Origin of the sequence: Stappia sp. TSB10GB4 (genome assembly GCF_900185745.1) — a bacterium.
GTDB lineage: Bacteria > Pseudomonadota > Alphaproteobacteria > Rhizobiales > Stappiaceae > Stappia.
The window spans coordinates 1-55699 of sequence record NZ_FYAV01000073.1 but is presented as its reverse complement, the minus strand read 5'-3'; the positions used below and the strand labels follow the sequence as shown (position 1 = coordinate 55699).

At 67.9% G+C, this 55699-nt stretch carries 50 protein-coding genes and 2 tRNA genes; 49 read left to right on the top strand and 3 right to left on the bottom strand.

All coding sequences use genetic code 11. The features are described 5' to 3' along the window. From TSB10GB4_RS21205 to TSB10GB4_RS21040, 34 genes are all read left to right on the top strand, one after another. A partial coding sequence (locus TSB10GB4_RS21205; protein WP_186397351.1) for an SPOR domain-containing protein occupies nt 1-408 on the top strand: 408 nt, incomplete at its 5' end. A 136-nt stretch (nt 409-544) separates the two neighbouring features. Continuing rightward, a complete protein-coding gene (gene nagZ / locus TSB10GB4_RS21200; protein WP_186397350.1) occupies nt 545-1567 on the top strand; it encodes a beta-N-acetylhexosaminidase in 1023 nt (340 codons plus the stop codon). 27 nt (nt 1568-1594) lie between these two features. Then, nucleotides 1595-2464: a ScpA family protein gene (locus tag TSB10GB4_RS21195; protein ID WP_186387928.1), complete on the top strand. Its 870-nt coding sequence runs from the start codon at nt 1595-1597 to the stop codon at nt 2462-2464. 91 nt (nt 2465-2555) lie between these two features. Then, the gene (gene scpB, locus TSB10GB4_RS21190) at nt 2556-3224 is read left to right on the top strand and encodes an SMC-Scp complex subunit ScpB (RefSeq protein WP_186397357.1); all 669 of its coding nucleotides are present in this window, start codon (nt 2556-2558) and stop codon (nt 3222-3224) included. Then, complete coding sequence (locus TSB10GB4_RS21185; RefSeq protein WP_186397349.1) at nt 3208-4335, top strand: ABC transporter ATP-binding protein; 1128 nt, start codon at nt 3208-3210, stop codon at nt 4333-4335. Before scpB ends, TSB10GB4_RS21185 begins: the two co-directional genes overlap by 17 nt. A gap of 88 nt (nt 4336-4423) precedes the next feature. After that, nucleotides 4424-4654 carry a twin-arginine translocase TatA/TatE family subunit gene (locus TSB10GB4_RS21180; protein WP_186387930.1) on the top strand — a complete coding sequence of 77 codons (231 nt, stop codon included), beginning with the start codon at nt 4424-4426 and terminating at the stop codon, nt 4652-4654. Nucleotides 4655-4749: 95 nt separating this feature from the next. Next, a complete protein-coding gene (gene tatB / locus TSB10GB4_RS21175; RefSeq protein WP_186397348.1) occupies nt 4750-5229 on the top strand; it encodes a Sec-independent protein translocase protein TatB in 480 nt (159 codons plus the stop codon). Then, nucleotides 5226-6011, top strand: coding sequence for a twin-arginine translocase subunit TatC (tatC, locus tag TSB10GB4_RS21170; RefSeq protein ID WP_186397347.1), 786 nt, complete (start codon nt 5226-5228; stop codon nt 6009-6011). Before tatB ends, tatC begins: the two co-directional genes overlap by 4 nt. A 61-nt stretch (nt 6012-6072) precedes the next feature. Further along, entirely contained in the window at nt 6073-7353 is a 1281-nt protein-coding gene (gene serS / locus TSB10GB4_RS21165; RefSeq protein WP_186397346.1) for a serine--tRNA ligase, read from the top strand. Continuing rightward, a complete protein-coding gene (gene surE, locus TSB10GB4_RS21160) occupies nt 7353-8114 on the top strand; it encodes a 5'/3'-nucleotidase SurE (protein ID WP_186397345.1) in 762 nt (253 codons plus the stop codon). Before serS ends, surE begins: the two co-directional genes overlap by 1 nt. 49 nt (nt 8115-8163) lie before the next feature. After that, nucleotides 8164-8886, top strand: a complete 723-nt coding sequence (locus TSB10GB4_RS21155) for a protein-L-isoaspartate(D-aspartate) O-methyltransferase (RefSeq protein WP_186397344.1) — start codon at nt 8164-8166, stop codon at nt 8884-8886. Nucleotides 8887-9095: 209 nt separating this feature from the next. Next, nucleotides 9096-10325: a M23 family metallopeptidase gene (locus TSB10GB4_RS21150; RefSeq protein ID WP_208984915.1), complete on the top strand. Its 1230-nt coding sequence runs from the start codon at nt 9096-9098 to the stop codon at nt 10323-10325. A 214-nt stretch (nt 10326-10539) separates the two neighbouring features. Continuing rightward, nucleotides 10540-10616: transfer RNA gene (locus tag TSB10GB4_RS21145), tRNA-Asp, on the top strand. Between the two features lie 44 nt (nt 10617-10660). Then, nucleotides 10661-10737, top strand: a tRNA-Asp gene (locus tag TSB10GB4_RS21140). Between the two features lie 225 nt (nt 10738-10962). Next, nucleotides 10963-11844, top strand: a complete 882-nt coding sequence (locus TSB10GB4_RS21135) for a class D beta-lactamase (protein WP_186397343.1) — start codon at nt 10963-10965, stop codon at nt 11842-11844. Between the two features lie 232 nt (nt 11845-12076). Next, nucleotides 12077-12442, top strand: a complete 366-nt coding sequence (locus tag TSB10GB4_RS21130; protein WP_186397342.1) for an NADH-quinone oxidoreductase subunit A — start codon at nt 12077-12079, stop codon at nt 12440-12442. Continuing rightward, nucleotides 12433-13011: an NADH-quinone oxidoreductase subunit B family protein gene (locus tag TSB10GB4_RS21125; RefSeq protein WP_186387938.1), complete on the top strand. Its 579-nt coding sequence runs from the start codon at nt 12433-12435 to the stop codon at nt 13009-13011. The genes TSB10GB4_RS21130 and TSB10GB4_RS21125 overlap by 10 nt, the downstream gene beginning before the upstream one ends. Nucleotides 13012-13076: 65 nt before the next feature. Further along, nucleotides 13077-13682, top strand: a complete 606-nt coding sequence (locus TSB10GB4_RS21120; protein WP_371328927.1) for an NADH-quinone oxidoreductase subunit C — start codon at nt 13077-13079, stop codon at nt 13680-13682. Nucleotides 13683-13690: 8 nt separating this feature from the next. After that, nucleotides 13691-14875, top strand: coding sequence for an NADH-quinone oxidoreductase subunit D (locus TSB10GB4_RS21115; protein WP_186397341.1), 1185 nt, complete (start codon nt 13691-13693; stop codon nt 14873-14875). Continuing rightward, nucleotides 14875-16119: an NADH-quinone oxidoreductase subunit NuoE gene (nuoE, locus tag TSB10GB4_RS21110; protein WP_186397340.1), complete on the top strand. Its 1245-nt coding sequence runs from the start codon at nt 14875-14877 to the stop codon at nt 16117-16119. Before TSB10GB4_RS21115 ends, nuoE begins: the two co-directional genes overlap by 1 nt. Nucleotides 16120-16134: 15 nt before the next feature. Beyond that, a complete protein-coding gene (nuoF, locus tag TSB10GB4_RS21105) occupies nt 16135-17439 on the top strand; it encodes an NADH-quinone oxidoreductase subunit NuoF (protein WP_186387941.1) in 1305 nt (434 codons plus the stop codon). 87 nt (nt 17440-17526) lie between these two features. Then, on the top strand, nt 17527-19626 hold the full coding sequence (gene nuoG, locus TSB10GB4_RS21100; protein ID WP_186397339.1) for an NADH-quinone oxidoreductase subunit NuoG: 2100 nt from the start codon (nt 17527-17529) through the stop codon (nt 19624-19626). A 12-nt stretch (nt 19627-19638) separates the two neighbouring features. Beyond that, complete coding sequence (nuoH, locus tag TSB10GB4_RS21095; protein ID WP_186388036.1) at nt 19639-20697, top strand: NADH-quinone oxidoreductase subunit NuoH; 1059 nt, start codon at nt 19639-19641, stop codon at nt 20695-20697. A gap of 23 nt (nt 20698-20720) precedes the next feature. Continuing rightward, nucleotides 20721-20960 (top strand): hypothetical protein, encoded by a 240-nt coding sequence (locus tag TSB10GB4_RS21090; RefSeq protein ID WP_186387943.1) that lies wholly within the window; start codon nt 20721-20723, stop codon nt 20958-20960. A gap of 143 nt (nt 20961-21103) precedes the next feature. After that, complete coding sequence (gene nuoI / locus TSB10GB4_RS21085; protein WP_158192388.1) at nt 21104-21592, top strand: NADH-quinone oxidoreductase subunit NuoI; 489 nt, start codon at nt 21104-21106, stop codon at nt 21590-21592. A 126-nt stretch (nt 21593-21718) separates the two neighbouring features. Further along, a complete protein-coding gene (locus TSB10GB4_RS21080; RefSeq protein ID WP_186397338.1) occupies nt 21719-22333 on the top strand; it encodes an NADH-quinone oxidoreductase subunit J in 615 nt (204 codons plus the stop codon). A gap of 84 nt (nt 22334-22417) precedes the next feature. Continuing rightward, a complete protein-coding gene (gene nuoK, locus TSB10GB4_RS21075) occupies nt 22418-22726 on the top strand; it encodes an NADH-quinone oxidoreductase subunit NuoK (protein ID WP_067215325.1) in 309 nt (102 codons plus the stop codon). 7 nt (nt 22727-22733) lie between these two features. Continuing rightward, a complete protein-coding gene (nuoL, locus tag TSB10GB4_RS21070; protein WP_186387945.1) occupies nt 22734-24695 on the top strand; it encodes an NADH-quinone oxidoreductase subunit L in 1962 nt (653 codons plus the stop codon). Next, nucleotides 24695-26206: an NADH-quinone oxidoreductase subunit M gene (locus TSB10GB4_RS21065; RefSeq protein WP_186387946.1), complete on the top strand. Its 1512-nt coding sequence runs from the start codon at nt 24695-24697 to the stop codon at nt 26204-26206. Before nuoL ends, TSB10GB4_RS21065 begins: the two co-directional genes overlap by 1 nt. 22 nt (nt 26207-26228) lie before the next feature. Further along, nucleotides 26229-27683, top strand: a complete 1455-nt coding sequence (gene nuoN, locus TSB10GB4_RS21060) for an NADH-quinone oxidoreductase subunit NuoN (RefSeq protein WP_186397337.1) — start codon at nt 26229-26231, stop codon at nt 27681-27683. A gap of 2 nt (nt 27684-27685) precedes the next feature. Beyond that, the gene (locus TSB10GB4_RS21055; RefSeq protein WP_186397336.1) at nt 27686-28492 is read left to right on the top strand and encodes a biotin--[acetyl-CoA-carboxylase] ligase; all 807 of its coding nucleotides are present in this window, start codon (nt 27686-27688) and stop codon (nt 28490-28492) included. 166 nt (nt 28493-28658) lie between these two features. Then, nucleotides 28659-30341 (top strand): ribonuclease J, encoded by a 1683-nt coding sequence (locus tag TSB10GB4_RS21050; RefSeq protein WP_186397335.1) that lies wholly within the window; start codon nt 28659-28661, stop codon nt 30339-30341. A gap of 91 nt (nt 30342-30432) precedes the next feature. After that, on the top strand, nt 30433-30837 hold the full coding sequence (mce, locus tag TSB10GB4_RS21045; RefSeq protein ID WP_186397334.1) for a methylmalonyl-CoA epimerase: 405 nt from the start codon (nt 30433-30435) through the stop codon (nt 30835-30837). 48 nt (nt 30838-30885) lie between these two features. After that, nucleotides 30886-31155: a DUF1467 family protein gene (locus TSB10GB4_RS21040; protein WP_186397333.1), complete on the top strand. Its 270-nt coding sequence runs from the start codon at nt 30886-30888 to the stop codon at nt 31153-31155. On the opposite strand, the gene TSB10GB4_RS21035 is transcribed toward TSB10GB4_RS21040, so the two are convergent. Continuing rightward, a complete protein-coding gene (locus tag TSB10GB4_RS21035; protein WP_186397332.1) occupies nt 31101-31442 on the bottom strand; it encodes a hypothetical protein in 342 nt (113 codons plus the stop codon). The two genes, TSB10GB4_RS21040 and TSB10GB4_RS21035, sit on opposite strands and share 55 nt — an antisense overlap. A gap of 443 nt (nt 31443-31885) precedes the next feature. Here TSB10GB4_RS21035 and TSB10GB4_RS21030 point away from each other — a divergent pair, with 443 nt between their 5' ends. The 5 genes from TSB10GB4_RS21030 (at nt 31886) to TSB10GB4_RS21010 (ending at nt 39016) form a co-directional block, all read left to right on the top strand. Beyond that, nucleotides 31886-32551 (top strand): protein-L-isoaspartate O-methyltransferase, encoded by a 666-nt coding sequence (locus TSB10GB4_RS21030; protein WP_186397331.1) that lies wholly within the window; start codon nt 31886-31888, stop codon nt 32549-32551. A 584-nt stretch (nt 32552-33135) separates the two neighbouring features. Continuing rightward, nucleotides 33136-34518: a TolC family outer membrane protein gene (locus tag TSB10GB4_RS21025; protein ID WP_371328926.1), complete on the top strand. Its 1383-nt coding sequence runs from the start codon at nt 33136-33138 to the stop codon at nt 34516-34518. Nucleotides 34519-34915: 397 nt separating this feature from the next. Then, complete coding sequence (locus TSB10GB4_RS21020) at nt 34916-35452, top strand: PopZ family protein (RefSeq protein WP_371328925.1); 537 nt, start codon at nt 34916-34918, stop codon at nt 35450-35452. A gap of 143 nt (nt 35453-35595) precedes the next feature. Beyond that, nucleotides 35596-38454, top strand: coding sequence for a valine--tRNA ligase (locus TSB10GB4_RS21015; protein WP_186397328.1), 2859 nt, complete (start codon nt 35596-35598; stop codon nt 38452-38454). A 28-nt stretch (nt 38455-38482) separates the two neighbouring features. Continuing rightward, complete coding sequence (locus TSB10GB4_RS21010; protein WP_186387956.1) at nt 38483-39016, top strand: DUF2155 domain-containing protein; 534 nt, start codon at nt 38483-38485, stop codon at nt 39014-39016. 18 nt (nt 39017-39034) lie between these two features. On the opposite strand, the gene TSB10GB4_RS21005 is transcribed toward TSB10GB4_RS21010, so the two are convergent. Then, on the bottom strand, nt 39035-39931 hold the full coding sequence (locus TSB10GB4_RS21005) for an ATP-binding protein (protein ID WP_186397327.1): 897 nt from the start codon (nt 39929-39931) through the stop codon (nt 39035-39037). 254 nt (nt 39932-40185) lie between these two features. On the opposite strand from TSB10GB4_RS21005, the gene yajC reads away from it, so the two are divergent. From yajC to TSB10GB4_RS20980, 5 genes are all read left to right on the top strand, one after another. Continuing rightward, complete coding sequence (gene yajC, locus TSB10GB4_RS21000) at nt 40186-40521, top strand: preprotein translocase subunit YajC (RefSeq protein ID WP_186397326.1); 336 nt, start codon at nt 40186-40188, stop codon at nt 40519-40521. Between the two features lie 76 nt (nt 40522-40597). Next, nucleotides 40598-42208 (top strand): protein translocase subunit SecD, encoded by a 1611-nt coding sequence (secD, locus tag TSB10GB4_RS23895; RefSeq protein ID WP_186397325.1) that lies wholly within the window; start codon nt 40598-40600, stop codon nt 42206-42208. An 18-nt stretch (nt 42209-42226) separates the two neighbouring features. Further along, the gene (gene secF, locus TSB10GB4_RS23890; protein ID WP_186397324.1) at nt 42227-43198 is read left to right on the top strand and encodes a protein translocase subunit SecF; all 972 of its coding nucleotides are present in this window, start codon (nt 42227-42229) and stop codon (nt 43196-43198) included. A gap of 21 nt (nt 43199-43219) precedes the next feature. Further along, a complete protein-coding gene (locus TSB10GB4_RS20985) occupies nt 43220-43618 on the top strand; it encodes an Mth938-like domain-containing protein (protein WP_186387961.1) in 399 nt (132 codons plus the stop codon). Between the two features lie 72 nt (nt 43619-43690). Next, entirely contained in the window at nt 43691-44569 is an 879-nt protein-coding gene (locus tag TSB10GB4_RS20980) for a phytoene/squalene synthase family protein (RefSeq protein WP_208984914.1), read from the top strand. Nucleotides 44570-44590: 21 nt separating this feature from the next. On the opposite strand, the gene trmFO is transcribed toward TSB10GB4_RS20980, so the two are convergent. Next, nucleotides 44591-46003, bottom strand: coding sequence for a methylenetetrahydrofolate--tRNA-(uracil(54)-C(5))-methyltransferase (FADH(2)-oxidizing) TrmFO (gene trmFO / locus TSB10GB4_RS20975; RefSeq protein ID WP_186397323.1), 1413 nt, complete (start codon nt 46001-46003; stop codon nt 44591-44593). Between the two features lie 140 nt (nt 46004-46143). On the opposite strand from trmFO, the gene TSB10GB4_RS20970 reads away from it, so the two are divergent. The 5 genes from TSB10GB4_RS20970 to dnaE all read left to right on the top strand — a co-directional run bounded on the left by TSB10GB4_RS20970 (nt 46144) and on the right by dnaE (nt 55509). Beyond that, nucleotides 46144-46791 (top strand): hypothetical protein, encoded by a 648-nt coding sequence (locus TSB10GB4_RS20970; protein WP_244570992.1) that lies wholly within the window; start codon nt 46144-46146, stop codon nt 46789-46791. Between the two features lie 952 nt (nt 46792-47743). Continuing rightward, nucleotides 47744-49072, top strand: a complete 1329-nt coding sequence (gene proS, locus TSB10GB4_RS20965; RefSeq protein WP_186387963.1) for a proline--tRNA ligase — start codon at nt 47744-47746, stop codon at nt 49070-49072. A 90-nt stretch (nt 49073-49162) separates the two neighbouring features. Then, on the top strand, nt 49163-50461 hold the full coding sequence (locus TSB10GB4_RS20960) for a lipoprotein-releasing ABC transporter permease subunit (RefSeq protein WP_208984913.1): 1299 nt from the start codon (nt 49163-49165) through the stop codon (nt 50459-50461). A gap of 2 nt (nt 50462-50463) precedes the next feature. Then, nucleotides 50464-51189: an ABC transporter ATP-binding protein gene (locus TSB10GB4_RS20955; RefSeq protein ID WP_186397322.1), complete on the top strand. Its 726-nt coding sequence runs from the start codon at nt 50464-50466 to the stop codon at nt 51187-51189. 879 nt (nt 51190-52068) lie between these two features. Continuing rightward, nucleotides 52069-55509, top strand: a complete 3441-nt coding sequence (gene dnaE, locus TSB10GB4_RS20950) for a DNA polymerase III subunit alpha (protein ID WP_186397321.1) — start codon at nt 52069-52071, stop codon at nt 55507-55509. Nucleotides 55510-55699 lie beyond the last annotated feature (190 nt).

The following is a 55699-nucleotide window of genomic DNA, read 5'->3' as shown; positions in this document are numbered from 1 at the left end:
CGCAGCCCGCAGGCGCCGCTGGACCTGACGGCGCAGGCCCCGCGCGTGCCGACCACGCCGGCGCCCGCCCAGCCGCAGCCGGCGGCAACGCAGGCCCCTGCGACGCAGGCCCCCGCGACACAGGCCTCCACGCCGGCGGCGAGCGGCGGCACGATCCCGGCCGGCACCTATATCGTTCAGGTCTCGTCGCAGCGGACCCGGGAACAGGCGCAGACCGCCTTCAACGACCTGCAGCGGCGCTACGGCTCCGTGCTCGGCGGCGTCTCGCCGGTGATCGAGCAGGCCGATCTCGGCGACCGCGGCACCTTCTACCGGGTACGCATCCCGACCTCGTCGCGCGACGACGCCATCTCGCTGTGCGAGCGGTTGAAGTCGGCCGGCGGCGACTGTTTCGTGCGCCGCAACTGACGGAACGCGCCCCGTAGCGAGGCCAGACATGCAAACGGGCGGACCGGGGAACGGCCCGCCCGTTTTCGCGAGCCCAAGCCTTCCACCCCATGACCGACGCCTTGAGGCGGCCGGACGACAACGGGATTTCCAGCCGATGACCAAGGCCTTCATCACCGGATGCGCCGGCCAGGGCTTAAGCGAGGATGAGCGCGCGTTCCTGGCGTGCGAGCGGCCCTGGGGCCTGATCCTGTTCGGCCGCAACTGCCACTCGTCCGAGCAGATCGCCGCGCTGTGCGCCGACTTCCGCGAGAGCGTCGGGCGGGCCGACGCGCCGGTGCTGATCGACCAGGAAGGCGGGCGGGTGCGCCGCCTGCGCCCGCCGCTGGTCGGCGACTATCCGGCCGGCGCGGTCTATGGGCAACTGCTCGCCCGCGACCGCGAGGCGGGCCTCAGGGCCGCGTTCCTGGGCGGCCGGCTGATCGGCGACGACCTGATCGGCATGGGCATCACGGTCGACTGCGCGCCGATCCTCGACGTGCCGGTGGCCGAAACGAGCCCGGCGATCGGCGACCGCGCCTATGCCGCATCGGCCGACGATGTGGCGGCGATCGGCCGCGCCTTTGCAGACGGGCTGCTCGCCGCCGGGGTGCTGCCGGTGATCAAGCACATGCCCGGTCATGGCCGGGCGAGCGTCGACAGCCATTACGAGTTGCCGGTGGTGGAGGCGGGGCTTGCCGAGTTGCAGGAGACCGATTTCGCGCCGTTCCGGGCGCTGGCCGACCTGCCGCTCGGCATGACCGCGCATGTGATCTTCACCGCCGTCGATCCCGAGCGCCCGGCGACCCAGTCGGCGCCGGTGATCGAGACGATCATTCGCGGGACCATCGGCTTCGATGGGCTCCTGATGAGCGACGATCTGTCGATGAAGGCGCTCGGCGGCGAGGTAGGCCAGCGGGTGCGGCGGCTGTTTGCCGCCGGGTGCGACATGGCGCTCCACTGCAACGGCGAGATGGCCGAGATGACGGCTGTGGCCGATGCCAGCCCGGAATTGACCGGCGAGCCCCTGCGGCGGGCGCAGGCGGCGCTGCGGGCAAGGCCGCAGCCGGCGCCGCTCGACCGGCGGGCAGCGCGCGCCGAATTCGACGCCTTGCTGGCGGAGGCGCGCGCTCTGTCCTAAAAGGTTGGAAACCGATTGGGGGCAGGGGTGCAGGACACCTTTTTCGAGGATCCGGATCCGGCAAGCGTCGCGGCAGACCGCGCGTTGAGCGATCCGGCGCTGGTGGTGGATGTCGACGGCTTCGAAGGGCCGCTCGACCTGCTGCTGACGCTCGCCCGCAAGCAGAAGGTCGATCTCGCCCGCATCTCGATCCTGGCCTTGGTCGAGCAATATCTGGACTTCGTCGCCGAGGCGCGGCGGCTGCGGCTGGAACTGGCGGCCGACTATCTGGTGATGGCGGCCTGGCTCGCCTATCTCAAGTCGCGCCTGCTGATCCCCGAGCAGAAGCACGAGGACCAGCTTTCGGGCGAGGAGATGGCGGCCGCGCTCGCCTTCCGCCTGCGCCGGCTGGAGGCGATGCGGCAGGCGGCGGCAAAGCTGATGAACCGCAACCGGCTGGGGCGGGACATCTTCGCCCGCGGCCTGCCCGAGGCGGTGTCGATTTCCCGGCGCGGCGCCTGGTCGGCGACGCTCTACGACCTGCTGACCGCCTATGCGGCGCAGCGCCAGCGCACCTCGGTTACCTCCGTTCAGGTGCTCCGCCGCACCGTCTGGTCGCTGCAGGAGGCCCGCGACCTGCTGACACGGATTGTCGGATTGCATATGGACTGGGTGCCGCTGGACGCCTATCTGTCAAGATACATGGGTGACGGCAGCCAGGCGAGCACGGTGCTGGCCAGCACCTTTTCGGCAAGTCTCGAACTCGTGCGCGAGGGCGAGCTGGAATTGCGCCAGGCAGAGCCCTTCGCCCCGCTCTACCTGCGGCGCCGGCCCGATCCGGGCGACCGCGAGCCAGGCTACCGGGAACCGGGAGACGGCGGGGCGGCGGCCGGCGAGGGCGGAGAGAACGAGGCGTGACGTGACGAGCGGCCGGGAGCAGGCAGCACAGGGCGAGAGCGCATTGCTGGCGGGGGAGGGCGGCGCGCTGCCGCTCGGCGACCTGCAGGCGATGCCGGATTCCTCGCCCGACAGCGGACTGCGCATGGTGGAGGCCCTGCTCTTCGCCTCGCGCGACCTGCTCAGCGTCGAGGAGATCGCGGCAAGGTTGCCGCTAGGTGCCAATGTTCCCGCGCTGATAGAGGCGCTGCGCCGCGCCTATGCCACGCGCGGCGTGAATGTTGTGGAAATCGGCGGCAAGTTCGGCTTTCGCACGGCGGAGGATCTCGCCTATCTGCTGTCGCGCGAGCAGGTGGAGGAACGCAAGCTCTCCCGCGCGGCGCTGGAGACGCTCGCCATCATCGCCTATCACCAGCCGGTGACGCGGGCGGAGATCGAGGAGATCCGCGGCGTTTCGACCTCCAAGGGCACGCTCGACGTGCTGCTGGAAACCGGCTGGATCCGCATGCGCGGGCGGCGCCGGACGCCGGGACGGCCGGTGACCTATGGCACTACGGAGGCGTTCCTGGAGCATTTCATGCTGACATCGGTCGGCGATCTGCCGGGGCTGGAGGAGCTGAAGGGATCGGGCCTGCTCGACAGCGCCGTGCCGGCCGGCTTCACCGTGCCAGTGCCCGACGATTCCTCCGAGCTGCGCGAGGAGGAAGACCCGATCGACGAGAACGAACTGTTCGACCTGATCCGACAGGAGGATGACCCGACAGATGACCGCAACGGCTAAAGCCCTTCCCGCCGAGACCCCGGCACCGCGCTGGGGCACCCGTGGCACCGCCGGCGCGACGATCGCCGCGCGGCTCGCCTTCGAGGCGGTAAGCCATGCCTATGGCCATCTGGCGGCGGTGCGCTCGGTGTCGCTGACGGTGGAGCCGGGCGAGGTGCTGTGCCTGCTCGGCCATTCCGGCTGCGGCAAGACCACCTTGCTGCGGATCGCCGCCGGAGTGGAGCGGCAGTCGGCCGGGCGGGTGCTGATCAACGAGCGGGAAGTTGCGGGGCCGCAGGCGTTCCTGCCGCCGGAGCGGCGCGGCGTCGGCCTGATGTTCCAGGACTATGCGCTGTTCCCGCATCTGACGATCGCCGAGAACGTCGCCTTCGGCCTGACCCATCTGGCGCGGGCGGAGGCACGGAAAACCGCGCTGACGGCGCTGACCAGGGTCGGCCTTGCCGCGCATGCCAACGACTATCCGCATGCGCTGTCGGGCGGCGAGCAGCAGCGCGTGGCGCTGGCGCGGGCGATTGCCCCGCGGCCCGGCGTGCTGCTGATGGACGAGCCGTTCTCCGGCCTCGACCGGCGCCTGCGCGACACGGTGCGCGACGAGACGCTGGCGGTGCTGCGCGAGACGCGGGCGACCTGCGTGATGGTCACCCACGATCCGGAGGAGGCGATGCGCATGGGCGACCGGATCGCCCTGATGCGCAAGGGCCGCCTGGTGCAGGTCGGCAGCGCCGACGACATCTACAACCGGCCGGTCGACATGTTCGCCGCGCGGTTCTTCTCCGAGCTGAACGAGCTGGAGGCGGTTGCCGGCGACAACGAGGTGGAGACCGCCTTCGGCCGCTTCGCCGCGCCCGGCCTTGCCAAGGGCATGGCGGCCGATGTCTGCGTGCGTCCGCAAGGTATTCTGCTCGGCGAGCCGGGCGAGGGCCTGCGCGGGCGCATCACGCGCCGGCGCTTCATCGGCGAGGTGGACCTGGTGGAAGTGGCGGTGGAGGGGCTCGACCTGCCGCTCCACGCCAGGATCCGCGACGGCGGCCGCTTCGCCGTCGGCATGGATGTCGGGGTGCGCCTCGACGCGCGCGACGTGATCGCCTTCCCGCGCGAGCGCGCGGAATAGGGCCGAGGGTTCGGTTGCGGTGGCGACCGCTTTGTTGCAATAGTGCCGCGCCGGGGCGCGTGCACCGGAAGACCAGGGAGTTGGGCGTATGGGTATCAGCATTTGGCAGATCCTGATCATCGCGGTGATCGTTGTTCTGCTGTTCGGCCGCGGCAAGATCTCCGAGCTCATGGGCGACGTCGCCAAGGGCATCAAGAGCTTCAAGAAGGGGCTCAACGAGGACGACGAGGCGGAGACCGCCAGTCGCAAGACGATCGATCACAAGGCCGACGAGACCGTGGTCACCAGCAAGTCCGAGGACAAGTCCCAGGCCGGCTGAGCACCAGCGGCACCCGGGGACCGGCCCGCAGTCCGCCCGTCAGGGCGGCGCGTGGACGCGGACACTGACCTTTCGAGCGCGGAAAACGGACCGAGATGTTCGACATCGGCTGGACGGAACTGATTGTTGTCGCGGTCGTCATGATCCTTGTCGTGGGACCGAAGGACCTGCCGCGCATGCTGCGCACGTTCGGCCAGACGATCGGCAAGGTGCGGCGGATGGCCGGCGAGTTCCAGTCGACCTTCAACGAGGCCTTGCGCGAGGCCGAGCAGCAGGCCGACATCGCCGACATGAAGAAGCAGGTCGAAAAGGCGGCGAATTTCGACCCGCTCGGCGACATCAAGAAGTCCATCGAGGCGGATTTCAAGACGCCGAAACCGGCGCCGAAGAAGCCGGCGGAGACCGCCGCGCCAGCGGTGCCGGCTGCGGAAACCGCCAAGCCGGGAAACGCGGCTTCGGGCGAGGCAGCCTCGGAGAGCGCGCAGGACGCCGCGACGCCGTCCGACAGCGACACGGCCAACACGACGACAGCCAATACGGCGGCGGCCAACACGGCGAGTGACAGGACGGCATGAGCCAGGAAGACATCGACGCCTCCAAGGCGCCGCTCATCGAGCACTTGATCGAACTGCGCAGCCGGCTGCTGAAGTCGGTGGTGGCGACGCTGATCGCGTTCCTCGTGTGCTTCTATTTCGCCAAGGACATCTACAACATCCTCATCATCCCGTATGAGAATGCCGCCGGCCATCCGGTGGAGATGATCTATACCGCGCCGCAGGAGCTGTTCTTCACCCAGTTGAAGCTCGCCTTCTTCGGCGCGCTGTTCGTCGCCTTCCCGGTGATCGCCGGCCAGCTCTACATGTTCGTCGCCCCCGGCCTCTACAAGCACGAGCGCGGCGCCTTCCTGCCGTTCCTGGTGGCGACGCCGATCCTGTTCGCCATCGGCGCCTCGCTGGTGTTCTTCCTGGTGATGCCGCTCGCCATGGGCTTCTTCCTGTCGATGGAGCAGGACGGCTCGGGCGGCACCGCCAAGATCCAGCTCATGGCGCGGGTGAGCGAGTATCTCGGCCTGATCATGACGCTGATCTTCGCCTTCGGCCTGGTGTTCCAGTTGCCGGTGCTGCTGACCCTGCTCGGCCGTGTCGGCCTGGTCAGCGCCGACGGGCTGAGGACCAAGCGCAAGTATGCCATCGTCGTCGCCTTCGTCGCGGCGGCGGTGCTGACCCCGCCGGACCCGATCAGCCAGATCGGCCTTGCACTTCCCACCCTGCTTCTCTACGAAGTGTCCATCATCTGCGTCAGGCTGGTCGAGAAGAAGCGGGCCGAGCGGGAGGCCGCCGCCGAGGCGGAGGCCTGACCCGGGGCTGCGACGGACGATCCGCCATCACGGCGCGCCGGCAGCTATCCCGGGGTTTCTCATGTTCGACATCAAGTGGATCCGCGACAATGCGGCGGCCTTCGACCGCGCCATGAACCGGCGCGGGCTGGGGCCGCAGGCGGCGCGGCTGATCGCCATCGACGACCGGCGGCGGGCGCTCGTCGCCGAGCTGCAACAGGCGCAGGAGCGGCGCAATGCCGCCTCGCGCGAGATCGGCAAGGCGAAGGCCTCCGGCGACGAGGCCGCCGCCCAGGCGGTGATCGACGAGGTGGCGAGCCTCAAGGCGAAGATCCAGCAGGGCGAGGAGCAGGAGCGGCAGATCGATGCCGAACTGCAGGATGCCCTGTCGGTGCTGCCCAACATGCCGCATGACGACGTGCCGGACGGCAAGGACGAGAGCGACAATGTGGAAGTGCGCCGTGTCGGCACGCCGCGGGCCTTCGACTTCCAGCCGAAAGAGCATTTCGAGATCGCCGGCGCGCTGCCGGGCCTTGCCTTCGAGCGGGCCGCGCGCATCGCCGGCGCGCGTTTTGTCCTGCTGCAGGGCCGGCTTGCCCGGCTGGAGCGGGCGCTCGGCCAGTTCATGATGGACCTGCAGACCGGCGAGCACGGCTATATGGAAGTGTCGCCGCCGCTGCTGGTGCGCGACGAGGCGCTCTACGGCACCTCGCAGCTTCCGAAATTCGCCGAGGACCTTTTCAAGACCACCGACGGGCGCTGGCTGATCCCGACCGCCGAGGTGCCGCTGACCAACATGGTGGCCGGCGAGACGCTGGACGAGGCGGAACTGCCCTTGCGCGTCACCGCGCTGACCCCGTGCTTCCGCTCGGAAGCCGGCTCGGCCGGGCGCGACGTGCGCGGCATGCTGCGCCAGCACCAGTTCTGGAAATGCGAGCTGGTGTCGGTGACCCGCGCGGAAGACTCGCTCGACGAACTGGAGCGGATGACCGGCTGCGCCGAAGAGGTGCTGAAGCGGCTCGGCCTGCCCTACCGGGTGATGGCGCTGTCGGCCGGCGACATGGGCTTCGGCGCGCGCAAGACCTATGACATCGAGGTCTGGCTGCCGGGGCAGGACGCCTATCGCGAGATTTCGAGCTGCTCGGTCTGCGGCGACTTCCAGGCCCGGCGGATGAACGCGCGCTATCGCCCGCAGGGCGAGAAGGGCCTGAGGTTCGTCCACACGCTGAACGGCTCCGGCCTTGCCGTCGGCCGCGCGCTGATCGCCGTGCTCGAAAACTACCAGAACGCCGACGGCAGCATCACGGTGCCCGAGGCGCTGCGGCCGTATATGGGCGGCATCGACATGATCGAGGGGCTGTGATGCGTATCCTGCTGACCAATGACGACGGCATCCACGCGGCCGGCTTCGCCGCGCTGGAACAGATCGCCCGGGAGCTGACCGACGACGTGTGGGTGGTGGCGCCGGAGACCGACCAGTCGGGCGTCGCCCATTCGCTGACCCTGCATGATCCGCTGCGCCTGCGGGAAATGGGCGATCGCCGCTACTCCGTGCGCGGCACGCCGACCGACTGCGTCATCATGGGCGTGCGCGAGATCCTGACCGACAAGCGGCCGGACCTGATCCTGTCCGGCGTCAACCGCGGGCAGAACGCGGCCGACGACGTGACCTATTCCGGCACCATTGCCGGCGCCATGGAAGGCACGCTGATGGGCGTGCGCTCCATCGCCCTGTCGCAGGGCGTCGCCTGGGCGAAGGGGGCGCCGGCCGACTATTCCTGCGCTCTCGCCCACGGGCCGGCGCTGATCGACCGGCTGCTGGGCTTCAGCTTCCCGCCCGACACGCTGCTCAACGTCAACTTCCCGGCCTGTCGCGCGGAGGAGGTCGAGGGCATCGAGGTGACCCGCCAGGGCAAGCGCAAGGTCAGCGAACTCGGCGTCGATGCGCGCACCGACGCGCGCGGCGTGCCTTATTTCTGGCTCGGCTTCCGCAGCGCCCAGGAGGATCCGCCGCGCGACACCGACCTTTCGGCGATGGCGCACAACCGGATTTCGGTGACGCCGCTGAAGCTGGACTTGACGGCGCACGACCTGCTCGGCGAACTGAAGGACCTGCTCGGCTGACGGCGCGTCTCGCGCCCCCGGCCGGCGATGGCCGAGGGAGGAGAGGCTGGTGAGCGATACGGGAGACGGCCGCGAGAACGGCTGGTCCGCCGATGGCGAGGACCCGCGCAGCGCCGCCGAGCGGCAGGCGGAGGCCGACCGCGAGGCGACCGCCGCGCTGATCCTGCGCCTGCGCTCGCAGGGCATCCGCAACACGCGGCTGCTCTCGGCGATGGAGCGGGTGCCGCGCCGGCTGTTCCTGTCGGCCGAGCTGCAGCGCCACGCGGGCGAGGACACCGCGCTTCCCATCGAATGCGGCCAGACCATCTCGCAGCCGAGCCTCGTCGCGCGGATGACCGATGCGCTGGACGTCCAGCCCGGCCACAAGGTGCTGGAGATCGGCACCGGCTCCGGCTTCCAGGCGGCGATCCTCGGCCTGATGGCGGGCGAGGTGCACAGCATCGAACGCTACCGCACCCTGGTGGACCTCGCGCGCGAGCGGCTGGCCTCGCTGCGCATCGACACGGTGCGGGTGCATCACGGCGACGGCATGGAGGGCCTTGCGGAGCAGGCGCCGTTCGACCGCATCATCGTCACCGCCGCCGGCCCCGAAATCCCCGCCGCGCTGGTCGAGCAACTGGCCGAGGGTGGCAAGCTGATCATGCCGCGCGGGCCGAGCGGCAGCATCCAGCGGCTGGTGCTGGCGGAGAAACAGGGCGGCCGGCTGTCGGAAAAGGTGCTGGCGGACGTGCGCTTCGTGCCGCTGGTCGAAGGGGTCGCCAGCCGGCTGTAATCGCGCTTGGGCGCTGCGAGGGGCGGCAGGGCGCGTGCGAGAGTTCCGGCACAAAACGCAAATTGGTTTACGGCGAAGCAGCGACTTTAAGTCTTTATCAACGTTACCGGCATTTAATCGACATCATGAACTCAGGTGTCTTCAGTCCGAGTAGCGCCATGACAATGCAGGTTCTTCGCCCCAGATCCCGACTGCTTGCGCAGACTGCCGTGGTGCTCGTGCTTGCCGCGCTCGCGGGAGCCTGCAGCGGCGGCGTCGAGCGGTTCGCGGAGCCGATCTTCACCGGCAATACCGACAATCAGCGCGCGATGCTGGGCAGCAAATCCCAGCCGAGCTACGACAGCGTGGTGGCCGGTCCCAGCCAGAGCGCCAGCGCGGTGCAGCGGTCGACGCTGCCGCCGCCGCCAGGCGCCAACCAGCAGGTCTCGACCGGCTCGATCACTCCGATGCGCAGCACGGCCCCGGCGCCCGCGCAGGCCTCGTTGCCGGCCAGCGCCACGGCGGCGCCGGACGGCGCGCCGGTGCGCACGGTGCGCGGCTGGACGACGGCGGGCGCCACCCAGGTGACGGCCCGCCAGGGCGATACGGTCTCCGGCCTGTCGCGGCGCTACGGCATTCCCCAGAACGTGCTGGCCGACATCAACGGCGTCGGGCCGAACGACGGTTTCGCCGCCGGCCAGCGGGTGACCATCCCGACCTATGTGCACGGCGCCCCGAATGTCGCGGCCGCCGCCCCGGCGCAGCCGACGCGCCTGCCGGCGGCCGGCGGCTCGCCGGGCGTCACCGGATCGATTTCCGGCAACGGCACGCTTGCCAGTGCGCCGCGGCCGCAGGCAAAGCCCGGCGCACGGGTCGCCGCCGCGACCTCGGCGCAGCCTGGCAAGGCCAGTGGCAGCCAGCCCAAGAGCAAGCCCTCCGCCCTGTCCAGCCGGCCGACCCAGCCGGTCGCCGCCGCTCCGACGACGCCGGTCACCCCGGCGGTCGCCCGCAGCGAACCGGCTCCGGTGGCGCCGGTCGCGGTTACCCAGGACAGCGAGCCGGCGCCGGCCGCCAATGGCGAGCGGCGGTTCCGCTGGCCGGCGCGGGGGCGGATCATCTCCGAGTTCGGCCCGAAGCCGGGCGGGGCGCATAATGACGGCATCAACCTCGCCCTGCCGGAAGGCACCGAGATCAAATCGGTGGAAAACGGCACGGTGATCTACTCGGGCAACGAGCTGAAAGGCTTCGGCAACCTGGTGCTGATCCGTCACGACGACGGCTGGGTCTCCGCCTATGCCCATAACAGCGCGCTGCTGGTGAAGCGGGGCGACAGCGTCCAGCGCGGCCAGACCATCGCCCGGGCCGGGTCCACCGGATCGGTCAGCCAGCCGCAGCTCCACTTCGAGCTGCGCCGGGGCAACAAGCCGGTCGACCCGATGAAGTATCTCGCGAGCCTGTAACGGTTTTCGCCCGCCGGTCACGCGCGGAGCGCGACGGAACGCTGCAACGGACGCGCCTTGCCGGGCGCGTCCGTTTCGTTTTCCACAAGCGGGGAGGGCGCGGGCCAAGCCACTTCGCACAATCGTCACATGCGGGGCCGCTTGCGCTTGACTTGGCGCGCGGGGCGCCGTACATCACCGCCACTCCCGGCGGCCAAGCGTCGCCAAGAGGTGAGCGGGTGTAGCTCAGTTGGTTAGAGTGCCGGCCTGTCACGCCGGAGGTCGCGGGTTCGAGCCCCGTCACTCGCGCCACTCACCTTTTACGGGAGCCTTTCGCAGCACTGCGAAGCGGGCGAGCGGGTGTAGCTCAGTTGGTTAGAGTGCCGGCCTGTCACGCCGGAGGTCGCGGGTTCGAGCCCCGTCACTCGCGCCACTCGCCCCTTTTTCTTTCTCCTGACAGTCCAGACTTATCCAGACCGGACGCACGGGCGACCGACAGGCCTTCGGGCCGCGTCGTCACTTTGCGTGCGGACGTTCGTGCGTCTCCTGTGCGCAAGCCGCGCCCGGACACATTGTCGCAACAATTGCGTGGCCGCTTCGCTGCTTGCGTGCGGCTGCAAGGCCGGGAGCAAGCGGACCACGTGGGGAGGGGAGAGCGATGGCGCGGATCACGGGCACGGCACTCGCGGTTCTGGTTCTGACGGTTCTGGCTCTGGGGGCTCTCGCTCCAGGGGCTGCAGCGCCGGCGCAGGCGGGCGCCCTTTGCACGATGGTGATCGAATCGGCGAGCCGCGCGGTGCTGCTGGAAGAGGGCGACTGCGCCGTTCGCGTCACGCCGGCCTCCACCTTCAAGGTGCCGCTCGCCGCTATCGGCTACGAGGAAGGCGTGCTGAGCGATGCGCATGCGCCGGTGTGGACCTGGGCCAAGGGCGAGGTCGACTGGGGCGGCGATCCCTGGCGCGGCGACGTCGATCCCATGCATTGGATGGACTATTCCGTCGTCTGGTACTCCCAGCGCATGGCGCGGCAGCTCGGCCATGCGGTGCTGGAACAGCGCACGCGCGCGCTCGGCTTCGGCAATGCCGACTTCTCAGGCGATCCGGGGCAGGACAACGGGTTGGAGCGTGCCTGGATCGCCTCCTCGCTGACGGTCTCGGCGCGCGAGCAGGCGCTGTTTCTCACCGGGCTCCTGAACCGCACGCTGCCGCTGTCGGAGGGCGCGCAGGCGCAGGCCGAAGCCCTGCTGCCGGCGCATGATGCGGGCGAGGGCTGGACGCTGACGGGCAAGCCCGGCGGAGCCTATCCGCAGCGCGCCGACGGCAGCTTCGACCGTTCGCGCGGCTTTGGCTGGTTCGTCGGCTGGGCCGAGGCGAAGGGCGAGGAGAACGGGCGGCGGCTGGTCTTCGTGCGGCTGGTGCAGGATGAGACGCGCGAGCGCGGCTCGCCGGGGCGGCGCGCCCGCGCGGCCTTCCTGGAGGAATGGCCGGCCATCGCAAAGCGCCTGCCTGCCGATGGTCCGCCGCTTTCCAGCAAAGACTGACGCAGGGGCCTTTCGCGCCCGAAAAAAACCGCTTTCGATTACACCGTCGTCGGACTTGCGTTGCGATTGAGCGTGGGCTAAGCGTGCCCCATGGGCACAGGCGGGAGCGTGCCTCCACGCGCATCCGCCGCAATCGCCGGGAGAGGGACCGGCTGCGCGTCGCGCGGCCGGGAATGTCGCAGGCAGCGCAGGCTGTCGCGGCGCAAAAGGCCCGGCGGAAGGACATTAGGACATGGAAGAGCTCCTGAGAGATTACGTTCCGATCCTCGTCTTCATCGGGGTTGCGCTCGTCATCGGCCTCGCGCTTTTGATTTCGCCGTTCCTGCTCGCCTACAAGAATCCCGATTCGGAAAAGCTGTCGGCCTACGAGTGCGGCTTCAACGCCTTCGACGACGCGCGCATGAAGTTCGACATCCGCTTCTATCTGGTCGCGCTGCTGTTCATCATCTTCGACCTGGAAGTGGCATTCCTGTTCCCCTGGGCGGTCGCGTTCGGCGATCTCGGCTGGTACGGCTTCTGGTCGATGATGGCCTTCCTCGGCGTGCTGACCGTCGGCTTCATCTACGAATGGAAGAAGGGGGCCCTGGAATGGGACTGACCTCGCAGCAGCCGCTCATCGCCCAGGCCCCGAAGGGCGTCCTGGACCCGGCCACCGGCAAGCCTGTCGGGGCGAACGATCCGTTCTTCATGGAGATCAACGACGAACTGGCCGACAAGGGCTTCGTCGTCACCGCCACCGACAATCTGATCCAGTGGGCGCGCACCGGCTCGCTGATGTGGATGACCTTCGGTCTCGCCTGCTGCGCGGTCGAGATGATGCAGATGTCGATGCCGCGCTATGACGCCGAGCGCTTCGGCTTCGCGCCGCGCGCCTCGCCGCGCCAGTCGGACGTGATGATCGTCGCCGGCACGCTGACCAACAAGATGGCTCCGGCCCTGCGCAAGGTCTATGACCAGATGCCGGAGCCGCGCTATGTCATCTCCATGGGCTCCTGCGCCAATGGCGGCGGCTATTACCACTACTCCTATTCGGTGGTGCGCGGCTGCGACCGGGTGGTGCCGGTCGACATCTATGTTCCCGGCTGTCCCCCGACCGCCGAGGCGCTGCTCTACGGCGTTCTTCTGCTGCAGAAGAAGATCCGCCGCACCGGAACGATCGAACGCTGAACGCCGCCAGCGGAGCGCCGGCCCGGCCGGCGCGCCTCCCGCAAGCGACTAGACGGGTCAGGATCATGGACGAGACGCTCGCCGAGCTTGGCGAACACATTCAGGCGCATCTGGGCGATGCCCTCGACGGCTACAAGGTCGCGTATGGGGAGCTGACGCTCGTCGCGCGGGCTTCCGAGATCGTCCAGGTGGTGCGGTTCCTGCGCGACGATTCCAGTTGCCAGTTCGTCAACCTGACGGACCTGTGCGGCGTCGACTGGCCGAAGCGGGACAACCGCTTCGACGTGGTCTACCACTTCCTGTCGCCGAAGCAGAACCTGCGCATCCGCGTCAAGGTGATGGCCGACGAGGAGACGCCGGTGCCCTCCATCGTCGACGTGTTCCCCGGCGCGGAATGGTTCGAGCGCGAGGCCTATGACATGTATGGCATGCTGTTCTCCGGCCATCCGGACCTGCGCCGCATCCTGACCGACTACGGCTTCGACGGCCACCCGCTGCGCAAGGATTTCCCGCTGACGGGCTATGTCGAGGTTCGCTACGACGACGAGAAGAAGCGGGTGGTGTATGAGCCGGTGCGGCTCACCCAGGAATTCCGCGACTTCGACTTCATGTCGCCTTGGGAGGGTGCGGACTACATCCTGCCCGGCGACGAAAAAGCCAAGACCAATTGAGGCAGCCGATGGCAGAGGCTCAGGTCCGCAACTTCAACATCAATTTCGGCCCGCAGCATCCGGCGGCGCACGGCGTGCTGCGCCTTGTGCTGGAGCTGGACGGCGAGGTGGTGACGCGCGTCGATCCGCATATCGGCCTGCTGCATCGCGGCACCGAGAAGCTGATCGAGCACAAGACCTACCTGCAGGCTGTGCCCTATTTCGACCGGCTCGACTATGTCGCGCCGATGAACCAGGAGCATGCCTTCGCGCTGGCGGTCGAGAAGATGCTCGGCATCACCGTGCCCAAGCGCGGCCAGCTCATCCGCGTGCTCTATTCGGAGATCGGCCGGCTGCTGTCGCACCTGCTCAACGTGACGACGCAGGCGCTCGACGTCGGCGCGCTGACCCCGCCGCTGTGGGGCTTCGAGCCGCGCGAGGAGCTTATGGTGTTCTACGAGCGCGCCTCGGGCTCGCGCATGCATGCCGCCTATGTGCGGCCGGGCGGCGTGCACCAGGACCTGCCGAAGGATCTGCTCGACGACATCTGGGACTTCTGCGATCCGTTCCTGCAGACGCTCGACGACATCGAGGGCCTCCTGACCGACAACCGCATCTTCAAGCAGCGCAACGTCGATATCGGCGTGGTGTCGCTGGAGGACGCCTGGGCGCGCGGCTTCTCCGGCGTCATGGTGCGCGGGTCGGGCGCGGCCTGGGACCTGCGCAAGGCGCAGCCCTATGAGTGCTATGCCGAACTCGATTTCGACATCCCGATCGGCAAGAACGGCGACTGCTACGACCGCTATCTGATCCGCATGGAAGAGATGCGCCAGTCGGTGCGGCTGATGAAGCAGTGCCTGGAGAAGCTGACGGTGGAAAAGGGGCCGGTGTCGTCGGTCGACGGCAAGGTGGTTCCGCCCAAGCGCGGCGAGATGAAGCGCTCGATGGAAGCGCTGATCCACCACTTCAAGCTCTACACGGAAGGTTACCGCGTGCCGGAAGGCGAGGTCTATGCGGCCGTCGAGGCGCCGAAGGGCGAGTTCGGCGTCTATCTCGTCGCCGACGGCAGCAACAAGCCCTATCGCTGCAAGATCAAGGCCCCCGGCTTTGCCCATCTGCAGGCGATGGATTTCATGTGCCGTGGACACCAACTGGCCGACGTGTCGGCGGTGCTCGGCTCCCTCGACATCGTGTTCGGAGAGGTTGACCGGTAATGGCCGTTCGTCGCCTTCACCCTGAGCAGCCCGCGAGCTTCGCCTTCACGGCGGCCAATCTGGAATGGGCCAGGAACATCATCGCGCGCTATCCCGACGGCCGGCAGGCCTCGGCGGTGATCCCGCTGCTGTGGCGGGCGCAGGAACAGCATGACGGCTGGCTGCCCGAGCCGGCGATCCGCTATGTCGCCGAAATGCTCGGCATGCCGGACATCCGCGTGCTGGAGGTCGCGACCTTCTACACGATGTTCCAGCTCGCCCCGGTCGGCAAGAAGGCGCATATCCAGGTCTGCGGCACGACGCCCTGCCAGTTGCGCGGCGCCGAAGACCTGATCCGGGTGTGCAAGTCGAAGATCGCCGCTCATGCGCACGAGCTGTCGGCGGACGGCGATTTCTCCTGGGAAGAGGTCGAGTGCCTTGGCGCCTGCGTCAACGCGCCGATGGTGCAGATCTTCAAGGACACCTACGAGGACCTGACGCCGGAGAGCCTGGAACAGCTCATCGATGACATTTCCGCCGGGCGCGAGGTGACGCCGGGCCCGCAGAACGGCCGCCGCTTCGGCGCGCCGGAGGGCGGCGCGACGACGCTGACCGGCCTTGCCGACACGACCCGCGGCGGTGATCCGCTCCCCGCAGTGGTGAACGGCGCGGAAGCGGCCTCGCATGCCTTCGCCGGTACCTCGATCAATGCCGGCGGCAGCGACTATAACGGCGTTCCGGGCGCGGCCGAGGCGACCAGCCCCAGCACCAAGGCGCCGGCGCCCCGGCCCGGCAAGCCCGCCGACCTCGCCAAGCCCGAGGCCAAGCCGGAGATCGTGACGACGCTTCCGCGCGTGCCGGCCGATGATCCGGGACCCAAGCCGATGGAGGCGGGACGCCCCATCTCCGCCGTCAAGGGCCATGAGAGCCCGCAGACCAGCCTCGACCTTGCCGGCGGCGTCGCCGGCGAGACGCGGCCTGAGCTGCTGGAGGGCGCGCGCGGCGGCACGGCCGACAATCTGAAGCGGATCAAGGGCGTCGGCCCGAAGATCGAGGGCATCCTCAACGAGCTCGGCGTCTATCATTTCGACCAGATCGCCTCCTGGACCGAGGAGAACAAGGCCTGGGTCGACACACGGCTGAGGTTCAAGGGGCGTATCGACCGCGAGGACTGGATCGCCCAGGCCAAGATCCTGGCGGCCGGCGGCGAAACCGAGTTCTCCAGGCGCGCCGGCAGCGGCGATGCGCCGACCAACGAGTCGTAAGGGAAGGGGATCGCGATGCTGAAGGATCAGGACCGGATCTTCACCAATATCTACGGCCTGCACGACTGGGGCCTCGATGGCGCGCGCCAGCGCGGCCACTGGGACGGCACCAAGGGCCTCATCGACAAGGGCCGCGACTGGATCATCAACGAGATGAAGACGTCGGGCCTGCGCGGGCGCGGCGGCGCGGGCTTCCCGACCGGACTCAAGTGGTCGTTCATGCCGAAGGAGTCGGACGGGCGTCCGGCCTATCTCGTCGTCAATGCGGACGAGTCGGAGCCCGGCACCTGCAAGGACCGCGAGATCCTGCGCCACGATCCGCACACCTTGGTCGAGGGCTGTCTGATCGCCGGCTACGCGATGGGCGCCATCGCCGCCTACATCTATGTGCGCGGCGAGTTCATCCGCGAGCGCGAGCGCCTGCAGGCGGCGATCGACCAGGCCTATGAGGCCGGGCTGATCGGCAAGAACAACAAGAACGGCTACGACTTCGACATCTATGTCCATCACGGCGCCGGCGCCTATATCTGCGGCGAGGAAACCGCGCTGCTGGAGAGCCTGGAGGGCAAGAAGGGCCAGCCGCGGCTGAAGCCGCCGTTCCCGGCCAATGTCGGCCTCTACGGTTGCCCGACGACGGTGAACAACGTCGAGTCGATCGCCGTTGCCCCGACGATCCTGCGCCGCGGCGCTGCCTGGTTCGCCGGGCTCGGCAAGCCGAACAATGCCGGCACCAAGCTGTTCTGCGTCTCCGGCCACGTCAACCGTCCCTGCACGGTCGAGGAGGAGATGGGCATCCCCTTCCGCGAGCTGATCGAGCGCCATTGCGGCGGCATTCGCGGCGGCTGGGACAACCTGCTCGCGGTGATCCCCGGCGGCTCGTCGGTGCCTTGCGTGACGGCCGAGAACATCATCGACTGTCCGATGGATTTCGACAGCCTGCGCGGGCTGGGATCGGGCCTCGGCACGGCGGCGGTGATCGTGATGGACCGCTCCACCGACATCATCAAGGCGATTGCCCGGCTCTCGTATTTCTACAAGCACGAGAGCTGCGGCCAGTGCACCCCGTGCCGCGAGGGCACGGGCTGGATGTGGCGGGTGATGGAGCGGATGGTGGCGGGCAATGCCTCCAAGGAAGAGATCGACATGCTCTTCGACGTCACCAAGCAGGTGGAAGGCCATACGATCTGTGCCCTCGGTGATGCGGCCGCCTGGCCGATCCAGGGATTGATCAAGAACTTCCGCCCGGTGATCGAGGAACGCATCGACCAGTATGTGGCCAAGAGCCGCAAGCCGGCGCAGTCGCTGGCGGCGGCACAGTAAGGCGGCCGTAGAGATGGCCGCGGGAAACAGAACGACACGTTCGCGCGCAACAAGGGCGCTGCGGGCAAGCCGCGAGGGCAGCAAGGCATGAACAAGACGATCTTTGTCGACGGCAAGGAGATCGAGGTTCCGCAGGACTACACGCTGCTGCAGGCTTGCGAGGCGGCGGGTGCCGAGGTGCCGCGCTTCTGTTTCCACGACCGGCTGTCGATCGCCGGCAACTGCCGCATGTGCCTGGTCGAGGTGAAGGGCGGACCGCCGAAGCCGGTGGCCTCCTGCGCCATGAACGTGCGCGACCTGCGTCCAGGCCCTAACGGCGAGCCGCCGGAGGTCTTCACCAAGACCCCGATGGTCAAGAAGGCCCGCGAGGGCGTGATGGAATTCCTGCTGATCAACCATCCGCTCGACTGCCCGATCTGCGATCAGGGCGGCGAGTGCGACCTGCAGGACCAGGCGATGGCCTATGGCGTCGATTCCTCGCGCTACGCGGAGAACAAGCGCGCCGTCGAGGACAAGTATATCGGCCCCTTGGTGAAGACGATCATGACGCGCTGCATCCATTGCACGCGCTGCGTCCGTTTCACCACGGAGGTCTGCGGCGTTGCCGATCTCGGCCTGATCGGCCGGGGCGAGGACGCGGAGATCACCTCCTACCTGGAACAGGCGCTGTCCTCGGAAATGCAGGGCAACGTCGTTGACCTGTGCCCGGTCGGCGCGCTGACCCACAAGCCCTATGCCTTCCAGGCCCGGCCCTGGGAGCTGAAGAAGACCGAGAGCATCGACGTGATGGACGCGGTCGGCTCGGCGATCCGCGTCGACACCCGCGGCCGCGAGGTCATGCGCGTGCTGCCGCGTCTCAACGAGGCGGTCAACGAGGAGTGGATCTCCGACAAGACCCGCTACATCTGGGACGGACTGAAGACCCAGCGCCTCGACCGCCCGTATGTGCGCGTCGACGGCCGGCTGCGCCCGGCGAGCTGGGGTGAGGCCTTCGCGGCCATCGCCGCCAGGGTCAAGGCGTCGAGCCCGGACAAGCTCGCGGCGATCGCCGGCGATCTCGCCAGCGTCGAGGAAATGTTCGCGCTGAAGAGCCTGATGACGGCGCTCGGCTCGGCTAATCTCGACTGCCGCCAGGACGGCACGGCGCTGGATCCGGCGCTCGGCCGGTCCTCCTACCTGTTCAACGCGACGATCGAGGGCATCGAGGACGCGGACGCGGTGCTGATCATCGGCTCCAACCCGCGGCTCGAGGCGCCGGTGCTGAATTCGCGCATCCGCAAGCGCATGCGCATGGGCCCGCTCCCCGTCGGCGTCATCGGCCAGCCGGCCGACCTGACCTATCCGGCAAACTATCTCGGCGCGGGCGCCGAGACGCTGGTGGATCTGGTGGCCGGCAAGCACGGTTTCGCAAAGGTTCTCAAGGACGCCGAGCGTCCGCTGATCATCGTCGGCCAGGGCGCGCTGTCGCGCAGCGATGGCGCCGCCGTGCTGTCGGCGGCGGCCGCGCTGGCGCAGTCGGTCGGCGCGGTCGGTCCCGACTGGAACGGCTTCTCGGTTCTGCACACGGCGGCGGCCCGCGTCGGCGGCCTCGACATCGGCTTCGTGCCGGGCGAGGGCGGCAAGGGCACGGCGGCGATCCAGCAGGCGGCCGGCGAGGGCGCGATGGACGTCGTGGTCCTGCTCGGCGCCGACGAGATGGACATGGGCGCCTTTGGCGGGGCCTTCGTCGTCTATATCGGCACCCATGGCGACCGCGGCGCGCATCGCGCCGACGTGATCCTGCCGGGGGCGGCCTATACCGAGAAGTCGGGCACCTTCGTCAACACGGAAGGGCGGGTGCAGCTCGGCGAGCGTGCCGCCTTCCCGCCGGGCGAGGCGCGCGAGGACTGGGCGATCCTGCGGGCGCTGTCGGCCCAGCTCGGCGCGGCGCTGCCGTTCGATTCGCTCGAGGACCTGCGCAAGGCGCTCTATGCGGCGCATCCGCTGATGGCCGGCATCGATGCCATCGACAGCGATGGCGGCGCGGGCACCGCGAAGGCGGCCGCGCTCGGCGGCAAGATGACCGGCGAGGCGTTCCAGCCGGCGATCACCGACTTCTACCTTACCAATCCGATCGCGCGGGCCTCCGCGACGATGGCCGAGTGTTCGGCCCTCGCCAAGGCACGCGCGGCAGAGGCCGCGGAGTAAACGGGGGCAATGATGGCGGACTTCTGGGCGGATTACCTCTTCCCGCTGATCATCATGGTGGCACAGAGCCTGCTGCTCTTGGTCGCGCTGCTGCTGATCGTGGCCTATATCCTGTATGCCGACCGCAAGATCTGGGCGGCGGTGCAGATCCGGCGCGGCCCGAACGTGGTCGGCCCCTGGGGCCTGCTGCAGTCGTTTGCCGACCTTTTGAAATTCGTGCTGAAGGAGCCGGTGATCCCGGCCGGCGCCAACAAGGGCCTGTTCCTGCTGGCGCCGCTGGTCACCGTGACGCTGGCGCTGACCGCCTGGGCGGTGGTGCCGGTCGCCGAGGGCTGGGTGATCGCCGACATCAATGTCGGCATCCTGTTCATCCTCGCGATCTCCTCGCTCGGCGTCTACGGCATCATCATCGGCGGCTGGGCCTCGAACTCGAAATATCCGTTCCTGTCGGCGCTGCGCTCGGCGGCGCAGATGGTCTCCTACGAGGTGTCGATCGGCTTCGTCATCGTGACGGTGCTCCTGTGCGTCGGCTCGCTGAACCTGTCGGACATCGTCCGGGCGCAGGAAACCGGCCTTGCCAGCGCGCTCGGCGTGCCGTGGCTGGCCTTCCTGAACTGGTACTGGCTGCCGCTGTTCCCGATGTTCGTGATCTTCTTCATCTCGGCGCTGGCGGAGACCAACCGGCCGCCGTTCGACCTTGCCGAGGCCGAGTCCGAGCTGGTCGCCGGCTTCATGGTCGAGTACGGCTCCACGCCCTACATGATGTTCATGCTCGGCGAGTATGTGTCGATCGCGCTGATGTGCGCGCTGACGACCATCCTGTTCATGGGCGGCTGGCTGCCGCCGCTGGACTTCGCGCCGTTCACCTGGGTGCCGGGCTTCGTCTGGTTCCTGCTGAAGTCGCTGCTGGTGTTCTTCATGTTCGCGATGGTCAAGGCGATGGTCCCGCGCTACCGCTACGACCAGTTGATGCGCCTCGGCTGGAAGGTGTTCCTGCCGCTGTCGCTGGCCATGGTGTTCATCGTCGCGGCGGTGCTGATGGCGATGGGTTGGGCGCCGACCGGCGCGTAACGGCCACGCAAGGGGAGGGCGGCATGTCGGTCTCGATAGCCGGACTGATCGGTGCCGCCATCGGCCTCTATGTGGGCTGGATCGACTACAAGATCGTCGTCGGCGTGTTGCGGGCGGCGGCGGAGCGACAGAAGCGGCAGCAGGGCGGGCGCGACAGCCTGCTCGGTCGCTACATGGGCCAGATCCAGATCCTGGTGATGGCCTTCTCGCTGGTCGGGTTTCCGGTGGTCGGATACCTCGCCGGCAGCGCGCTCGCCGGATAGGCGGGCGAAAGTTTCGAGCCGGCGGCCGGGGACGGCATGCCGGCGCAGTTCAAGGATTTGGCCGCTCGCGGTCCGCGCCTTTGCGAAAGGCTCGCGGGACCGATGCGGGGCCAGAGGAAAACGTAACCACGGGGCTCGACGCCATGGCACTGCAACAGGCGGCAAAATCGCTTCTGCTGAAGGAGTTCGTCTCGGCCTTCTTCCTGGCGATGCGCTACTTCTTCAAGCCGAAGCCGACGATCAACTACCCGTTCGAGAAGGGGCCGGTGAGCCCGCGCTTCCGCGGCGAGCACGCGCTGCGCCGCTATCCGAACGGCGAGGAGCGCTGCATCGCCTGCAAGCTGTGCGAGGCGATCTGCCCGGCCCAGGCAATCACCATCGAGGCTGGCCCGCGCCGCAACGACGGCACGCGGCGCACGACCCGTTACGATATCGACATGGTCAAGTGCATCTATTGCGGCTTCTGCCAGGAGGCCTGTCCGGTGGATGCCATCGTCGAGGGACCGAACTTCGAGTTCGCCACCGAGACGCGCGAGGAACTCTACTACGACAAGGACAAGCTGCTGGCGAACGGCGACCGTTGGGAGCGGGAGATCGCCAGCAACATCGCGATGGACGCGCCTTATCGCTGAGGCGCGAGGAGTGGACGGCGCGCGGCCCGTGGTCTAAGACGAGGCCGACCCGCGCCGGACACGCCATTCAACTGGAGCCGCGAAGCGGCTGCGACTTAAACGGGGACGACGGGGGCACACCGCGACATGGTCCTGCAAGCCATCTTCTTCTATCTCTTCGCCACGGTTGCCGTGGCGTCGGCCTTCATGGTCATCGCCTCGCGCAATCCGGTCCACTCCGTCCTGTTCCTGATTCTCGCCTTCTTCAACGCCGCCGGCCTGTTCATCCTGCTCGGGGCCGAGTTCCTGGCGATGCTGCTGATCGTCGTCTATGTCGGCGCGGTGATGGTGCTGTTCCTGTTCGTGGTGATGATGCTCGACGTCGATTTCGTCGAGATGCGCCAGGGCTTCCTGCAATACATGCCGGTGGGCGGGCTGATCGGGCTGATCCTGCTGGCCGAGCTGCTGTTCGTGCTCGGCGCCTGGGTGATCTCGCCGGAGATCGCCGGCACCGCGGCAGCGCCCGCGCCGCTGCCCGCCGACATGTCGAACATCCGCGCCCTCGGCGAGCTGATCTACACCCGCTACATCCTGTTCTTCCAGACGGCCGGCCTGATCCTGCTGGTGGCGATGATCGGCGCCATCGTGCTGACGCTGCACCACAGGAAGGGCGTCCGGCGGCAGGACATCTCGGCGCAGGTCGGCCGCACGCGCGAGGCGTCGGTCGAGGTGCGCAAGGTCGAAACCGGCAAGGGGATCTGAGGATCCCACCACTCGCATTCACGGTGCGCGCCCGCCCGGGCCGTGCGCCGAAGGTCTCACTCGGGGGAGCATCACGAGGCGCCCATGGAAATCGGTCTGTCACACTATCTGGCGGTCGCCGCGATTCTGTTCACCATCGGAATCTTCGGCATCTTCCTGAACCGCAAGAACGTGATCGTCATCCTGATGTCGGTGGAGCTCCTGCTGCTCTCCGTCAACATCAACCTGGTCGCCTTCTCGGCGTTCCTCGGCGATCTGGTCGGGCAGGTCTTCGCGCTGCTGGTGCTGACCGTCGCCGCCGCCGAGGCGGCCATCGGCCTTGCGATCCTGGTGGTGTTCTACCGCAACCGCGGCTCGATCGCGGTTGAAGACGTCAACATGATGAAGGGGTAAGGGCAGGATGTACCAGCTTATCGTCTTTCTGCCCCTGATCGGCTTCCTGATCGCCGGCCTGTTCGGCCGGATGATCGGCGCCAAGGCGAGCGAATACATCACCTCCGGCCTGTTGATCGTCGCGGCGATCCTGTCGTGGATCGGCTTCATCTCCATCGGCTACGGCGACACCGCCGTGGTCAAGGAACCGGTGATGCGCTGGATGACCTCCGGCGCGCTGGACGTGGAGTGGACGATCCGCGTCGACACGTTGACCGCCGTCATGCTGGTGGTGGTCAACACGGTGTCCGCGCTCGTGCATGTCTACTCCATCGGCTACATGCACCACGATCCGCACCGGCCGCGCTTCTTCGCCTATCTGTCTCTGTTCACCTTCGCGATGCTGACGCTGGTGACCTCCGACAACCTGCTGCAGATGTTCTTCGGCTGGGAGGGCGTCGGCCTTGCCTCCTATCTGCTGATCGGCTTCTGGTATCAGAAGCCGTCGGCCAATGCGGCGGCGATGAAGGCCTTCATCGTCAACCGCGTCGGCGACTTCGGCTTCATCCTCGGCATCTTCGGCATCTTCGTCCTGTTCAATTCCACCGATTACGACGCGATCTTCGCCAATGCCCAGGGCTTCGCCGCCGGCGAGCCGCAGGTGGTGCTGAGCTTCCTCGGCTATCAGCTCACCCAGGACACGGCGCTGACCGTCACCTGCCTGCTGCTGTTCATGGGCGCCATGGGCAAGTCGGCGCAGTTCCTGCTGCACACCTGGCTGCCGGACGCGATGGAGGGCCCGACGCCGGTCTCCGCGCTGATCCACGCCGCCACCATGGTGACGGCGGGCGTGTTCATGGTGGCGCGCCTGTCGCCGGTGTTCGAACTGTCGCACACCGCGCTGACCGTGGTGACCTTCTTCGGCGCGACGACGGCGTTCTTCGCGGCGACCGTCGGCCTCGTCCAGAACGACATCAAGCGGGTGATCGCCTATTCGACCTGCTCGCAGCTCGGCTACATGTTCGTCGCGCTCGGCGTCGGGGCCTATTCTATCGCGATCTTCCACCTGTTCACGCATGCCTTCTTCAAGGCGCTGCTGTTCCTCGGCGCCGGCTCGGTGATCCATGCCGTGTCGAACGAGCAGGACATGCGCAAGATGGGCGGCCTCGCCAAGCACATCCCGCTGACCTACTGGATGATGGTGATCGGCACGCTGGCGCTGACCGGCTTCCCGCTGACCGCCGGCTTCTTCTCCAAGGACGGCGTCATCGAGGCGGCCTATGTCGGCCACAACGCCTTCGCCCAGTACGGCTTCTGGCTGACGGTCGTGGCGGCGGGCCTGACCTCGTTCTACTCCTGGCGCCTGGCCTTCATGACCTTCCACGGCAAGCCGCGCGCCTCCGTCGACGTGATGAAGCATGTGCACGAGAGCCCGCTGGTGATGACCGTGCCCCTGATGATCCTCGCGGTCGGCGCGGTGTTCGCGGGCCTTGTCTTCGCCGGTGTGTTCATGGGCGATGGCTATGAGGGCTTCTGGAAGGGGGCGCTGTTCACCTCCGAGGAGAACCACATCCTGCACGACATCCACGAGGTGCCGCTGTGGGTGAAGGCCTCGCCCTTCGTGATGATGGTCGGCGGGTTCGCCGTCGCCTGGCTGTTCTACATCCGCTCGCCGGAGATCCCGCGGCGGCTCGCCGAGCGTCACGACGGCCTGTACCGCTTCCTCTTGAACAAGTGGTACTTCGACGAGCTCTATGACGTGATCTTCGTCCGGCCCGCCATGTGGCTCGGTCGCCAGCTCTGGAAGAAGGGCGACGAGGCGACGATCGACCGGCTCGGGCCGGACGGCATCGCTGCCCGGGTCCAGGATGTCAGTTCCTGGGCCGTGCGCCTGCAGACCGGGTATCTCTATCACTACGCATTCGCCATGCTGATCGGCGTCGCCGCGCTGATCACCTGGTCCATGTTCTCCGTCGGGGGCGCTCACTGATGAGCAACTGGCCGCTTCTTTCGATCACGACCTTCCTTCCGCTGGTCGGCGTCTTCTTCATCCTGCTGGTCCGCGGCGAGGACGTGGGGGCGAAGGAGAACATGCGCCGCGTGGCGCTGATCACCACCGTGTTCACCTTCATCGTGTCGCTGTTCATCTGGGGCGGCTTCGACAAGGGCAATCCGGGCTTCCAGTTCCAGGAGAGCGGCGAGTGGCTCGGCGGCAGCATCGGCTACCGCATGGGCGTCGACGGCATTTCCATGCTGTTCGTCATCCTCACCACCTTCCTGATGCCCTTCTGCATCCTGGCGAGCTGGCAGAGCGTGCAGTTGCGCGTGAAGGAATACATGGTCGCCTTCCTGGTGCTGGAAACGCTGATGATCGGCGTGTTCTGCGCGCTGGACCTGGTGATGTTCTATGTGTTCTTCGAGGCCAGCCTGATCCCGATGTTCCTGATCATCGGCGTGTGGGGCGGCAAGCGGCGCGTCTATGCCAGCTACAAGTTCTTCCTCTACACGCTGCTCGGCTCGGTGCTGATGCTGATCGCGCTGATGGCGATGTACTGGGATGCCGGCACCACCGATATCCCGACGCTGATGGCGCATGGCTTCCCCGGAAGCATGCAGACCTGGCTGTGGCTGGCCTTCTTCGCCTCCTTCGCGGTGAAGATGCCGATGTGGCCGGTGCACACCTGGCTGCCGGATGCGCATGTCGAGGCGCCGACGGCCGGCTCGGTCATCCTGGCGGCGATCCTGCTGAAGATGGGCGGCTACGGCTTCCTGCGGTTCTCGCTGCCGATGTTCCCGCTGGCGAGCGAGATGTTCGCGCCGCTGGTGTTCACGCTGTCGGTGGTTGCGATCGTCTACACCTCGCTGGTGGCGCTCGCCCAGGAGGACATCAAGAAGCTGATCGCCTATTCCTCGGTGGCGCACATGGGCTATGTCACCATGGGCATCTTCACCATGACCGAGCAGGGCGTGCAGGGCGCGCTGTTCCAGATGCTGTCGCACGGCATCGTCTCCGGCGCGCTGTTCCTGTGCGTCGGCGTCATCTACGACCGCATGCACACCCGCGACATCTCCGCCTATGGCGGCCTGGTCAACCGGATGCCGTTCTACGCGGTGGCCTTCCTGATCTTCACCATGGCCAATGTCGGCCTGCCGGGCACCAGCGGTTTCGTCGGCGAGTTCCTGACGCTGATGGGCGCGTTCCAGGTCAACACCTGGGTGGCGCTGCTCGCGACCTCCGGCGTCATCCTGTCGGCCGCCTATGCGCTCTACCTCTACCGGCGCGTGGTGTTCGGCGCGCTCGACAAGGAGAGCCTGAAGTCGATCACCGACCTGACGCTGCGCGAGAAGGTGATCCTGGTTCCGATGATCATCCTGACCATCCTGTTCGGCTTCTATCCCTCGCCGATCCTGGATGCCACGGCCGCCTCGGTGGGGGCGCTCGTGACGAAATACCACGCCGCGATCGAGGCGGCCCACTCGACCGCCATGCTGGTGCAGTAAGGTCCCGAGGACGAAAGACGCCATGACCGCCTATTCCCAACTCCCGGATCTGTCGCCCGCGCTGCCGGAGCTGTTCCTCGCCGCAGGTGCGCTGGCGCTCTTGATGATCGGCGTGTTCGGTGGCCGCAGGATCACGCCTTACGTGACCGCGCTGTCGGTGGCGCTGCTGGCGGTGGCGGCGCTGCCGCTGCTGCTGCCGGCGCAGTTCGGCATCACCGCGACGACGACCTTCCACGGCGCCTTCGTGCTGGACGGCTTCGCCCGCTATCTCAAGCTGCTGACGCTGGTCGGCTCGGGCTTCGCCATCGCCATGTCGGTGGCCTTCGCCCGCAACGAGAATTTCGAGCGCTTCGAGTATCCGGTGCTGATCGTGCTGTCGACGCTCGGCATGCTCTTGATGCTGTCGGCCAACGACCTGATCACGCTCTATCTCGGCCTCGAACTGTCGTCGCTGGCGCTCTATGTGATCGCCGCCTTCAACCGCGACAGCGTCCGCTCCACCGAGGCGGGCCTGAAATATTTCGTCCTCGGCTCGGTCTCCTCCGGCATGCTGCTCTACGGCATGTCGCTGGTCTACGGCTTCACCGGCCAGACCGGCTTTGCCGCCATCGCCGCCGCCATCGCGGCGCAGGGCGGCTCCTCGCTCGGCCTGATCTTCGGCCTCGTCTTCATCCTGGCCGGCCTTGCCTTCAAGATCTCGGCGGTGCCGTTCCACATGTGGACGCCGGACGTCTACGAGGGCGCGCCGACGCCGGTGACCGCCTTCTTCGCGGCGGCGCCGAAGATCGCCGCCATGGGCCTCTTGACCCGCGTCGTCATCGAGGCGTTCGAGCCGGTGACCCGCGACTGGCAGCAGATCGTCGTCTTCATCTCCATCGCCTCGATGGCGCTCGGCGCCTTCGCCGCGATCGGCCAGAAGAACATCAAGCGGCTGATGGCCTATTCCTCGATCGGCCATATGGGCTTCGCGCTGGTCGGCCTTGCCGCCGGCACCAAGGCCGGCGTCGAGGGCGTGATGATCTACATGACCGCCTATCTGGTGATGACGCTCGGCGCCTTCGCCTGCATCCTGTCGATGCGGCGCAAGGAGGGCATGGTCGAGGAGATTTCCGACCTTGCCGGCCTGTCGCGCACCAACCTGCCGATGGCGGTGCTGCTCGGCATCCTGATGTTCTCGCTGGCCGGCATTCCGCCGTTCATCGGCTTCTTCGCCAAGTTCTACGTGTTCCTGGCGGCGGTCGAGGCGGGGCTCTATCCGCTGGCGGTGATCGGTGTTCTCGCCTCGGTGGTGGGGGCCTATTACTACCTGCGCATCTTCAAGGTGATGTTCTTCGACGAGCCGGCGCGCCAGTTCCTGCCGATGCCGGTGGAGCTGAAGTTCACCCTCGGCCTGTCGACCGCCTTCGTGGTGCTGTTCATCGTCTTTGCCGGACCGGTGGTGGAGATGGTCGGCGCGGCGGCGGGGACGCTGTTCTGAGCATGCTCGCCTTCGACGGCCGGGTTCGCGAGGTTGCCGGCGTCGCGGGATACCGCGTTGCCGCCCATGCGGAGCTTGGGTCGACCAACAGCGCGGCCCTGGCCGCGGCAGGCGAGGGCGATCCGGGAAACCTCTGGGTCCTTGCCGGCCGCCAGACCTCGGGCCGGGGCCGGCGGGCGCGGCCCTGGGTGTCTGAGCCGGGCAATCTCTATGCCTCGCTGCTGACCATCGATCCGATGCCGGCGGAGCGCATCGGCCAGTTTCCGCTGGTCGCGGCGCTGGCGCTCGCCGAGGCGGTCGACGCGATGACCGGCTCCTATGGGCTGGTCCGGCTGAAGTGGCCGAACGACCTTTTGGTGGACGGCGCCAAGATCTCCGGCATCCTGCTTGAGGCGACACTGCTTGCGGACGGGCGGCGTGCGGTGGTATGCGGCTTCGGGCTCAACCTTGCGCATCATCCGGAGCTGCCGGACTACAATGCGGCGAACCTTGCCGGGCTCGGCTTTCCGGTCCACCTCGAGCGGGCCTTCGCCGCGCTCGCGGCGAGCGTCGAGCGCTACATGATGCGCTGGCGCGAGGAGCCGTTCTCGCTGTGCCTCGACGACTGGCGCCGCCGGGCTGTCGGCATCGGCGCGCCGATCCGGGTGCGGCTGGAGGACCGGGAGCTCAACGGGATTTTTGCCGGGCTCGACCCGGACGGGCGGCTGGTGCTGGAAGCCGGCGACACGAGGCAGACGATCGCCGCCGGCGACGTCTTCTTCGATGGCGCGGCGCTTCGCACCTCCGCCGCCGGCAGAACGGCCGGCTGACGACGAGATTGCAGGCGGGCCTGTCGCGGAAGCCCTGCCGGTGAACTGTCCCGCGAGACCAGGCTGTCCGCATCCGGCGGATGGTCCATATCGGCATTTTGGAAGACCGGCGGCAGGGCGCGGATCCGCAAGGACGGCCGCTGTCCGATCCGGACAGGAGTATGGAATGGCGGCCAAAAAGGCGGCAGACCCCAACGAACTCGTTTTTGTCGCGCTCGGCGGCCTCGGTGAGATCGGCATGAACATGGCGCTTTACGGCTTCGGCCCGGCCCATGATCGCCGCTGGCTGATGGTCGACTGCGGCGTCACCTTTGCCGGGCCGGACCTTCCCGGCGTCGACATCGTCGTGCCGGACATCCGCTTCATCGAGGAAGAGCTCGACCGGCTCGACGGCATCGTCATCACCCACGCGCATGAGGACCATTACGGCGCCATCGTGCATCTGTGGCCGCGGCTGAAGGCGCCGCTCTACATGACCGCCTTCACGGCGGCTCTGCTGGAGGCGAAGGCGGCAAGCGAGCCGGGCGCCGGCAAGATCCCGGTGACGGTGGTGGAGCAGGGCGCGCGGGTGGAGATCGGCCCGTTCGAGGTCGAGTTCGTCGCCATGTCGCACTCGATTCCCGAGCCCTGCGCGCTGGCGATCCGCAGCCCGGCCGGCACGGTGCTGCATTCGGGCGACTGGAAGATCGACCCGACGCCGGGCATCGGCAAGCCGATCGATACCGAGCGGCTCGCCGAGATCGGCCGCGAGGGCGTCGTCGCACTGATCTGCGACAGCACCAACGCGCCGCGCGAGGGATCGAGCCCGAGCGAGGCGGACGTCGCCACGGGGCTTGCCAAGGTGATCCGCAAGGCGAAACGCCGCGTCGCGGTGACCACCTTCGCCTCCAACGTCGCGCGCATCCGCTCGGTCGCGCTCGCCGCGCAGCAGGCCGAGCGCGACGTGGTGGTGATGGGCCGCTCGATGCAGCGGACCATCGAGGTCTCGCGCGAACTCGGCTATCTCGACGACCTGCCGGCCTTCCTTTCCGAGGATGCCTACGGCTACCTGCCGCCCGAGCGGGTCCTGCTGCTGATCACCGGCAGCCAGGGCGAGGAGCGGGCGGCGCTCGCCCGCATCGCCGCCGGCGACCATCGCAACGTGGCGCTGTCGAAGGGCGATATGGTGATCTTCTCCTCGCGCACGATCCCCGGCAACGAGAAGGCGGTGGGGGCGATCGCCAACCGGCTGGCCGAGGCGGAGGTGGAGATCGTCACCGACCGCGACGCGCTCGTCCATGTGTCCGGCCATCCGCGCCAGGACGAGCTGGTCCAGCTCTACGACCTGGTCAAGCCGAAGGCGCTGATTCCCGCCCATGGCGAGGCGGTGCACCTGAAGGCGCACCGGGACCTGGCGCTGCGCTACGGCATCAAGAACACGCTGATCGCCCGCAACGGCGACATTGTCCGGCTGGCGCCGGGCAAGCTGACGGTGGTGGACGAGGTGCCGACCGGCATCACGGTCAAGGACGGGCTGCTCTATGGCGACCCGGAGGAGATGGGCGTCAACGAGCGGCGCAAGCTGTCCTTCGCCGGCGCCGTCACCGTCTGCGTCGTGATCGATGCCAAGGGCACGCTGATCGGCGAGCCGATGGTGTCGCTGTTCGGCCTGCCGGAGACCGACCGCGACGGCGACGACCTGGAGGACATCGTCATCGACGAGGTGATGTCGGCGCTGGACAGCATTCCGAAGAACCGGCGCAAGGACGACGATCTCGTCGCCGAGGCGGCGCGGCGGGCGGCGCGCGCGGCGGTGCGCGACTGCTGGGGCAAGAAGCCGCTGACCGAGGCGCTGGTTCAGCGCGTGTGACCAATTGACGGGTGGCGGGCGCGCCCGCCATGCGTCATGAGTGACGCAGCCGGCCGGTTGGCCGGCGCTCGTCTGTCGTGGAGGGAAGCTGATGATCGGACGCCTGAACCATGTGGCCATCGCCGTGCCGGACCTTGCGGCGGCGACCGCCACCTATCGCGACACGCTGGGCGCGCGGGTGTCGCAGCCGCAGGCCGAGCCGGACCACGGCGTGACGGTGGTGTTCATCGAGCTGCCCAACACCAAGATCGAGCTGCTGGAAGCGCTTGGCGACAACTCGCCGATCAATGCCTTCCTGGAGCGCAACCCCTCCGGCGGCATCCATCATGTCTGCTACGAGGTGGAGGACATTCTCGCCGCCCGCGACCGGCTGGTGGAAAAGGGGGCGCGGGTGCTGGGCACGGGCGAGCCGAAGATCGGCGCCCATGGCAAGCCGGTGCTGTTCCTGCATCCGAAGGATTTCAATGGTACGCTGGTGGAGCTGGAGCAGGTCTGACGACCGGCCGGCGCCGCGACGGCAACAGATCTTCGAAAAGGCAAGACGGTGTCTCTGGTATCCTCGCTCGCGATCTATTTCGTCATCTGGTGGATCATCCTCTTCGCGATCCTGCCGATCGGCGTGGTGACGCAGGAGGAGGGCGGAGAGGTGTCGCCGGGCACCGTGTCCAGCGCTCCGATGCGGCCGCAGCTTCTGCGCAAGGCCTTGATCACCACCGCCGTGGCGGCGGTGGTCTTCGCCGCCTTCTACTGGCTGAAGGTCTATTCCGGCATGACGCTGGACGATCTTCCGTTCAAGCCGCCAAGCAGCCGGTGACGGCGGCGCGGGCGCTGGCGCGGCAGGCGGCCATCCCGGCCATAGGGCCGGCGGCTCTTCAGCGCGATGGCGACGACGAGTTCGCGTTCGCAGTCCGGAATCAGCAGGGCCTTCTGCTCGCGGGTCAGGCGGGCGAGGTCGCGGCTGCCGAATCTGCGCGCGGCCAGCCCCTTGGCGAGCCGGATCTGGTCGTGGCGCCCCAGCTTCAGCAGCAACTGGTCGAAACGCCAGTCGATCGACCAGCCCGACTGCGCGGGCGTCTTGTCGTGCGGATCCCCAAACAGCATTGACGCGCTCCCTCGGGGCGGCGACTCCAGGGGTAAGGCGAAACCGGTCCGCGAACCGGCCGCCTGTCTGCGCCCTGACTGCCTGCGCCCTGACTGCCTGCGCCCTGACTGTCGGCGCCCTGACTGTCGGGGCCCTGACTGTCGGGGCTCTCAGTTCGAGCCCTGTTCTTGCCCTCGAATATCGATGTTCGACGGCCGATACCGCGGGGGTGTTGCGGAGATCGGTGCGCCGGCTTGTCTGTTTTCTATCTTCGGTTGCAGGGCGTGATCGCATCGTTATGACGCGGGGGACGAGGAAGGCGGACTGCGGCGCGCGTGCGGCTTGTCAGGCGCGCCGGACCCCGGTAAGGAACCGCATGAGGAGTTCCGGGCTCGGCGATACGGGCGTTGAGGCCGCTGGCGTGCCGCAAGCGGGCCGGCCCGACAATGCGAAGAGGCGTGCAATGGGCGATTACGAGCAGGTCCGCACCCATATGGTGGACAACCAGCTACGGACCAACGACGTCACCGACCTGCGGGTTCTTGACGCCATGGAGAGCGTGCCGCGCGAACGCTTCGTGCCGGCCTCCCGGCGCTGCATCGCCTATAGCGACCAGGACGTCCTCGTTGCCGGCGAGGGGAGCGCAAGCCGCTACCTGATGAAGCCGCATGTCTTCGGCAAGTTGGTGCAGCTCGCCGCCGTCCAGCCTGGCGAAGTCGTGTTGTGCGTCGGCTGCGGCACCGGCTACAGCGTCGCGGTCTTCGCGCAACTGGCGGGCTCCGTGGTCGGCCTCGAATCGGACAGCGCGGTCGCGGCGGCCGCGTCCGAACTGCTGGTCGAACTCGGGATCGAGAACGCCGCGGTGATCGAGGGCGACCTCGTCAAGGGCGGCGCTTCCGAGGGGCCCTATGACGTGATCTTCGTCGACGGCGCCATCGAGGTGCTGCCGGAGGCGCTGACGGCGCAGCTCAAGGATGGCGGCCGGCTGGTGGCGGTGCGCGGCCTTGGCGGTGCGGGCCAGGCCGAGCTCCATGTCCGCTCCGGGGATGCGGTTTCCGGGCGCTTCGCCTTCAATGCCTCGGCCCGGCTGCTGCCTGGCTTCGCGCGGGAGAAGACTTTCGTGTTCTGACGGGGTTCTACCGACCTTCGTGAGCAGTCTGAGGCCGCGCCGGACGGATGTCCGCGCGGCCTTTTCGTTTGCCGCTTTCCCTTGCCGCTTTCCCTTGCCGCCTTTTCCCTTGCCCCCCTTTTCGCTTGCCCCTGCGTGATTTTCCGGCACATGTGTTGCCAAGAGGTCGCATTCGGCCGCGAATGCGCCTTTCGTTACTTTTCGGCGGTTGTGTCGCGCCGGACTGGAGATAACAGTACACATCCGACTGACGACTGGCGCGAAAGGTCAGATGATCGGTCTGCCTTGGCTCGCCTGCTGCGGGAGGGGCTGACGGGTGCAGGACCGGAAGCGACGGCGGCACGACGGCCGACGACAGGAACGGCAATAAAAACAAGAACAACAACAGAAGATGACTGAGGCCGGAACACCAGCGGCCGCAACGAACGGGGATCGATAAGCGACGCAGGCCCATGGGGCCGGAACGTCGCGGATCCCGACAGGCAGAGGCAAATGGGCCGCGAGCAGGGATCGCGGAACCGGCGTCAAACACAGGTCGGCCGTCGGCACGGGTGCCGGTGCGGCCGCCGCGGAGTTGTACAGGGGTGTTCAAGGTGAAGCGGACGGGTTCATGGCTCTTCGCGGCCGCGCTTGCGGCGGCAGTCGCTGGCGTTCCCGCGACGGCGCAGGCGCAGTCGATCGACGACGCGCTGGCGCAGGCTTATTCCGACAATCCGACACTGAACGCGGCGCGGGCGGCGCTGCGTTCGGTCAATGAGTCGGTGCCGCAGGCACTGTCCGGTTGGCGGCCGCAGATCTTCGGCCGGATCGACGTCGGCTCGCAATATTCCCACACCGATCCGGGCGGCTCGCGCTACAGGAACACCGCATCGGCCGGCATATCGCTGTCGCAGGCGCTGTTTCGCGGCTTCCGCACGGTGAATTCGGTTCGCCAGGCCGAGGCCGTGGTGCGGGCCGAGCGCGAGAGCCTGCGGGCGACCGAGCAGGCGGTGCTGCTGGATGCGGCCACCGCCTATATGGATGTGATCAGCACCACCGCCATCGTGTCGCTGCGGCGCAGCAGCCTTGCCTTCCTGTCCGAACAGGTGCGCGCGGCGCAGGATCGCTTCGAAGTGGGCGAGGGCACCCGCACCGACGTGTCGCAGGCCCGCGCCCGCTATTCGGAGGCGCAGTCCGACCTCAACCTGGCGCTGGCCAATGTCAACAGCGCCCGCGCCATCTATCGCCAGGTGGTCGGCTCCGACCCCAAGTCGCTGTCCGCCCGCACCTCGATCTATGGCCGCCTGCCGCGCACGCTCGACGAGGGGCTGAAACTCAGCGACAGCAATCACCCTTCGATTCTCGCGGCGCAGCATCTGGTCGATGCCGGCACCTTCGGCGTCAAGACCATCGAGGGCGAGTTGCTGCCGACGGTGACGGTCGAGGCCGACCTGCAACGGCAGTGGCGTCCGCCGTCCTCGCCGACGACCGATACGGTCGACAGCGCCAGCATCTTCGGCCGGGTATCGATCCCGCTCTATCAGGGCGGCGCCGTCTCCTCCCGCGTGCGGCAGGCGAAGGAGGATCTCGGCCAGACCCAGATCCAGCTCGATGTCGCCCGCGACCGGATCCGCGCCAATGTGGTCTCGGCCTGGGGCCAGTATCAGGCGGCCCAGGCCTCGATCCAGGCCGGCGAGGACGCGGTGGCGGCCAACCAGCTCGCGCTCGAAGGCGTGATCGAAGAGCAGCGCGTCGGCCAGCGTACGACGCTCGACGTGCTGAACGCGCAGTTCGATCTGGTCAACAGCCGGGTCAGCCTGATCAGCGCGCAGCGCAACCGCACGGTCGCCGCCTATGCGCTGATTTCGTCGATCGGCCGGCTGACCTCCGACCAGATCGGCCTTGGCGTTGCCCGCTATGACGAGACTGCGCATTACAAGAAGGTGCGCAATAGCTGGTACGGGCTGACGACCCCGGACGGCCGCTGACCGGCGTCGGCCGGTCGACCGGATGAGGCGAAACGGGACGCCGCCCTCGCATCGCGGGGGCGGTTTTTCGTGCAAAGCCGGCCGAATCGGGGAATTGTTGGCCCGCACAGGTTCGCAGCGAGGGCCGCGCGGCACGCTCGTCCGTTTCCCCTCGCGGTTTAACAGGTTATAGTTTTTCGTGATCGACTCGGCAGTTCCGTCAAGGGCTGCGAGCCGATCAGGAGTTGCTTGGTCCCGGGGGCCGGGCTCAGCGTTGTCGAGTGCGGGGATCGATATGGCCAACGCCAGTCAAGCTCAAGAACCTTCAATGGAGGAAATCCTGGCGTCCATTCGCCGGATCATTTCCGATGAAGACACACCCGCAGGGGGGAAGGCGGGGGCCGAACCGGAGAACGATATGCCCGCTGCCGGCGAGGAGATGTCCCAGGACGACCTCGACAAACTGTTCGATTCCGCCGGCGACGACGAGGTCGAGGTGGAGATCGAGGCACCTGCCGCCGCCGAGGCCGAGGCCGAGGACGAGGACGAGGATACGGCCGACGATGTCCTGCAACTGACCGAGGACCAGGCGGTCGAGGAGACGGACGCCGACGGCTTCGATCTGGTCGAGGGGCTGGCCACCGGCGACGATATCGCCGGCGATGTCGCCTTCGTCGATCAGGCGCCCGAGCCCGAGCCGGCCCCGAGGTCCGCGCCGCGCGCTTCGTCCGAGCCCTCCGGCGACGACCTGCTGTCGCCGTCCGCCAACCAGGCGGTTCAGGCGGCGTTCCACAATCTCGCCGGCACGATCCTGTCCAACAATGCCCGCACGCTGGAGGATCTGGTCAAGGAGATGCTCCGCCCGATGCTGAAGGGCTGGCTGGACGAGAACCTGCCGCCGCTGGTCGAGCGGCTCGTACGCCAGGAAATCGAGCGGGTCTCGCGCGGGCGCTGACGCCTCGCGCCTCCTCCGCTCGATGCGCCGCCCACCGGGCGGCGTTTTCGTTTGCGCCGCCGGCCCGCCGCCGCGCGAGTGTTGACTTGGCGGCGCGCCAGCGAGTAACCACGCGATCAGTTCACAAATCCCCGGGAAAACCGATGCTCGACAAGACCTATGACGCTGCCACAGTCGAACCCAGGATCGCCAGGACCTGGGACGAGGCGGAGGCCTTCAAGGCGGGGGCCGGCGCCGAGCCGGGCGCGGCGTCCTATTCGATCGTCATCCCGCCGCCCAATGTCACCGGCTCCCTGCATATGGGCCACGCGCTCAACAACACGCTGCAGGACATTCTCATCCGCTTCGAGCGCATGCGCGGGCGCGACGTGCTGTGGCAGCCGGGCATGGACCATGCCGGCATCGCCACGCAGATGGTGGTCGAGCGGCAACTGGCCGAGCGGCAGCAGCCGGGCCGCCGCGACATGGGCCGCGAGGCCTTCGTCGAGCGGGTGTGGGAGTGGAAGGCCGAATCCGGCGGCATGATCATCAACCAGCTCAAGCGGCTGGGCGCCTCCTGCGACTGGTCGCGCGAGCGCTTCACCATGGACGAGGGCCTGTCCCGCGCCGTGCTGGAGGTCTTCGTCGGCCTCTTCCGGGAAGGGCTGATCTACAAGGACAAGCGGCTGGTCAACTGGGACCCGAAGCTGCTCACCGCGATCTCCGACCTTGAGGTCGAGCAGATCGAGATCAAGGGCAATCTCTGGCACTTCCGCTATCCTCTGGAGGGCGGCGAGACGTTCCAGGCGCCGGTCGCCTGGGACGAGGACGGCAACGCGACCGACTTCGAGACGCGCGACTACATCACCGTCGCCACCACCCGGCCCGAGACGATGCTCGGCGATACGGCGGTCGCGGTGAACCCGGAGGATCCGCGCTACAAGGGCCTGATCGGCAAGCATGTGGTGCTGCCGCTGGTCGGCCGGCGCATTCCCATCGTCGCCGACGACTATGCCGATCCGGATGCCGGCTCGGGCGCGGTCAAGATCACCCCGGCGCATGATTTCAACGACTTCGAGGTCGGCCGCCGGCATGACCTGCCGATGATCTCCGTGCTCGACCGCGAGGCGAAGGTGCGTCTCGCCGAGAATCCGGAGTTCCTGGCGGGCGTTGCCGAGAGCGCGGAGCTCTCCGAGACGATTTCCGCCTATGAGGGCTGCGACCGCTTCGACGTGCGCAAGCGTCTCGTCGCGCGGATGGAGGAGCTCGGCCTGCTCGACCGGGTCGAGCCGCACACCCACATGGTGCCGCATGGCGACCGCGGCGGCGTGCCGATCGAGCCGCTCCTGACCGACCAGTGGTATGTCGATGCCAAGACGCTGGCCCAGCCGGCGATCGCCAGCGTGCGCGAGGGGCGGACCAATTTCGTCCCGCGCAACTGGGACAAGACCTATTACGAGTGGATGGAGAACATCCAGCCCTGGTGCATCTCGCGCCAGCTCTGGTGGGGCCACCGCATCCCGGCCTGGTACGGCCCGGACGGCAGGATCTTCGTCGAGCGCAGCGAGGACGAGGTGCTGGCGGCCGCGCGTGCCCATTATGCCCGCGACGTCGAGATCCTCGAGATGGAGGCTGCGCTCGCCCGATGGGAGGCCGGCGGGGAGGGAGGCGCGGTCGCGCTCTACCGCGACGAGGACGTGCTCGACACCTGGTTCTCCTCGGCGCTGTGGCCGTTCTCGACGCTCGGCTGGCCGGACAAGACGCCGGAGCTCGCCAACTACTACCCGACGAGCGTCCTGATCACCGGCTTCGACATCATCTTCTTCTGGGTCGCCCGGATGATGATGCTCGGCGACCACTACATGAAGACCGAGCCCTTCCACACGGTCTATATCCACGCCCTGGTCCGCGACGAGAAGGGCCAGAAGATGTCGAAGTCGAAGGGCAACGTCATCGACCCGCTCGCCCTGATCGACGAGTATGGCGCCGACGCGCTGCGCTTCACGCTGGCGGCGATGGCGGCGCAGGGGCGCGACATCAAGCTCGCCACCGGGCGCGTCGCCGGCTATCGCAACTTCGTCACCAAGCTGTGGAACGCCGCCCGCTTCGTCGAGATGAACGGCGGCACGCGGCCCGCCGGCTTCGATCCGGCCGGCGTGCGCGAGACCGTCAACCGCTGGATCGTCACCGAGACCGGGCGCTGCATCACCGAGGTCACCGAGGCACTGGAGGGCTTCCGCTTCAACGAGGCGGCGGGCGCGGCCTATCGCTTCGTCTGGAACACCTATTGCGACTGGTATCTGGAGCTGGCCAAACCGATCTTCGGCGAGGGCAGCGCGGAGGCGCGGGACGAGGCGCGCGCGACCGCCGCCTGGGTGCTCGACGAGATCCTCAAGGTGCTGCATCCGTTCATGCCGTTCATGACCGAGGAGTTGTGGGCGCGCGCCGTCGAAGGCGAGGGCGAGGGCGAGGCCGGGGCCGCGCGGGCGCGGCTGCTGGTCCACACCCGCTGGCCGGTGTCGCCCGGCGGCGACCAGACGTCGGCCGCCGAGATCAACTGGCTGGTGGACCTCATCACCTCGATCCGCTCGGTGCGGGCGGAGATGAACGTGCCGGCCGGCGCCCGCGTGCCGCTGGTCGTCACCGGCGCCAGCGAGGTGACGCGGCAGCGGCTTGCCACCCACGAGGCGGCGCTCCTGCGGCTGGCGCGGGCCGAGAGCGTCACGCTCGCCGATGCGCCGCCGCGCGGCTCCGTGCAGATTGTCAGTGGAGAGGCGGTGTTCTGCCTTCCTCTCGCCGATTTCATCGATCTTGGTGCCGAGGCGGCCCGGCTTGCCAAGGAGGAAGCCAGGCTGGACGGCGAGGTCGCCCGGATCGACAAGAAGCTCGGCAATCCGGCTTTCGTCGCCAAGGCGCCGGAAGAGATCGTCGTCGCGGAACAGGAAAAGCGGGCGGAACTCGTGGAGTTGCGCGACAAGGTGGTCGAGGCGCGCAAGCGGCTGGCCGACCTGTCGCACGCGTGATCGGGCAAGCTGAGCGGGGAACGTGCGGATGAAGCTGGCTGCGGAGTTGCGGAGCCTTCTGCCCGGTATGGCGGGCGCGGCGATGGTGCTGGTGGCGGGCCTGTCGCCGGCTGCTGCCGACAAGATCGAGAATCCGGTGGCGGTGTTCTCCGGCCTCGACAAGATCACCGGCCGCATCATCAGCTTCGACGTCTATATCGGCGAGACGGTGCAGTTCGGCGCGCTGCAGGTGACGCCGCGCCAGTGCAACACCCGGCCCGAGACCGAGGCGCCGCAGACCACCGCCTTCGTCGAGGTCGACGAGATCACGCTCAACAACGAGGTGCGGCGGATCTTCACCGGGTGGATGTTCGCGGCGAGCCCCGGCCTGCACGCGGTCGAGCACGCGGTCTATGACGTGTGGCTGACCGACTGCAAGCAGTCGTCCACCGTTGCCCCGCCGGCCAATTACAGCGGCCCGCCGATCTCGGCGGAAGCGGCGGCCGGCGAGGATCCGCTGGCCGGCACCAAGCCGGAGCTCGGCCCCGGCGAGGTGCTTCCCCGGCTCAAGCCGCCGATGTGAGGGCGGCCCGGATCTCCGTCAGGCGAGGCTGCGGCCCAGCCGGCCGGCGAGGTCCTGGATGAACTGGAAGGCGACGCGGCCCGAGCGGCTGCCGCGGGTCGTCGCCCATTCCAGCGCCTCGGCGCGCAAGCTCGCGGGGTCGTAGTCGAGGCCGTAGTGCCGGACATAGCCCTCGATCATCGCCAGGAACTCGTCCTGGCTGCATTTGTGGAAGCCGAGCCACAGGCCGAAGCGATCCGACAGCGACACTTTCTCCTCCACCGCCTCGCTCGGATTGATCGCGGTCGAGCGCTCGTTCTCGATCATGTCGCGCGGCAGCAGGTGGCGTCGGTTGGAGGTGGCGTAGAACAGCACCGTCTCGGGCCGGCCCTCGATGCCGCCGTCGAGCGCGGCCTTCAGCGACTTGTAGGAGGCATCGCCGCTGTCGAAGCTGAGATCGTCGCAAAAGACGATGGTGCGGTGGCCGCCGGCCTTCACCAGCTTCATCAGGGCGGGCAGGCTCTCGATGTCCTCGCGGTGGATCTCGATCAGCTTCAGCCGTTCGGCCGCGCCCCGGCCGGCGAGGGCGGCGTTGACATGGGCATGGCTCGCCTTGACCAGCGACGACTTGCCCATGCCGCGCGCGCCCCACAGCAGCACGTTGTTGGCGGCAAAGCCGCTGGCGAAGCGCATCGTGTTGTCGACGAGCTGGTCGCGGGCCCGGTCGACGCCCTGCAGCAGGTCGATATCGACCCGGTTGACCTTCTCCACCGGCTCCAGGGAGCTCGTGTCGGCCTGCCAGACGAAGGCGTCGGCGGCGGCGAAGTCGGGGGCGGGGCGGGCCGGCGGCACCGCGCGCGAGATCAGCTCGATGAGCGTGTCGAGGCGGCTGGCGAGTTCGTCGACCTGGGTCTTGTACTGCTGAGCGGGATCCATATCTGTGCCATTGGTGTTTGTGATGGGGCCTGCCGGGTCGAGACGGCCGGCAGCGCAGGTGCGGGGGAGTTTCCTAGCACGGGGCAGGGCCGCGCCAAAGCCGGGAAACACCGGCGGAAGCAGGCCGCGAACCGCGCGGTTCGTCTTGCAAAGACCGGCGCGACTTGTATAGTCCGCGCGACTTTCGTTCAGTCGCCAGCCTAGGGGATTGTCCGCGAATGCGCGCGGCCTCCGGGGCGGCAAGGGAGATGTACATGCTGATTTCACCCGCCTATGCCCAGGGAGCCGGCGGCTCCGGCACGCCCGACCTGCTGATGTCGCTGCTGCCCTTCGTGCTGATCTTCGTGATCATGTACTTCCTGATCATCCGGCCGCAGCGCCAGCGGATGAAGCAGCACCAGGAGCTGGTCGCGAACCTGCGCCGCGGCGACACGGTCGTCACCGCCGGCGGGCTGATCGGCAAGGTCTCCAAGGTGGTGGACGACGGCGAGGTGCAGCTCGAGCTCGCCGAGGGGCTGAAGGTGCGCGCGGTGCGCAGCATGATCACGGAAGTCCGCTCCAAGTCGGAGCCCGTCAAGGACAACGGCTGACCCGAGGGTCGAACCTTTTCCCAGTCCGGCGGGGCGCCAGCAGGCGGCCTGCCGGAACACCAGAAGCGGCACCGTCATGCTCTATTTCGCACGCTGGAAGATCGCACTGATCGTCCTCGTCATTCTCGCCGGGGCGATCACCACCCTGCCGAACTTCCTGTCGCCTGCGGCCTTGCGCGCGTTGCCGGACTGGTTGCCCTCCCGTCAGATCGTGCTGGGTCTCGACCTGCAGGGCGGCGCCTATCTGCTCTATGAGGTCGACCGCACCGACTATGTGCAGAAGCGGCTGAAGACGCTGGAAGGCGACATCCGCCAGAAGCTGCGGGAAGAGCCGCGCATCGGCTATACCGGCCTTGGCGTGCAGGGCGAGGGCGTGCAGGTGCGCATCCGCGATCTGGAGCGGCTACAGGACGCGCGCACGCGGCTGAACGAGCTGACCAACCCGCTGGTCACCAATCTTTTCGGCGGCCAGACCGTCAACGAATTCTCGATGACCGTCGCCGATGACGGGCTGGTCCGCTTCGCCTATACCGAGCAGGGCCTGGCGCAGCGCATCAGCACCATCGTCCAGCAGTCGATCGAGGTGATTCGGCTGCGCCTCGACGAATTCGGCACGACCGAGCCGAGCATCCAGCGCCAGGGCGAAGACCGCATCCTGGTGGAGGCGCCGGGCGAGGGCGATCCGCAGCGCCTGAAGGAGCTGATCGGCCAGACGGCGCAGCTCACCTTCCACATGGTCGACCAGTCGATGGCGCCGGAGCAGGCGCTGCAGAGCCGGCCGCCGGCCGGGACGATCGTGCTCTATTCGATGGACGATCCGCCCTATCCCTATCTGCTGGAGGAGGCGCCGCTGCTGTCGGGCGAGGATCTCGTCGACGCGCAGGTCTCCTTCGATTCGCGCAGCAACGAGCCGGTGGTGAACTTCCGCTTCAACACGTCGGGCGCGCGCACCTTCTCGGTCGTCACCCAGCGCAATGTCGGGCGGCCCTTCGCCATCGTCCTCGACAACGAGGTGATCTCGGCGCCGGTCATCCGCGAGCCGATCACCGGCGGCTCGGGCCAGATCTCCGGCAGCTTCACGGTGGAAAGCGCCAACGACCTCGCGGTGCTGCTGCGCGCCGGCGCGCTGCCGGCCAAGCTCTCCGTCGTTGAGGAGCGCTCCATCGGTCCGGGCCTGGGCCAGGATTCGGTCGATGCCGGCCGTATCGCCGCGGTGATCGCCGCCGCGCTGGTGGTGGTCTTCATGGTGCTCGCCTATGGCCGCTTCGGCGTCATCGCCGATCTGGCGCTGACCACCAACATCCTGCTGATCTTCGGCGCGCTGACGACGCTGCAGGCGACGCTGACCTTGCCGGGCATCGCCGGCATCGTGCTCACCGTCGGCATGGCGGTCGATGCCAACGTGCTGATCTTCGAGCGCATCCGCGAGGAATTGCGGGCCGGGCGCTCGGCGATCAGTGCCATCGACGCAGGCTATTCGCGGGCGCTCGGGACCATCCTCGACGCCAACATCACGACGCTCATCGCGGCGCTCATCCTGTTCCAGCTCGGCTCCGGCCCGATCCGCGGCTTCGCGGTGACGCTGGCCATCGGCATCTTCACGACGGTGTTCTCGGCCTTCACGGTGTCGCGCCTGCTCGTGTCGCTGTGGGTGCGCTGGAAGCGCCCGAGCAAACTGACGCTCTGAGCGCCGGGAGATAAGACCATGCTCTTGAAACTGATCCCGGAAGGCACCCGCATCCAGTTCATGCGGTACAGGACCATTTCCTATCCGCTGTCGGCGGTGATGTTCCTCGCCTCTATCGCGCTGTTCTTCTCGGTCGGGCTGAATTTCGGCATCGACTTCCGCGGCGGCACCGTTTTCGAGATGAAGACGATGGAATCGCCGGCGGACGTCGCCTCGATCCGCGCCCAGCTCGGCACGCTCAACCTCGGCGACGTCCAGGTGCAGCAGTTCGGCGGCCCGGACGAGGTGCTGGTGCGCGTGCAGCAGCCGGAAGGCGGTGAGCTCGCCCAGCAGGCGGTGGTGTCGCTGGTGCGCGAGAGCTTCGCCGAAAGCGTCGAGTTCCGCCGCGTCGAGGTGGTGGGGCCGCGCGTCTCCGGCGAGCTCGCCCAGGCCGGCCTGATCGCCGTCGTCGCCTCGCTGGTCGTCATTCTGTTCTACATCTGGTTCCGCTTTGAGTGGCATTTCGCCGTCGGCGCGATCCTGACGACGATCAACGACATCGTCGTCACCATAGGCCTGTTCGTGGTGCTGCAGCTCGACTTCTCGCTGTCGAGTATCGCCGCGATCCTGACGATCATCGGCTATTCGCTGAACGACACGGTCGTCGTCTATGACCGGGTGCGCGAGAACCTGCGCAAATACAAGAAGCAGCCGCTGCCGGACCTGCTCGACCGCTCGATCAACGAGATGCTGTCGCGCACGGTGATGACCTCGCTGACGACGCTGCTGGCGCTCGGCGCGCTCTACTTCTTCGGCGGCGAGGTGATCCGCTCCTTCACCCTGGCGATGATCTTCGGCGTGGTGATCGGCACCTATTCGTCGATCTTCCTCGCCGCGCCCTTCCTGATCCTGCTCAACCTGCGTCCGTCCAACGTCGTTGGCGAGGACGGGGATACGCCGGACGGGGGCGAGGGCAAGGCGTCCGCCGGCGGTTCCGCCGCCGCCGCCTGAGCGAGTCGGGGGCGCGCGGCAATGGCCGGCCGTGGTCAGGGAATCGTGATCCGCAACGCGCATTTTCCCGGCCGTGCGCCGATCGAGGCCTATGGCGAGGGGGGCTTCCGCTTTGCCGGCATGTCGCATCGCGGCTCGATCCTGTGCGTGCCGAGCGGCATCTACGGCTTTGCCGATCTGACGCCGAAGCAACTCGACCGGCAGGCGCTGGAGCGGGTGTTCGAGGAGGCGGCGGAGATCGAGGTGCTGCTGGTCGGCACCGGAGCGGAGCTCGTGCCGCTGACCGCTGACCTGCGGGCGGCGGCGCGCGAGGCCGGCATCATGGCCGACCCGATGTCCACCGGCGCGGCAGTCAGGACCTACAATGTGCTTCTTTCGGAGGGCCGCGCCATTGCGGCCGTCCTGCTCGCGGTCGGCTGAGATGCCGGTTTCTGCCCGCATCGGCGGGCGCCCGGCCTCCCCATTTGCGCTTGCCGCGCTAGGTGTCTCGGGATGATGACCAGGGACGGCACGGCAGCGGATCACTGCCTCTCGCTCGTGCGCAAGCTCGACTTCGACCGCTATCTGTCACTGCTCTACACCGGTGGAGCGGCACGGGACGGGCTTGCCGCGCTCTATGCCTTCAACATGGAGATCGCGCGGGCGCGCGAGATCGTCTCCGACCCGATGCCCGGCGAGATCCGCTTCCAGTGGTGGCGCGACACGCTGGAGGCGCCGGCGGGCGCCGATGTCGACCAGCATCCGGTCGCCGGAGCGATCCGGCAGACGATTGCCGCCAATGCCCTGCCGCTCGCGCCCTTCGTCAACCTGATCGATGCCCGCGTCTTCGACCTTTATGACGACCCGATGCCGACCGTTGGCGATCTCGAAGGCTATGCCGGCGAGACCTCCTCGGTGCTGATCCAGCTTGCCGCGATGGTCCTGTGCCGGGGGCGCGATCCGGGCACGGCGGAGGCGGCCGGCCATGCGGGCGTCGCCTATGCCATCACCGGGCTGCTGCGGGCCTTGCCCTGGCATGCGCGCCGGCGCCAGCTCTATCTGCCGGGCGATCTGCTGGATGCCCATGGCGTCGACCGGGAGGCACTGTTCGCGGGGCAGGCGGGCCCGGAACTCAACGGCGCCATTGCCGATCTCGTCGCCATCGCCCGCCGCCATCTCGACGCCTTGCGCCGGCGCATCGGCGACGTGCCGCGCGAGGCGATCCCGGCCTTCCTGCCGGTCTGCCTGACCGGACCGCTGCTGGCGCGCATCGAACGGCGGAGCGAGGATCCGCTCAACTCCGTCGTCGACCTGTCGCCGCTCGCCAAGCACTGGATCACCTGGCGCTCCTGGCGGCGCGCCTGCAAGGGCTGCCGCAACAGTCTCGGCTGAGCCGGTGCGCGCCGCTCCCGCTTATTCGGCGGCGTCGCGGATGGGCACGGCGGCGGCGATCCAGCGAGCGAAATCCTCGCGCGCCCGGCCGGTCATGGCGAGCTTCTTCGCGCGTGTCTTGTCCTTGCCCTTGAGGCGACGACCGTCCGCGTCGGTCTTCGGCGCCTCGATCGGCGGGAACAGGCCGAAATTCACGTTCATCGGCTGGAACGAGCGCGGGCCCGGCTCGTCGCGCAGGATGTGCCCGCCGGTGATGTGTCCCAGCAGCGCGCCCATCGCGGTCGTTTCCGGCGGCGGCGGGCAGGCTTCGCCCAGCCGCTCGGCCGCCGCGAACAGGCCCGCCATGCAGCCGACGCTGGCCGATTCGACATAGCCCTCGCAGCCGGTGACCTGGCCGGCGAAGCGCAGCTCGGGGCGCGCCTTCAGCCGCAGCGTGCCGTCGAGCAGCTTCGGCGAGTTGAGGAACGTGTTGCGGTGGAGGCCGCCGAGCCGCGCGAACACCGCGTCCTCGAGGCCCGGAATCATCCGGAACACCTCGAGCTGCGCCCCGTGCTTCAGCTTGGTCTGGAAGCCGACCATGTTGTAGAGCGTGCCGAGCGCATTGTCCTGGCGCAGTTGCACCACCGCATAGGGCTTCTCGTCCGGCTTGTGCGCGTTGGTCAGGCCCATCGGCTTCATCGGCCCGTGGCGCAGGGTCTCGCGGCCGCGCTCGGCCATCACCTCGATCGGCAGGCAGCCGTCGAAATAGGGCGTCGTCTCCTCCCACTCCTTGAACTCCGCCTTGGGGGCGGCGATCAGGGCGTCGATGAAGGCTTCGTATTGCGCCTTGTCCATCGGGCAGTTGATGTAATCCTTGCCCGAGCCGCCGGGGCCGGGCTTGTCGTAGCGCGACTGGAACCAGCAGGTGTCGAGGTCGACGCTGTCGAAATGCAGGATCGGCGCGATGGCGTCGAAGAAGGCGAGGGCATCCTCGCCGGTCGCCTCGAGAATCGCCTGCGACAGGGCGGGCGAGGTCAGCGGCCCGGTGGCGATGATGACGCTGTCCCAGTCCTTGGGCGGCAGGCCGGCGATCTCCTCGCGCAGGATCGTCACCAGCGGATGCGCCTCCAGCGCCGCGGTGACGGCGGCAGCAAAGCCGTCGCGGTCGACGGCGAGCGCCCCGCCGGCCGGCACCTGATGCGCATCGGCGCTGGCCATGATCAGCGAGCCGGCGTCGCGCAGCTCCGCATGCAGCAGGCCGACCGCGTTCTGTTCGGCATCGTCCGAGCGGAAGGAGTTGGAGCAGACCAGTTCGGCAAGGTCCTGCGTCTTGTGCGCGTCGGTGCCGCGCACCGGGCGCATCTCGTGCAGCACCACCGGCACGCCGCGCCGGGCAAGCTGCCAGGCGGCCTCCGAGCCGGCAAGGCCGCCGCCGATCACATGTACTGGCTGCATCTCGCTTCACTCTCCGCGCTGTCGTTCCCGGCGGCGGATGCCGTCCGAGCGTGTCCGTTTCAAGGCGCTGACTTAGCGCGTCCCCTTCCATCAGGCAAACGCGGGGAGGATAACAGAGGGGACAACGGCCGGGAGAGCGCATGATTCGCGACGCAAGGGCGGGAGAGCAGCGCATCGTGCCGCGCGGCAAGGTCTGGCTGGCCCTCGGCTGCCTGCTGCTGGCCGGCTGCGCCGGACAGGCCGCCGGCCCGGCGGCAAGCTGGTATGCCGAGCACAACGGCGTCGCGCCGGCTGGCACCCGCATCTATGTCTGCCATGCCTTCGGCTGCGCGCTGAAGACGCCGTTCGATTTCACGCCCGCGCAGATGCGCCGGCTCAAGGCGATCCTGGCGAAGGGGCGCGCCTCGCCGGAGGCCGAACGCGCGGCGATCGCCGAGGCCATCGCCTGGTCGGAGCGGACCATCGGCCCGGTGGTCGGCTCGGACAAGGATGTCGGCGGCCTCGACCTGCACAATGCCGGCGTGCCGGGGCAGATGGACTGCATCGACGAGGCGACCAACACCACCAGCGTGCTGAGCGTCGCGGCCCGGGCCGGCTATCTCGCCCATCACAAGGTCGCAAGCCCCGTGGCGCGCGGCTTCTTCCTCGACGGGCGCTATCCGCATGCCACCGCCGTGGTGCGCGAGACCAAGAGCGGTGCGGCCTTCGCGGTCGATTCCTGGCCGCATGCGAACGGGGTGAAGCCGGAGATCATGCCGCTGGAGGCCTGGTTCGCCGCATCCGGCTGAGACGGGGGGACTCCCCACCCTTTAGCAGGCGGCTTTTGAGAGGTGGTTGGCATCGAAGGCGGTCCTCGTCGCCGCTCTGGCAGCCAATGGGCACCGGGTCGCGCTTACGCTTGCCCGGTGTGACGGCTGAGGGGATGCGAGGTCGGGCCTTCTCCTCGGAGGTCGTCCCGGCCGCAGGCGAAGCCGGAGAGCCGGGAACCAGAGGCACCCTCGGCGGGCGTGAGGCGGGAGGCGTCGCGGGCCGTGCCGGAGGCCTGTTCGGAGGGTCCTCGTCGCCGCTCTGGCAACGAATAGCCCCCGGCTCTCCGGCTTCGCCTGCGGCCGGGGTGACCTCGGAGTGTGGGACGGCGGCAGCGGGGCGACGCGGCAGCCGGGGAGGCGGGCTGTCGCCGGCAAAACACCGTCAAAGCAGCCGGCATGTCCGGCTTTCGATTTTTCGAAAGCGAAACCGGATATTGTCCGGCCAAGCCTGCGTTGTCGGCAAGCTTCCGCGAGCAAACGTGGCCGCAGAAAAGAAAAAAGCAAGGCACAAGGCCTTGCTTACTAGGTTTCGCGTATCACACCTTCGTTCGCCAAAGGCAAAAAAGATCTGTTTCGGCGGGCAGCAGTCAGTTACGACGCGCCAGAAGGCTCTTCCTCCCAAGACTCAGACCGCGATGTCTGTTTTTTGACAAAGTAAGCCTTGCGGCTTCTTGCCTTGTTATGAGAACGGACCATAGCGCATCGTTATCCCCTTGTCACCATTTTGTGCAAGCGCAGCCCAAAATTTTTGCGGGTAGGGGGTTGAAGTCGGACGCCCGCCAACGTCCCGCGCGAAATTCGCGGTTTCGCGCCATCCCGCTCGCCGGCGGGACTTGTGTTTTTCCGGCGCATGCGCTTTCACTGCGCAAACTTCAGGCGTCGCAATTCGCGCGCCGTTCCCGCCAGCCACGCAAGTCCGAGAAGCCAGCCGATGCGTCTGTCCCGCACCTTTCTCCCCATTCTCAAGGAAACGCCGAAGGAGGCGGAAATCGTCTCGCACCGGCTGATGCTGCGTGCGGGGCTGATCCGTCAGGAGGCGGCCGGCATCTATGCCTGGCTGCCGATGGGCCTGCGGGTGCTGCGCAAGATCGAGCAGATCGTGCGCGAGGAGCAGAACCGGGCCGGCGCCCAGGAACTCCTGATGCCGACGATCCAGCCGGCCGACCTGTGGCGCGAAAGCGGGCGCTACGATGCCTATGGCAAGGAGATGCTGCGCATCGCCGACCGCCACGAGCGCGAGATGCTGTACGGGCCGACCAACGAGGAGATGATCACCGACATCTTCCGTGCCTCGGTGCGGTCCTACAAGGACCTGCCGCTCAACCTCTACCACATCCAGTGGAAGTTCCGCGACGAGGTGCGCCCGCGCTTCGGCATCATGCGCGGCCGCGAGTTCCTGATGAAGGACGCCTATTCCTTCGACCTCGACAAGGAGGGCGCGCGCCATGCCTACAACCGCATGTTCGTCGCCTATCTGCGCACCTTCGCCCGCATGGGCCTGCAGGCGATCCCGATGCGCGCCGACACCGGCCCGATCGGCGGCGACATGAGCCACGAATTCATCATTCTCGCCTCCACCGGCGAGAGCGAGGTGTTCTGCGACAAGGCGATTCTCGACCTGCCGATCCCGGGCGAGGACACCGATTTCGACGCCGACCTGACCCCGGTCATCGACGCCTGGACGACGCCTTATGCGGCGACCGACGAGATGCATGACGCCAGCGCCTACGAGGCGATCGCGGAGGAGGCGCGCATGTCGGCGCGCGGCATCGAGGTCGGCCACATCTTCTATTTCGGCACCAAATATTCCGAGCCGATGGGGGCGAAGGTCGCCGGCCCGGACGGTGTCGAGGTGCCGGTGCATATGGGCTCCTACGGCGTCGGCGTGTCGCGTCTGCTCGGCGCGATCATCGAGGCGCATCACGACGAGGCGGGAATCAAGTGGCCGGCCTCGGTCGCCCCGTATCATGTCGGCCTTATCAACCTGAAGCCGGGCGATGCGGACGCGGATGCGGCCTGCGCCGACCTGGAGCGCCAGCTCGCGGCCGCCGGGGTCGAGGTGCTTGTGGATGACGTCGACACGCGGGCGGGCGCCAAGTTCGCGACAATGGACCTGATCGGCCTGCCGTGGCAGCTTATCGTCGGTCCGCGCGGTCTCAAGGAGGGGGTCGTGGAGCTCAAGCACCGGGCGAGCGGCGAGCGCAGCACGGTTTCGCCACAAGAGGCTGTCACGCGTCTGATCGGCGAACTGGCATCCTGAGGCGGTCCGGCTGACCGGGAACGGAGCGGCGGAGGGACGAGTGGCGCAGGGGCGAGTGGCGCAGGGAAACGGTCGGCACGGGGTATTGGAATGAGCGCAGCCGCAAAGCCAGGGACAAGACCGGCGAAGTCGTCCGACACGCCGGCCTTCGCCCGGTTCGAGTGGATGCTGGCCGGGCGCTATCTGCGCTCGCGCCGCCGCGAGGCGTTCATCTCCGTCATCGCCGGCTTCTCCTTCCTCGGCATCATGCTGGGCGTCGCCACGCTGATCATCGTCATGGCGGTGATGAACGGCTTTCGCGGCGAGCTGCTGACCAAGATCCTCGGCATCAACGGCCATCTGCTGGTCCAGCCCATCGGCAGCGAGCTCGACGACTACGACGCCGTCGCCGCGCGCATCGAGAACCTGACCGGGGTGACGTTCACGCTGCCCTTCGTCGAGGGGCAGGCGCTGATTTCCGGCCCCTCGGGGGCGTTCGGCGCCCTGGTGCGCGGCGTGCGCGAGAGCGATCTGGTGCGCCTGCCGCTGGTCGCCAGCACGGTCAGCGTCGGCACGCTGGAGGGCTTCGACGAGAGCGAGGGACTGGCCATCGGCACGCGCATGGCCCGCCAGCTCGGCGTCACCGTCGGCGACATGGTCACCCTCGTCGTGCCGCGCGGCAATGTCACCGCGCTCGGGGTGACGCCCCGGGTCAAGGGCTATCCGGTGCGGGCGATCTTCGAGATCGGCATGTCGGAATATGACGGCACCATCGCCTTCATGCCGCTGGACGAGGCGCAGCTCTTCTTCAACCAGGAGGGCATCGTCACCGGCATCGAGGTCTTCACCACCGATCCGGACAAGGTCGGCCCCATGCGCGCCGCCATCGAGGAGGGGGCCGGGCGGCCCGCCTTCGTCAGCGACTGGCGGGCGCGCAACATGACCTTCTTCTCCGCGCTCGAGGTCGAGCGCAACGTGATGTTCCTGATTCTCACGCTGATCGTGCTGGTGGCGGCGCTCAACATCATTTCCGGCATGACCATGCTGGTGAAGGACAAGGGCCGCGACATCGCCATCCTGCGGACGATGGGCGCGACGCGCGGCACCATCCTGCGCGTGTTCCTGATCACCGGCGCCAGCATCGGCATCGTCGGCACGCTGGCCGGCTTTGCCCTCGGCTTCGTCGTCTGCCTCAATGTCGAGAGCATCCGCCAGGGCATTTCCTGGCTGACCAGCACCGAGCTGTTCTCGCCGGAGCTCTATTTCCTCAGCCGCCTGCCGGCCGACATGGACACCGGCGAGACCATCACCGTCGTGGCGATGGCGATGGTGCTGTCGCTGCTGGCAACGGTCTATCCCGCCTGGCGGGCGGCCAGGCTCGATCCGGTCGAGGCGCTCAGATACGAATGACCATGGCCCGGAAACAACAGCAACAGCAGCCGCCGCATCTCGAAGGGCTGGAGGGCCTGCCCCTGGTGCTTGCCGGCATCAACCGCGGCTTTCGCGAGGGCGAGGGCCGTCTCGACATCCTGGTCGATGCCAATCTGGCGCTGCATCCGGGCGAACTCGTGGCGCTGGTCGCCCCGTCCGGGGCCGGCAAGTCGACCCTGCTGCACATTGCCGGGCTGCTGGAGCGCCCCGACAGCGGCGAGGTCTATGTCGGCGGGCTCGCCTGCGGCAGCATGGACGATGCCGACCGTACGCGCATGCGCCGCACCGAACTCGGCTTCGTCTATCAGTTCCACCACCTGCTGCCCGAGTTCACCGCCCTTGAGAACCTGGTGATCCCGCAGCTCATTCGCGGCCTCGACAAGCGCGAGGCGGAGGAGCGGGCGAGCCAGTTGCTCGACTATATGCGCCTCGGCAACCGGGCGAGCCACCGTCCCTCGGAACTGTCGGGCGGCGAGCAGCAGCGCGTGGCGATTGCCCGCGCCGTTGCCAATGCGCCGCGCATCCTGCTGGCCGACGAGCCGACCGGCAATCTCGATCCCGGCACCTCCAGCTATGTGTTCGACGCGCTGGTGGCCCTCGTTCGCGCCTCCGGCCTTGCCGCGCTGATCGCCACCCACAACATGGAGCTGGCGGGCCGCATGGACCGCCGCATCACCCTGCGCGACCAGCAGATCATCGAGCTCTGACGCTGCCACGGGGGCTCGGCAGGGCGCGTAAAGGCGGCGGGAGAGATATTTCCGAAGGAAACGGCGGAAACGACACGCCGCCGCTAACCCACCCACAGGATGTCATCCCGGTTTCGGCGCAGCCGAAGACCGGGATCCAATAACCCCGAACGGTTCGAGTGAAGCCTCGGCGCTGCCGCCGGAACGCCGGAGGCTGCTAGCTTCGCACACCCACACGCACGGCGGATACTGGATACCTGCCTTCGCAGGTATGACAGCCGAGAGTGGAGCAAGCGCCACCCGCCTCATGCCCGCTGAGGGCGCCAATGGTTCCCGGATCTTCGGCCTTGCGGCCTCGTCCGGGAAGACACCAGGCAAAGGCATCCCGCGTCATGCCCGCCGGGGGCTCCTCTGTGCCTTCGCTCGGGACCGCGCCCGGTTTAACCCTGCGCTAACCATGGGTCGTGCCGCCGAAGTGAGGGGCTTGCATTAAGAACAAAACATGAACATACTCGGATTATCGAAAGGAACTGAGCAAGGGAGGGACCCATGTTCGACGAATTTCACGAGCACTTTCAGGATCTGGCCGCGCTGGCGGCGCTGACCCTGTTCGGCACCACCATGCTGCTGTGGAGCAGCGCCATCGCCGAGTTGCTGACCTCCTGAGGCCTTGCGTTTCCCACGGGTTCGGCGGCCCGCAGGCGCGGCGCGCGCCAGTCTTCGGTGCAGGATGCGCCCTAATCTGGGGATCGGCGGGCAAGGCGGGTCGACATTGGCGGGCGGACGGGAAACACTGTCCGCTCGACCACGACCGGCGGCCGCCTTACCCGATCGCGCAACAGCCCTGATCGCATGCGCGCCGCCCGGCCCCCAACACCGGCAGGAGCGACAGGGCAGACGATGAGCGATCCGGGCTTCGTCCATCTCAGGGTGCATTCGGCCTATTCGCTGCTGGAGGGCGCGCTGCCGATCGGCAAGCTTGTCGGGCTCGCCAACGCCGACGGCCAGCCGGCGCTTGCCATCACCGATACGTCCAATCTCTTCGGCGCGCTGGAATTCTCCGACAAGGCCTGGGGCGCCGGCATCCAGCCGATCACCGGCGTGCAGCTCGCCGTCGATTTCGGCGATGGCGGCGTGCGCAAGGGGCGGGGCAGCGAGCATCTCGGCGACGTGGTGCTGCTCGCGGCGACCGACGAGGGCTATGGCAACCTGATGGACGTGGTCAGCCGCGCCTATCTCGACACCGACCCCTCGATGCGCGCGCATGTGCCGATCACCCGGCTGGAGGAGCGCTCGGCCGGCGTCATCCTGCTCACCGGCGGCGTGCTCGGGCCGATCGGCCAGACGCTGGTCGCGGGCGAGCCCGACAAGGCGCGGGCGCGGCTGACGCGGCTGGCGGCGGCGTTCGGCGACCGTCTCTATGTCGAGCTGCAGCGCCACGACATGGCCGATGAGATCGCCAGCGAGGCCGAGACCATTCGGCTCGCCTATGATCTCGGCCTGCCGCTGGTTGCCACCAACGAGCCGTTCTTCGCCACCGCCGACGATTACGAGGCGCATGACGCGCTGATCGCGATTGCCGAAGGCCGGGTGATCGCCGAGGATGACCGCCGTCGCCTGACGCCCGAGCACCGCTTCAAGACCCGCGCGGAAATGCTTGATCTCTTTTCGGATTTGCCGGAAGCGACGGCGAACACCATAGAGATCGCCCGGCGCTGCCATGCCCGGCCGATGAAGCGCTCGCCGATCCTGCCGCAATTCGCCGCCGCTTCGGTCGATCCGGAGGCCGCCTTCGTCGCCGAGGTCGAGGAGCTGCGCCGGCAGGCGCGCGAGGGCCTTGCCAGCCGGCTGGAGGCGCACGGGCTTGCCGACGGCGTCAGCGAGCAGGATTACTGGGACCGGCTCGACTACGAGCTCGGCGTTATCGAGCGCATGCGCTTTCCCGGCTACTTCCTGATCGTGGCCGACTTCATCAAGTGGGCGAAGGCGCAGGACATTCCGGTCGGGCCAGGCCGTGGCTCGGGTGCCGGTTCGCTGGTTGCATGGTCATTGACCATTACCGACCTTGATCCAATGCGTTATGCGCTTCTGTTCGAGCGCTTTCTGAACCCAGAGCGCGTCTCGATGCCGGACTTCGACATCGACTTCTGCCAGAACCGGCGCGAAGAGGTGATCCGCTACGTGCAGCGCAAATACGGGCGCGAGCAGGTGGCGCAGATCATCACCTTCGGCACGCTGCAGGCGCGCGCCGTGCTGCGCGATGTCGGCCGCGTGCTGCAGATGCCCTATGGCCAGGTCGACCGGCTGTCGAAGATGGTGCCGGCGGTGCCCGGCCAGCCGATCACGCTGGAGCAGGCGATCCGCGACGAGCCGCGCCTGCAGGAGGCGCAGCGCGAGGAGGAGACGGTGGCGCGGCTGCTTGCCATGGCGCAGAAGCTGGAGGGGCTCTATCGCCACGCCTCGACCCATGCCGCCGGCGTCGTCATCGGCGACCGGCCGCTCGAGCAGCTCGTGCCGCTCTACCGCGATCCGCGCTCCGACATGCCGGTCGCCCAGTTCAACATGAAGTGGGTCGAGCAGGCCGGCCTTGTGAAGTTCGACTTCCTCGGCCTCAAGACGCTGACGGTGATCGACACGGCGGTGAAGCTCATCGCCGACAAGGGCATCACCGTCGACATGGCGGGCCTGCCGATGGACGATCCGGCAACCTACCGCTTGCTGGCGGCCGGCGAGACGGTCGGCGTGTTCCAGTTGGAAAGCCAGGGCATGCGTCGGGCCATCGCCGGCATGAAGCCGGACCGGTTCGAGGACATCATCGCGCTGGTGGCGCTGTACCGTCCCGGCCCGATGGACAACATCCCGGTCTACAACGCCGTCAAGCATGGTGAGCAGGAGCCGGACTATCTGCATCCGCTGCTCGAGCCGATCCTGAAGGAGACGAACGGCATCATCGTCTACCAGGAGCAGGTGATGCAGATCGCCCAGGTGCTCTCTGGCTACTCGCTCGGCGAAGCCGACCTGTTGCGCCGCGCCATGGGCAAGAAGATCGCCGCGGAGATGGAGGTGCAGCGGGCGCGCTTCGTCGAGGGCGCGGTCGAGCGCGGCGTCGACAAGGGCCAGGCCGGCACGATCTTCGACCTGGTCGCCAAGTTCGCCAATTACGGCTTCAACAAGTCGCATGCCGCCGCCTATGCGCTGGTCTCCTACCAGACCGCCTGGCTGAAGGCGAACCATCCGGTCGAGTTCATGGCCGCCTCGATGACGCTCGATCTCGGCAACACCGACAAGCTCAGCGACTTCTGCGTCGAGGCCAGGCGCATGGGGATCAAGGTGCTGCCGCCCTCGATCAACCGCTCCGGCGTGCATTTCACCGTCGAGGGCGGGCGGATCCGCTATGCCATGGGCGCGATCAAGGGCGTCGGCGAAGGCGTGATGGAGCACATCATCACCGTGCGCGAGGAGCGTCCCTTCACCAGCCTCGGCAATTTCTCCTCGCGGGTGAATGCCCGCCAGCTCAACAAGCGGACGCTGGAAAGCCTCGTCAATGCCGGGGCCTTCGACGAGCTGGAGCCCAGCCGGGCGCGGCTGATCGCCGGCCTCGACCGCATCATCGGCGTCGCCCAGCGGACCGACGAGGAAAAGACCAGCGGCCAGAACGACATGTTCGGCGGCGGCGAGGAGGGCGAGGAGGTCTATCTGCCCGACGCGCAAGCCTGGCTGCCGGAGGAGCAGTTGCAGCGCGAGCAGGCGGCCATCGGCTTCTATCTCTCCGCCCATCCGCTCGATGCCTACCGGCCGCTGCTGGAGCGCATGCGGGTGCAGATGTGGAGCGAGTTCTCGCAGGCGGTGAAGCAGGGCGCCTCCGCCGGCCGGCTTGCCGGCACGGTGCTGTCGCGCCAGGAGCGCAAGACCCGCTCGGGCAATCGCATGGGCATCGTCCGCCTGTCCGATCCCACCGGCCAGTTCGAGGCGCTGCTGTTCTCCGAGGCGCTGGCCCAGTTTCGCGACGCGCTGGAGCCGGGCACCTCGGTGGTGCTGCTGGTCGGGGCGGACATGCGCGACGACGAGCCGAGCCTGCGCATCCAGTCGGTGCGGCCGCTGGAGGAGGAGGCCTCGCGGGTGCAGAAGAGCCTCACCGTGTTCCTGCGCAGCGAGCAGGCGGTTCACCGCCTGTCGCGGCATCTGGGCGAGCGCGGCGACGGCGAGGTCAGCGTCGTGGTGCTGTGCGGCGACGGCAACCGCGAGGTCGAGGTGAAGCTGCCCGGCGGCTACCGCCTGACGCCGCAGATGGCCGGCGCGGTCAAGACGCTTCCCGGCGTCGTCGAGGTGCAACTGGCGTGATCCGGCCGGGCAGGGGGCGGGCCGACCTCCGAGAGGGTGGCACGGCCGTGCCTCCCCCTCGGCCGTCATCAACTCATATCGTTGAGGTGGTCTCTCGTTCTGGCGTTGAGGATGACGACGATCTTTCGCATGAGGGCTGTGAGGGCGACGATTGGCTTCTTTCCGTTTGCGATCAGCCTGTGGAAGACGG

What these genes read in the sequence shown, in the direction of transcription:
- TSB10GB4_RS21020 (WP_371328925.1), top strand. Translation starts at nt 34,916, where the DNA reads ATGCCCGCTGCCGGCGAGGAGATGTCCCAGGACGACCTCGACAAACTG.
- serS (WP_186397346.1), top strand. Translation starts at nt 6,073, where the DNA reads ATGTTCGACATCAAGTGGATCCGCGACAATGCGGCGGCCTTCGACCGC.
- TSB10GB4_RS21120 (WP_371328927.1), top strand. Translation starts at nt 13,077, where the DNA reads ATGGACGAGACGCTCGCCGAGCTTGGCGAACACATTCAGGCGCATCTG.
- proS (WP_186387963.1), top strand. Translation starts at nt 47,744, where the DNA reads ATGCGTCTGTCCCGCACCTTTCTCCCCATTCTCAAGGAAACGCCGAAG.
- nuoH (WP_186388036.1), top strand. Translation starts at nt 19,639, where the DNA reads ATGGCGGACTTCTGGGCGGATTACCTCTTCCCGCTGATCATCATGGTG.
- secF (WP_186397324.1), top strand. Translation starts at nt 42,227, where the DNA reads ATGCTCTTGAAACTGATCCCGGAAGGCACCCGCATCCAGTTCATGCGG.
- nuoL (WP_186387945.1), top strand. Translation starts at nt 22,734, where the DNA reads ATGTACCAGCTTATCGTCTTTCTGCCCCTGATCGGCTTCCTGATCGCC.
- TSB10GB4_RS21035 (WP_186397332.1), bottom strand. Translation starts at nt 31,442, where the DNA reads ATGCTGTTTGGGGATCCGCACGACAAGACGCCCGCGCAGTCGGGCTGG.
- TSB10GB4_RS21090 (WP_186387943.1), top strand. Translation starts at nt 20,721, where the DNA reads ATGTCGGTCTCGATAGCCGGACTGATCGGTGCCGCCATCGGCCTCTAT.
- TSB10GB4_RS21055 (WP_186397336.1), top strand. Translation starts at nt 27,686, where the DNA reads ATGCTCGCCTTCGACGGCCGGGTTCGCGAGGTTGCCGGCGTCGCGGGA.
- scpB (WP_186397357.1), top strand. Translation starts at nt 2,556, where the DNA reads ATGCCGGATTCCTCGCCCGACAGCGGACTGCGCATGGTGGAGGCCCTG.
- nagZ (WP_186397350.1), top strand. Translation starts at nt 545, where the DNA reads ATGACCAAGGCCTTCATCACCGGATGCGCCGGCCAGGGCTTAAGCGAG.
- TSB10GB4_RS21065 (WP_186387946.1), top strand. Translation starts at nt 24,695, where the DNA reads ATGAGCAACTGGCCGCTTCTTTCGATCACGACCTTCCTTCCGCTGGTC.
- surE (WP_186397345.1), top strand. Translation starts at nt 7,353, where the DNA reads ATGCGTATCCTGCTGACCAATGACGACGGCATCCACGCGGCCGGCTTC.
- TSB10GB4_RS20985 (WP_186387961.1), top strand. Translation starts at nt 43,220, where the DNA reads ATGGCCGGCCGTGGTCAGGGAATCGTGATCCGCAACGCGCATTTTCCC.
- dnaE (WP_186397321.1), top strand. Translation starts at nt 52,069, where the DNA reads ATGAGCGATCCGGGCTTCGTCCATCTCAGGGTGCATTCGGCCTATTCG.
- nuoG (WP_186397339.1), top strand. Translation starts at nt 17,527, where the DNA reads ATGAACAAGACGATCTTTGTCGACGGCAAGGAGATCGAGGTTCCGCAG.
- TSB10GB4_RS21135 (WP_186397343.1), top strand. Translation starts at nt 10,963, where the DNA reads ATGGCGCGGATCACGGGCACGGCACTCGCGGTTCTGGTTCTGACGGTT.
- nuoE (WP_186397340.1), top strand. Translation starts at nt 14,875, where the DNA reads ATGGCCGTTCGTCGCCTTCACCCTGAGCAGCCCGCGAGCTTCGCCTTC.
- trmFO (WP_186397323.1), bottom strand. Translation starts at nt 46,003, where the DNA reads ATGCAGCCAGTACATGTGATCGGCGGCGGCCTTGCCGGCTCGGAGGCC.
- TSB10GB4_RS21015 (WP_186397328.1), top strand. Translation starts at nt 35,596, where the DNA reads ATGCTCGACAAGACCTATGACGCTGCCACAGTCGAACCCAGGATCGCC.
- TSB10GB4_RS21030 (WP_186397331.1), top strand. Translation starts at nt 31,886, where the DNA reads ATGGGCGATTACGAGCAGGTCCGCACCCATATGGTGGACAACCAGCTA.
- nuoK (WP_067215325.1), top strand. Translation starts at nt 22,418, where the DNA reads ATGGAAATCGGTCTGTCACACTATCTGGCGGTCGCCGCGATTCTGTTC.
- TSB10GB4_RS21115 (WP_186397341.1), top strand. Translation starts at nt 13,691, where the DNA reads ATGGCAGAGGCTCAGGTCCGCAACTTCAACATCAATTTCGGCCCGCAG.
- TSB10GB4_RS21180 (WP_186387930.1), top strand. Translation starts at nt 4,424, where the DNA reads ATGGGTATCAGCATTTGGCAGATCCTGATCATCGCGGTGATCGTTGTT.
- tatC (WP_186397347.1), top strand. Translation starts at nt 5,226, where the DNA reads ATGAGCCAGGAAGACATCGACGCCTCCAAGGCGCCGCTCATCGAGCAC.
- TSB10GB4_RS21005 (WP_186397327.1), bottom strand. Translation starts at nt 39,931, where the DNA reads ATGGATCCCGCTCAGCAGTACAAGACCCAGGTCGACGAACTCGCCAGC.
- nuoN (WP_186397337.1), top strand. Translation starts at nt 26,229, where the DNA reads ATGACCGCCTATTCCCAACTCCCGGATCTGTCGCCCGCGCTGCCGGAG.
- nuoF (WP_186387941.1), top strand. Translation starts at nt 16,135, where the DNA reads ATGCTGAAGGATCAGGACCGGATCTTCACCAATATCTACGGCCTGCAC.
- TSB10GB4_RS21130 (WP_186397342.1), top strand. Translation starts at nt 12,077, where the DNA reads ATGGAAGAGCTCCTGAGAGATTACGTTCCGATCCTCGTCTTCATCGGG.
- secD (WP_186397325.1), top strand. Translation starts at nt 40,598, where the DNA reads ATGCTCTATTTCGCACGCTGGAAGATCGCACTGATCGTCCTCGTCATT.
- TSB10GB4_RS20960 (WP_208984913.1), top strand. Translation starts at nt 49,163, where the DNA reads ATGAGCGCAGCCGCAAAGCCAGGGACAAGACCGGCGAAGTCGTCCGAC.
- TSB10GB4_RS20955 (WP_186397322.1), top strand. Translation starts at nt 50,464, where the DNA reads ATGGCCCGGAAACAACAGCAACAGCAGCCGCCGCATCTCGAAGGGCTG.
- yajC (WP_186397326.1), top strand. Translation starts at nt 40,186, where the DNA reads ATGCTGATTTCACCCGCCTATGCCCAGGGAGCCGGCGGCTCCGGCACG.
- TSB10GB4_RS21185 (WP_186397349.1), top strand. Translation starts at nt 3,208, where the DNA reads ATGACCGCAACGGCTAAAGCCCTTCCCGCCGAGACCCCGGCACCGCGC.
- TSB10GB4_RS20980 (WP_208984914.1), top strand. Translation starts at nt 43,691, where the DNA reads ATGATGACCAGGGACGGCACGGCAGCGGATCACTGCCTCTCGCTCGTG.
- TSB10GB4_RS21125 (WP_186387938.1), top strand. Translation starts at nt 12,433, where the DNA reads ATGGGACTGACCTCGCAGCAGCCGCTCATCGCCCAGGCCCCGAAGGGC.
- nuoI (WP_158192388.1), top strand. Translation starts at nt 21,104, where the DNA reads ATGGCACTGCAACAGGCGGCAAAATCGCTTCTGCTGAAGGAGTTCGTC.
- TSB10GB4_RS21050 (WP_186397335.1), top strand. Translation starts at nt 28,659, where the DNA reads ATGGCGGCCAAAAAGGCGGCAGACCCCAACGAACTCGTTTTTGTCGCG.
- TSB10GB4_RS21080 (WP_186397338.1), top strand. Translation starts at nt 21,719, where the DNA reads ATGGTCCTGCAAGCCATCTTCTTCTATCTCTTCGCCACGGTTGCCGTG.
- TSB10GB4_RS21010 (WP_186387956.1), top strand. Translation starts at nt 38,483, where the DNA reads ATGAAGCTGGCTGCGGAGTTGCGGAGCCTTCTGCCCGGTATGGCGGGC.
- TSB10GB4_RS20970 (WP_244570992.1), top strand. Translation starts at nt 46,144, where the DNA reads ATGATTCGCGACGCAAGGGCGGGAGAGCAGCGCATCGTGCCGCGCGGC.
- tatB (WP_186397348.1), top strand. Translation starts at nt 4,750, where the DNA reads ATGTTCGACATCGGCTGGACGGAACTGATTGTTGTCGCGGTCGTCATG.
- mce (WP_186397334.1), top strand. Translation starts at nt 30,433, where the DNA reads ATGATCGGACGCCTGAACCATGTGGCCATCGCCGTGCCGGACCTTGCG.